Below are 56047 nucleotides of genomic sequence, written 5' to 3' on the forward strand. Positions count from 1 at the left end.
CGATCTGGGCGACGTGAATTTGGCGGCCAATCAGGTGTTATTGCAGTTTCTCGAAATCACCGCATTCGCTTTGGACGGATTTGCTTTCTCGGCTGAAGCTCTTGTCGGAGGAGCCGTCGGTGCTCGCGACCGCCGGAAGGTCCGGCGCGCGTCGGTCATGGCTTCGCAATGGGGCGTTGGCGGGGCCATCGGGCTTGGGCTGGTGTTTTACCTGGCAGGGCCTGCGCTGATCGATCTGATGTCGACATCGCCTGAAGTTCGTATGACGGCACGCGAGTATCTGCTCTGGGCTGCTCTGGCACCGATCATCGGAGTGGCAAGCTGGATGTTCGACGGTATCTATATCGGCGCCACCTGGACCCGCGATATGCGCAACGCGATGATCCAGTCAGTCGCGCTGTACGTGGTTGCGTTGTTCGTGCTGGTGCCAACGATGGGCAATCATGGGCTTTGGGCCGCGCTGATGGTGTTGAACATCGCACGGGGCCTTACGCTTGGTTGGCGCTATCCGCGACTTGAGGCACAGATCGCCTAAAGCAAGTCCAGCAGGTTCTCGGGTGGGCGTCCGATAGTGGCTTTGTCGCCCGCGATGGCCAGCGGACGCTCGATCAGGATCGGGTGTTCGGCCATGGCCTGAACAAGCTCCTCATCGGGCGAGGTCTTGGCCAGGCCAAGCTCTTTGAACGTTTTCTCTCCGGTGCGCATCATGCTGATCGCCGGGATATTCAGTTTGGCCAGAACCGTCCGGATTTCATCGGCCGAGGGCGCGTCTTCGAGGTATTTGCGCACCTCAGGATCTGCGCCGTTTTCCTGCAGCAACGCCAACCCCGCGCGGGACTTGGAACAGCGCGGATTGTGCCAGTATTCGATCATAGCCAGTCCTCTCGTTTGCTGCCCACCGCGTGCGCGACCGAATCGAAGCCGTCGCGCTCCAGCAGCGTGTCCAACCCCTGTGCGATGTCAGCGGCCAGGGAAATCCCGCCATAGACCATCGCCGTGTAGAACTGCACTGCGGACGCTCCGGCGCAGATCTTGGCATAGGCCTGTTCTGCCGTACTGATGCCGCCGACCCCGATCAGCGGGATATCTGCGCCTGTCAACTGGCTGAGCTGCGCCAGCACCCGCGTCGATTTCTCGAATAACGGCGCGCCGGACAGGCCTCCGGCCTGATCCTTGTGCGCACTGCGCAGGCCATCGCGCGACAGTGTGGTGTTGGTGGCGATCACCGCGTCCACGCCGGTTTCACGGGCGACAGCGGCGATATCCTGCAATTCGTGCTCAGTTAGATCCGGGGCGATCTTCAGGAAGATCGGGATCGGGCGGGGCAGGGCGTTTCGGGTTTCGATCACACCGCTCAGCAACGCAGTTAGCGCCGCTTTGCCCTGCAAATCTCGCAGCTTTTCGGTATTGGGCGAGGACACGTTGACGGTGGCAAAGTCCAAATGCGCAGCGCAATGGGCAAGCACTTTTGCGAAGTCTCCGGGCCGATCATCACTGTCTTTGTTGGCCCCAAGGTTCAAACCGATCACCGCGTCCTTTGGACGCTGCGCCAGACGCGCGGCCATGACCTCCATTCCCTCGTTGTTGAAGCCAAAGCGGTTGATGGCGGCGCGATCTTCGGTCAGGCGGAACAAGCGCGGTTTAGGATTGCCGGTCTGCGGACGGGGTGTCACCGCCCCGACTTCGATAAACCCGAACCCGGCGCGTGAAAGCGGCAACAGTGCTTCGCCATTTTTGTCAAACCCTGCGGCCAGTCCGACGGGGTTGGGCAAATCCAGACCCGCGACTCGGGTCTTCAGCCGGTCCGATGTGACCGGCCCAGGCGTCGGTGCAAGCCCCGAGGTCAGGGCCTTGATCGAAAGCCCATGCGCGGTTTCCGGGTCAAGACGGTGCAGCGCAGCGAGCCCAAGTTTTTCGGTCAGTTTCATCCGAAGGAATCTCCACCCTCTGTCGGCGCGCAACGTATCAGGCGCGAGGTTTCAACGGCGGCCTGCCGGTGTATCACCGCGGCGCGATAGGCAGGGTCGGTCACCATCTCAAGAAATGCGTGGGCGGTGGGGTAGCGGGCGATGAACACAGCATCCCAAGCCTCATTTTGTGGACCGATCAGCATAGTCTGAAATGCGCCGCGCCAAAGGATCGACGCTCCTATGCGGGCGACGATAGGCGCGGTTTCAGACCCGTATTTGCCATAGGCCTGTGCGCCGGTCAGATGTGCGCCGGCCAGTGCGTGATCGGACGGATACTGAGCTGTTTCGCGAAACTTCACCAGATTGAGCATCTCGATAGGATGGTCTCGATCGAGGGCCTTAAACGCCTCGAACTGTTCGCGTTCGGGATCGATGAAGCGTGTCATTCCATCTCCTGCGGGAACTGGTGCGCCTGACCGTCAAAGGGCAGATCGCGTGACCAGACCACATCCGACATTTGAATCTGGCGGTAGAGATGGGGGAACAATGCGCCACCACGCGAAACCTCCCATTTCAGATCATCGCCCATTGCTTGGCTATCACAGGCCAAGAGGGTTAGGCCCTCGACCCCGGCAAAATGCTTGGCAGCGGTTTCAGCGGCCTGTTCTGCGGTTGAGAAATGAACATATCCATCCGAAACATCAATCGGTGCACCATCCGAAGCCCCTTGTGCTTGCAGGTTTGCCCATTCATCGGCGCGGAAGATCTTGTAAATCAGCATGAAGTCCTGATGCCCCGCACGACGGGTAGAATCAAGCCGGATTTCCCCCTTTGACTCTTCGCCACGCAACGCGCACCATCGCGCAAAACAATCATAGGGAGTTTCACGATGTTCACCCGTTTTCTGGCTTCGGCTGCGGTATTGGCACTCAGCGCCGGTATGGCGGCTGCCGAATACAAGCTTACGATTCTGCATACAAACGATTTCCACTCGCGCTTTGAACCGATCAACAAGTACGACAGCGCCTGTGGCGACGAAGACAATGCCGAAGGCAAGTGCTTTGGTGGATCGGCGCGCCTTGTGACGGCAGTCGAAGAGGCCCGCGGACGGGCCGATAACTCGATCCTCGTTGATGGGGGCGACCAGTTCCAGGGCTCGCTGTTCTATACCTACTACAAGGGTAAGGTTGCGGCTGAGTTCATGAACAAGCTGGGCTATGACGCCATGACTGTGGGCAACCATGAATTCGACGATGGCCCTGAGGTGCTGCGCGGCTTCATCGACTCGGTCGATTTCCCGGTGCTGATGTCCAACGCCGATTATGCGGATGAGGAACTGCTGACCGACAAGATCAAGAAATCGGCTGTGATCGAAGTGGGCGGCGAAAAGATCGGTCTGATCGGACTGACGCCGGAAGACACGCACGATATCGCGTCACCCGGTCCAAACATCACCTTCTCTGATCCAGTTCCTGCCGTTCAGGCTGAGGTCGACAAGCTGACCGGCGAAGGTGTGAACAAGATCATCGTTCTCAGCCACTCAGGCTATGTCGTCGATCAGCGCGTGGCGCAGGAGACCACGGGCGTTGACGTGATCGTGGGTGGGCATTCGAACACATATCTTTCGAACACATCCGACAAGGCCGCCGGACCGTACCCTACCGTCGTAAACGGGGTGCAGATCGTTCAGGCCTATGCCTATGGCAAGTTTCTGGGTGAATTGAATGTGACGTTCGATGATGACGGAAATGTTGTATCCGCTGAGGGTGAACCGCTGATCATGGACAATGCGGTGACCGAGGATCAGGCCGCGCTGGACCGCATCGCCGAGCTGGCCGTACCGCTCGATGAAATTCGCAACAAGGTCGTCGCGGAAGCGTCAGCTTCGATTGAAGGCGACCGGTCCGTTTGTCGCGTGCAGGAATGTGAAATGGGCAATCTTGTTGCGGATGCCATGCTGGCGCGGGTTGCCGATCAGGGCGCCCAGATTGCGATTGCGAACTCGGGTGGGCTGCGCGCCTCGATCGATCCGGGTGAGGTGACCATGGGTGAGGTGCTGACAGTTCTGCCGTTCCAGAACACGCTCTCGACCTTCGAGATCAGCGGACAGGGCGTGATTGATGCTCTTGAAAACGGGGTGAGCCAAGTTGAAGAGGTCAAAGGCCGCTTCCCTCAGGTGGCAGGAATGACATTTACCTGGGATCCATCGGTTGCCCCGAATGAGGGCCGGATTGTTGAGGTCATGGTCGCCAAGGATGGCGGTTTCGAAGCTATTGATCCAGCTGCGACATATCTGGTGGTGACAAACAACTATGTCCGCAATGGCGGCGATGGTTATTCTGTGTTCTCGGGTGATGACAAAAACGCCTATGATTTCGGGCCTGATCTAGCGGATGTTACGGCGGAATATCTAGCCGAGAACGCCCCGTATCAGCCTTATCTGGACGGGCGCATCAAACAGAAGTGATGTGACCGGAGAAGCAAAAAAGGCCGTCTCTCGGGGCGGCCTTTTTTTTGGTCAATCGAACCTGTATTCGGGCCACAACGCCTGATCCAGCCCATCTAACATCGGCTGAATTTGATCCGCAACCTCTTGCCAGCCACCAATTGACCCGGTTGAGATTTTCTTGCGCACCTGATCGGTGCTGGCGGTGCGGACTTTCCTGGTATTTTTCTCAGGGGTCATCATCCGCTCATCCCAGTCGATACCGCAGAAGGCGGCGACTTGCTGGATACAGGTTTTGGGGTCGACTACCAGGTCCTCATATCGAACCGTTAGAATACGATCACCGAACAGCTTTTCCCAATGAGAAAGATAGCACCGGTACAGGTTGGCCGAGTGGGCAATCGATTCAAGATTGGATGCATAGCGCATACCCGGTGAGTGAAAACGCCTGATCCATTTTGATAGCCCCACATCCCTTGGATCGCGCAACATGTTGATCACGCGGGCATTCGGGAACGCTGACAATATGAAGCCGAGCCTTTGATAGTTGTGTGGCATCTTGTCAACGAATGCGGTCGAGCTTTCGGGTAAGGGTGGCATCAGCCTGCGAAACTCTGCTGCACATTCAGCAGCTGCGTCTGCGTCAAATGGTTTGCCGCTCTCTCTGACCTTTTGGGATAATTCACCTACAATCGTCAGCTCTCCACAGCCGGCGATATCCGGCGCCGAACTAAGCATCATTTCCATCAGTGTTGTGCCTGATCGTGGCTGTCCGACCACGAATATCGGCTTGGGCCCATCGCTTACGCCTGCAGTCGCAGGGGGTACATTCAGGGGAAAAAACGTGCTGATTTCTTCGAACCGTTTCTCTTCTTGCGTACTGTCATAGGGATTCACGTTGTGTTGAATGGCATTGGCCCGCGCAAAGTGGGGGAGCGCCGAGAACAGCCCATCACGTTTGGAGATCAAGTGCGCCTTTGCGAATTCAAGCACCGAGTTGGCGTGATCACTTCCTGAAATTGCGGTGTCGACAGCAAGCGCAAGGCTCTCGGCATGGTCATTGTCCACCATTAGAGACATTTGGTAGAGTGCCGCCGCGCAAAACTTGTTTCTCTCGAGTACAGCGCGCAAAATGGTTTTTGAGCCCTCTTTGTCGCCCGTTTGATACAAGTCTACGGCTTTCGACAATGCGATTTTTTCATTTTCAGGTGCGATCCCAAAAGCGCGGGCAATGTCCTGAGAGCTGTGATCGGAGAACCCGACCTCTCCGTAGGCGCGGGCCCGCAACCAAAGCAAATCTGCATTGTCAGGGTCTTTTTCCAGTTTTTTCGTCGTATGGTCGATGATCAGGCGCCAATTCTGTCCCTTGAGCTGAATTTCATCAATGACGCGGACCAGTTCTTTGTTATTCGGGAAGCGTTCAAGTTTCTGCTCGGCATAGGACAGCGCACGCGGAATTTGACCTGTCTGCATTAACGCGTTGGCGAGGTTTTCGACAAATTGAGCATCGTCCGGTTTCATTCGCGATGCTTCAGCGAAGTGTGGAATGGATTGCTTGTACCGCTTCATCTCGGTCAGGACAAAGCCTGCGATTGCTTGGTAATCGGCATCCTTGGGGTGTTTCTTGATGCCAAGCTGCGCTTTTTTCAAGGCCTGCGGCAACTTCCCTGTCTCCAGATCGGCCAATGCTTTGCTCTTGAGGGAATTTGCGGTCTGCTGTGCCATTTGTGCGCACGTCCCATGCCAATAAGAAACCAGTATCGATGGTTCATTACCCAAGCGAAGATGGTTTGCAATGGCTGTTCCGTATTATGGTCTGGTACCTTCAACAGCGGCTTGGGTTTTCTTCCGGCACCATGCGGGATAGACCGTTGATATGGTTTTGAAAGTCTCCAGCCTGCAGCAATTCTACAACCACACGTTTGATACGATTATCGACGTGCGTAGCCCGGCTGAGTTCGCCGAAGACCATATGCCGGGCGCTATCAATCTGCCGGTTCTGAACAATGAAGAACGGGCACGGGTCGGTACCATCTACGTCCAGCAAAGCCCGTTTCTGGCCCGCAAGCTGGGTGCTGCGCTGGTGTTTCGCAACGCGGCAGGCCATATCGAGGATCACCTGAGCCATCATGAGGGCGACTGGAAACCGCTGGTCTATTGCTGGCGTGGCGGGCAGCGATCAGGATCATTTACCTGGATGTTGCAACAAATCGGCTGGCGCGCCGAGGTGGTTGAAGGCGGCTATCGCAGCTATCGCCGACTGGTAAAGCAGTTCCTCTATGATGAAGTGTTGCCATATCGATTAGTCGCGCTGGATGGTTATACCGGGACGGCCAAGACAGACCTGTTGGGCCATCTAAAGGCGCAAGGCGCGCAAGTGCTGGACCTTGAAGGGTTGGCCAATCACCGAGGCTCATTGTTGGGCGAAATGCCGGGTGGGCAACCCAGTCAGAAAGCCTTCGAATCCGCGCTCGCCGCTTCCTTGGGCGAGCTGGATGCAGCGCGTCCGGTGGTTGTTGAAGCAGAATCATCCAAGATCGGAAACCTGATCCTCCCGCCCAGCCTGTGGTCGGCCTTGTGTGCTGCACCTCGCATCCAGATCACAGCACCGATTGCTGCGCGCACCGCGTATCTGGTGTCTGCCTACGATGACATTCTGTCGGATAGCGAACGGCTACGTGATCGATTGTCTCCACTGCGCATTCATCGCGGTCATGAGGTTGTGGATGGTTGGCTTGAATTGATCAATGCCGGCGACAAGCGTGGACTGACACAGGCATTGATGGAACAGCATTACGACCCGGCCTATGCCAAATCGCGTAAGGCGCAGCGTGCCGAAGTGATCGCGCAGATTGAGGCACCGTCACTTGATGATACCGGGCTGTCGGCGACGGTGGCTCGGATTAAGAATGTTCTGGATCAGCTTTGAACACGCAGGCCCGATGTAGCGTCGATGTGACCAATCAGGGCGGCAGGGTAACCGGCGGCGCGTAGTTCCGAGCATACTTGCTCGGCTTTGTTGGCATCGACGGCCGCCAAGAGACCTCCCGCAGTCTGAGGATCGAATAATAAATCCGCCTTGCCGCCGGTCGGAAGGCCTGGGGCGATGGCACGGTTGTCGGTGTAGATTGTAGATCGAATGCCCTGATCACTGAGCTCTGCCGCACCTTCCAGAGCTGGAATCGCGTCCAAAGACAGGGTTGCCCCGCAGCCAGACGCTTCGCATACCCCTTGCAGGTGACCCGCCAGACCAAAACCGGTGACATCCGTCATCGCATGGGCATTTTTCAGGATGCGGGACGCCTCACCCTGCGGCTGTATCATTTGCGCGAAAGCTGCCGCGACCCAGGCGCCTTCCGCCTTGCCCGCCATTTCGGCCGCCATCAAAACACCGCTGCCCAACGGCTTTGTCAGGATCAAAGCGTCATTAGGTTTTGCGCCACCCAGCGTGATCGGTTCAGCATCACAGAGCCCGGTCAGAGTGAACCCGATGGTCATTTCGTCACCCATTGAACTATGGCCGCCGACGATCTCAGCCCCGGCTTGGTGCATGACGTCGCTGGCAATATGCATGATCTCAGCCATTGTGCGCTGCTGCAACTCAGCTGACATGCGCGGCAGGATGATCGTTGCTGTCGCAGCCTGCGGACGAGCGCCCATTGCCCAGATATCACCAAGCGCGTGGACAGCGGCGATACGCGTCATCAAGGCGGGATCGTTGGTGAAGCTGCGTAAGTGATCCGATGTCATAACCTGTCGCGTGCCACCGGTTAGCAGCACCGCCGCATCGTCACCGGGCAGGGGTGTAATGTCGGGCCTGTCGAGCTGCGGCAACTCCTGCAATGCGGCCTGCAAAGCGCCTCGACCCACCTTTGCACCACACCCGCCGCACATTGGTTTTTCTCCCAACGCCTCTTGCAGCCCTGCTGCGTGATGACGGGGCAATGCGGTGGTGGGCATTTGGGGCAGTTCACGGAACCGGTACATGAACTTCTGATCGATATGGTTTTTCCATTGCCACATGAGCGGCCCGCTGAATGATGTTCCCAATCGCTCGGCCAGTGCGGATTTTCCACCCAGAGAGATGAGTTTCAGGTAATCCTTCTGCGGCACGTAACGCCGCATATTCCCAGACCCTAGCGCGGCGCGCAAATTGTCATACAATATTGGTGCCTCGCGCACTGCGTAGACCCCTGCCTTGGGGCGCGGGTTCTCGGACAGATGGGCGCAATCTCCCGCGGCGAAAATCGCCGGATCGCTGGATTGCAGGGACGCGTTCACTTTGATGAAACCGTCATGCAGCGCGAGGCCGGTATTGGATATCCACTCATAGGGCCGCGCGCCTGCAGCACCGGTGATGAAATCGGCCGGTATCTGGCGACCGTCCGTTAGCTCGATTTCGCCCGCAGAAATCTTCTGGATTGATGCGTTTTCCAGAACTTCGATCCCCAGGTGCGCCATCGCCTGCCGGATGGTAGCGGATGCCTTCGGGACAGTCGCTGTCAGGGCTGTTGCACTGTCGATCAACGTAACCTGCGCTTCACGTCCTTTGGAACGCAGTGCATGGGCCATCGCCATGACTAGCTCTACTCCCGCAACGCCACCACCGATCACGGCGACCGAGGCGCGGCCCGTCCCTGAAAGATAGCTTTGCCACTGCGCGGCGAAGAGGCCGAGCGGCTTGGCCGGAACGGCATGCTCGGCGAATCCCGGCAATGCTGGCATATCCGAGGTGATCCCGACATTGACCGAGGCCACATCAAACGCCACCGGCGGGCGTCCGGGCACATGGATTTGGCGTGTGTCCGGGTCGATACCTTCAACTGCGCCCAGTATCACCCGCGCACCGGCAAAGCGGGCCAGACGCACCAAATCAATATCAAGCTCCCACCGCTGATAGTGACCCGCGACAAATCCTGGCAACATGCCCGAATAGGGTGCGGTAGGACCGGGGTTTATCACCGTAACCCGCGCGCCGGACAGCGGTTTCATGCCCCATTTCCGCAGTAGCAGCGCGTGCGTGTGTCCTCCGCCTATCAGAACCAGATCGCGGGTTAGGGGCAGCAGAGGTGTGTGCATGGGTCTCAGTTCGTACTGTGGTCCGGGACGTCCTCGACCTGTTCGACCGCGTGGGTGGCCCAAAGCTCATCCTCGCCTGCGTCTGGCAGATCGCTGGGCTTTTCATGGCGATGAATGTGCCATTTGGCAATGAAAAGGGCCGTGATCGGAGCCGTCAGGAACAGAAAGAGCGTGATCAACAACTCGTGCATCGACAGTTTGCCCTCAAGCAAAACCGAATGCGCGATCGAGGCTAGCAGGACGCCGCCCACGCCCAGCGTAGTTGCCTTGGTGGGTGCGTGTAGGCGGGACATGGGGTCTTTCAGCTTGATCATGCCGAATGATCCGACAAAGCCGAAAATGCCCGATACGATCAGGAAGAATGCGATGAGCAGTTCGAAGATAAAGGTCATGCCACGCTCATTCGATGATATTGCCACGCAGCATAAAGCGCGCATAAGCCACGGTTGAGACAAAGCCGAGCATGGCGATGATCATGGCGGATTCAAAGAAGATTTCGGTCTCGATACTCAAGCCGTAAAGGATAAGCAGAGCGATGGTGTTGATCACCATTGTATCTAGGGCCAGAACACGGGTACTGACACCGTCGGCTGTAATGATACGCCACAAGCACATCATGATCGCAGCGCCGAAGCAGGCAAAAGCAAAGTAGATCGCATAGGTGATCATTCGAAAATCTCCTTCAGGCGGCGCTCATAGCGTTGTTTGATCTGGTCGCGCACCTCTTCGGGGTTCGGTGCATCCAGACAATGAACCAGCAGGTAGTGCCCTTGTGCGGACAAATCGCAACTGACGGTGCCAGGGGTCATGGTGATGGTTCCGGCCAGAACTGTGATGGCCTCGGGCGTGCGCAGTTCCAGCGGGACGCTGACAAAGCTTGGCTGGCGGTCTGCATCGCGCTTGAACAGGATGATCCGGGCCACCGCGATATTGGCCATCACGATATCCCATAAGACAACCAACATGTATTCCGCCACCATCGGCCAATTGCGCAGTTTCGGGCGATCCGGCCAATAGGGCTGAGTGATAAACGGAATGATGATGCCCAGTAGCAGGCCAAAGACCACCGAGTTCAAAGACCCGGTGTTTGCCAGAAACACCCACACCAGTGTAAGTAGTGCGGTCAGATGGGGATGCGGAAATATACGGTGCAGAAGCTTCATCATTCTTCCCCTCCCAGCACGGCCGAAATGTAATCTTCCGGCGCGAACAGTTGCACGGCCGTGTTGCTGGCATATTGCAGCGCCGGACCTGCAAACAGTGTCAGCAGCACAAGTCCCAGAACCGCCCCGAACACCGAAGTAAAGGCGAGGCCCGGATAGGGCTCGGGCGCGGTTGGTAGGCTGTCTTCGTCGGTTGGCTCAGGCGTCACATTATGTAGGGCGTCGTGACTTTTCCAGAAGATCAGCGTTCCCGCGCGGGCCAGACCCACGATTGTGACGAACGACCCGATCAAGATCACGGCCCAGACCGCATTTGCATCGGGCGCGCCACGTGAGGCGTCCAGTACCAGCAGCTTGCCCACAAAACCCGATAGTGGCGGCATGCCAGCCATCGCGATGGCGCCGACAAAGAACAGGGCTGAGATCAGACCGGATTGCGGCATCGGCGTCGAAGGGGCTATGGCTCCGCCACGGCGCTCCATTACCATGTCCGCGACAAGGAACAGCAGGGCCGTCGCCAGCGTCGAATGGAAGATATAGTAGAGTGCTGCCGCCGTCGCGGCCTCGCTAAACAACGAGATCGCAATCAGCAATGTGCCCATCGACGCGATGGCGCAAAAGGCCACCATTCGTGCGATATGTTGCGAGCCCAGAATGCCAATAGCGCCAACGGCCAATGTCAGCAGCGCTGCAGGTTGTAGCCAACTACCGACTAGCCCTTCGGTTGCGGCTACATCGGGCCCAAAGACCAGCGTATAGACCCGCAGGATCGAATAAGCACCGACTTTGGTCATGATCGCGAACAGCGCTGCAACGGGCAGCGGCGCATTTGCGTAGCTTGCAGGAAGCCAGAAATGCAGTGGCAAGACTGCAGCCTTGATACAGAAAACCAGTAATAGCAAGACTGCTCCAACCCGCAGCAAGGCGGTGTCTTCGGGTGGGATATCGGCCACGCGAACGGCCAGATCAGCCATGTTGAGCGTGCCGGTCACAGCATAGATCGTGCCCAAGGCAAACAGGAACAAGGTCGAGCCGAGCAGGTTATAGGCGACGTACTGAACACCGGCCTTCAACCGCACTGCGCCACCTGCATGCGTCATGAGGCCGTAAGAGGCAATCAGCAGGACCTCGAAAAACACAAAGAGGTTGAAGGCATCGCCGGTCAGAAAAGCACCGCAGACACCCATTAGCTGAAAATGGAGTAGAGCATGGAAGTGTTTGCCTCTCTCATCCCAGCCAGAGCCGATGGCATAAAGGACAACCGGCAGGGCCAGCAGGGCCGTCAACAACACCATCATGGCCGAAAGTTTGTCCAACACCATCACGATGCCGAACGGTGCGGGCCAGTTGCCGAGCTCATAGACCTGAACCTCGCCACCCGATGCCTGGGCGGTAATGGTCAAGGCGATACCCAGCAATCCCACGACGCCGGCGACCGAGAAGATGCGTTGAAGGTCCAAATGATATCGCAACACCATAATGATAAACGGGGCCAGGATCGCGGGCAGGACGATCGGCGCGACGATCCAATGGTTCATGCGTCTTCTCCCGGCGCGTCCACGCTATCGCTTGCGCTCATATCGATATGGTCATCCTTCGAGGACAGATAGGCAGACAGCGAGATCATCACGATCACCGCCGTCATCCCGAATGAGATCACGATGGCCGTCAACACCAGCGCCTGCGGTAGCGGGTCGGTATAGGGGACATCTTCATATTTGTTCAGAACGGCAGGTGCGTTCAGTGCCAGCCGCCCGGTGGCGAATAGGAACACGTTCACCGCATAGGTGATCAGGGACAGGCCCAGAATGACTGGGAATGTACGACGACGCAGGATCAGGAATATCCCGGCTGCGGTCATGACGCCGACTGCAGAGGCTACGAGCGCTTCCATCAGGCCTGCTCCTTCTCGTTATCTTCATCCTGAGGGCTATCCCGCAGCGGGTTGATATCCATCGGAAATTCTTGTGCCATTCCCGGCTGCCACGCGAAGCGCGACAGGCTGTCGAGCGCCAGCATCACAGCGCCCAGTACCGCAAGGAAGACGCCGGTATCGAATAGAATCGCGGTGGCCCATTCGAATTCTTCCAGCGGGGGCCAGTGGATATATCCGAAATCGCTGGTCAGGAACGGGCGTTCATTGAACCATGCACCCAGACCAGTGGCAGCGGCGATCAGAACGCCCCAACCGATGGTGCCGTGATAGTAGAACCGCTGCCGTTCAATCGCCCAGGTATAGCCGCTGGCCATGTACTGCATCAGGAAGGCGATCGCGACGATGAGGCCTGCGATGAAGCCGCCGCCGGGCTGGTTGTGGCCTCGGAAGAAGATATAGGCCCCGACCATCAATGCTATGGGCATCATCACGCGGGTGACGACCACCATCATTAATGGGTGAGAGTCACCCGACTGCGGCCAATGTGGTTTGCGGTTCAGCAGGTAACTGCGCACATTTGTGCTCAGCACTGCTTCGGTCAGGGCGTAGATGATCAGGGCTGCGATGCCCAGCACGATGATCTCGCCAAAGGTATCAAAACCCCGGAAGTCGACGAGGATCACGTTCACGACGTTGGTGCCACCGCCACCTTTGTACGAATTGGCCAGATGGAATTCCGAGATCGTTGGGAAAGCAAAATCCCGCATCATCAGCGCATAGATCAAAGCGCCTGAGCCGATCCCGGCAACCACCGAAATTGCCGCATCACGCCAACGCCGTGCCGCGCTGCTGTCCCAGGGTGTGTCGGTAGGCAGAAAGTTCAGCGACAACAACAGCAGGATCATCGTCACCACTTCGACCGAAATCTGTGTCAGCGCCAGATCGGGGGCAGAAAGGTAGTTGAATGCCATCGAAACGATCAGGCCAACCACCCCGATCAACACCAGTGACAGCAGACGGTTGCGGTGGAACCACATGATCGCCAGCGTCGCACCCACCAGACAGATCCAGCCGATGATCGGGATGACCTGAGCCTCAAGCGGTACGCGTGTTTCAACGCCAATGGTGCCGGTGGTGTAGGCGTAGTAGCCAAGCCCAACGACAAAAGCCACGAAGATGATCGCATACCGGCTGAGCACACCATTATGCAGTTCGTCCGTAATCCAGCGGCTGAGACGGGTCAGCGCGTCGATGATTGCCTCGAAGATCACCTTTGCCTCGGGCCGGGGCAGGGCGTTCCATATCTGGTCGCCGCGTTTGTGCAACGACAGCAGGAACAGGCCTCCCAGCGTCGCGACCACCGACATGTAAAGCGCAGGTGTAAAGCCGTGCCACAGTTTCAGCGAGTAATAAGGCAGCTTCTCGCCCCCGATCACCGCGCTGGAGACAACCGCGACAAGCGGGCCAACGATGGCTGCGGAATAAAGACCGATCAGGACAACCAGCACCACAAGGAACGCCGGCGCCAACCAAAGACCGACAGGCGGGTCATGCGGATGCGCGGGGTAATCGTCCCGCTCGGGCCCAAGGAAGACATGGCTGACAAAGCGAAAGGAGTAGGCCGCTGAAAATAGCGCAGCCAAAAGCGCCAAGCCGGGTACCAAGTAAGGCGAGTTAAGCCAAGTCGTGTGGACTGTCTCTTCCAGCATCATCTCTTTCGAGAGGAAACCATTCAGCGGTGGCAGACCGGCCATCGACAGGGCAGCGATGGTGCCGATAGTAAACGTGATCGGCATCAGATGCCGCAAACCACCCAGCCGTTTGACATCGCGTGTGCCGGTCTCGTGGTCCACGATCCCGGCGGTCATGAACAAGGCCGCCTTGAACGTCGCGTGGTTGATGATGTGGAAGACGGCTGCAACAGCGGCGATCGTCGTGCCAAAGCCCAGTAGCATCGTCACGAGACCCAGATGGGACACCGTCGAAAACGCCAACAGCGCCTTTAGGTCATCCTTGAACAGCGCAATCACCGCACCCAGCAGCATGGTGATCAAACCGGTAGTGGCGACGATGTAGAACCACGCATCCGTACCCGCCAGAACCGGCCACATCCGGGCCATCAGGAACAGGCCTGCCTTCACCATTGTGGCCGAGTGCAGATAGGCCGACACTGGCGTCGGAGCCGCCATCGCGTGCGGCAGCCAGAAATGGAACGGGAATTGCGCCGATTTGGTGAAACAGCCAAGCAAGATCAGGATCAGCGCAGGAAGGTAGTACGGCGAGGACTGGATCAGCTCTTTGTTCTGCAGAATGACACTCAGGTCATAAGATCCCACGATATTGCCGAGGATAAGCATCCCTGCGATCATCGCCAGCCCGCCCGAACCGGTCACGGCCAAAGCCATACGCGCGCCTTGACGACCCTCGGGCAAGTGCTTCCAGTAACCAATCAGCAAGAATGAACTGAGCGACGTAAGTTCCCAGAATATTAGCAGAAGCAGGATATTGTCGGACAGAACAATTCCCACCATCGCGCCCTGAAACAGCAGCAGATAGGTATAGAACTGCCCCATCGGATCCTCGCGCGACAAGTAGAATCGTGCGTAGAGGATGATCAGAAGACCGATGCCCAGGATCAGCAGGGCGAACAAAAAACCCAGGCCGTCCAGCATGAAGTTCGCGTTTAGTCCAAGCCCGGGTATCCAGTCGAACCGCGCGGTCACAACATCACCGCGCATGACGCTGGGAATGTGGATCAGCAATCCCATCAACGCGAGGAAGGTGGTCAACCCAGCCGCTGATGCTGCTGCGTTTCGTCCTGCCCGGATCAGGAGGGCCGGAAAGACAGCTCCGAGGAAGGGAAGGGCCGCGATAAGGAATAGGGACAAGTGCGATACTCCGGTCTGTGCGGTCAATATGACTGAATTACTAGGGATAATTTATTGACTGTCCGGAAATTGCAAGGTTCCGAAAGGTCCTAAAACGCACATATTGGACGTGATCTACCTGTGTAACTATGACGCGAACTTGATCTGAGGGTTGGATTTCCTGAAAGCGTCGCGAATTGCCATATGATAATACCGATCTGACAATGCAGGAGAGTGCCGCATGGCAGAAGGGAAACGCCGAACCCGCAGATGGGTCCTATTGGGCGGAGGGGCCGCCATTGCAGCGGGTTTCGCAATCCGCGAATACCGGCTGATCCCGCAGGCCTATGCTGGTGGTCAGATTGCGGCGGCCACAGCCTATCAACAGGCCCTCGACGGCGCGATCCATCTTATCGATATCCGAACGCCACGCGAATGGCGGGCGACCGGGGTCGCCGAAGCGGCCCACCCGCTCGACATGCGCCGTGAGGATTTCGTGCAGGCCTTGGACCATCTGCTCGGGGGGGACCGATCTGCACCTGTCGCACTGATCTGTGCACGCGGGGTGCGCTCGGCCCGATTAAGCAATCGACTGACCGAGGCTGGATTTACCAATATCATCGACGTGCCCGAGGGCATGCTGGGTTCGGCGGCCGGGCCCGGTTGGGTGCGGGCTGGGTTGCCTGTCAACGCTTATGAAGAGGAAACGGGATGAGTGTCAGACACTGGTTGGCCGCGTGCTTTGTTTTTGCCGGGCAACCCGGCCTTGCGGCTTGTGGCGATACCGAGGGGATGTGCGAAACCGCATCAGGCGGATATCACATCGAACTGCCGAAAGCGGAGAACCCTCCGCTGGTTGTGTTCCTGCACGGCTATGGCGGCAGCGCCACCGGTACGCTCAAGAACCGATCCATGGTCGAGCCACTACTGGCGCGCGGCTACGCAGTGATGGCACCGGAAGGGTCCGAGAGAAACGGCCGAAAAAGCTGGAACTTCTTTCCCGGTTGGGAAGGTCGGGATGAACCCGCGTTTCTTCGTGAAGTAGTGCAGGACGCTGCCGACCGGTTTGATATCGACCCGGATCGCGTGGTGCTGGGCGGCTTCTCGGCTGGCGCGTTCATGGTTTATTACCTCGCCTGCGCTGCGCCGGATTCATTTTCTGCTTATGTCCCGGTTTCAGGCGGGTTCTGGCGGCCACATCCCGAAAGCTGTGATGGTCCGGTACGCATGTTCCACACCCATGGTTGGACGGACAATGTGGTGCCGCTGGAGGGCCGCCTTTTGGGCGGAGGCCGTTTCCACCAGGGCGATATCTTTGCAGGATTGGAAATCTGGCGGGTCGCCAATGAGTGTGCCGATACCAAGCCCAGCGGGTTTTCTACCACGGGCCAGTTTATGCGTCGCAACTGGATGGGATGTGCCGAAGGTAGTGCCTTGGAATTTGCTCTGTTCCCGGGCGGCCATACGGTGCCAAACGGCTGGGCTGATATGATGGTAGACTGGTACGAAGGCTTGCCCGGCGGGTGATCATTCCGCCGGTGTGATCACGCCCTTGCCTTCGATCAATCGCTTCAACTCATCGCGATAGCGCTGGGCCGAGCGTGTAATTGCAGGCTCGCTGACATCTTCGCGCATACCAACCATACGGCGCGCGGTACCTGCCGATACGCCGCTGAGCGCAGACAATGGGATCGCCAGTGCCAGGCTGATCGCAATCGGGGCCAGCCAGACCGAGACCAGACCGGCGAGGATGCCAACGCTAAGCGCGACGCCGATGATAGTCTCAAGGCTGTGGCACAGGATCAGGGTGCGCAGCCCGTAGCTGCCACCATCGCGCGCTTGCGGGGACCAGCCCTTTTGAATGCCCAACGCGGTGCGGAACACTGCAATCATCTGCTGCACCATAAGTATAGGGGCATAGAGGATCGACAGGATGACTTCGGACAGAAATGAAGTGAAGAATTTCCGCGTTCCGCCGAAATCGGAATAGCGCACACCGCTGAGGGGCAGGGCAGCGACGCCCAAAACCTTGGGCGCCAATAGCATCGCATACATCACCAGAATGATCAGCACATGGCGTGTTTCGGACATTTCTGGCCATTGCGGGAACAGCGGATTGTCCGGGCTGAAGTAATGCAGGACCGAGGCGTCCTTGCCCTGACCGATCAAGGCCCACATCACCAAAAGTGCGAACCATAGCGGCGACATCAGATATCCGACCGCTCCGTGGAACATATGGAACCGCGAGACTGCGCGGAAGCCGGTCGAACCCAGCAGTTTCAGGTGCTGCAGGTTGCCCTGACACCAGCGGCGATCGCGCATTGCGTGGTCAATGAGGGTGGGGGGCGTTTCTTCATATGATCCGCGTATGCGCGGCAGAAAGCGCACGGCCCATCCTGCGCGGCGCAGCAATCCGGCCTCGACGAAATCGTGGCTCATGATCAGCTTGTCTTGTCCGTTGAGCGACCGCAACTTGGGCAGACCTGCGCTAGAAGCAAATGCACAGGTGCGAATGATGGCGTTGTGGCCCCAATAATTGCCTTCTTGCCCGCACCAGCGCGCGAGGCCTTCGGCAAAGGCGATACCATAGACGCCGTTGGCAAACTGCTGCATCCGGGCAAAGACCGATTGCGCGCCAATCAGCTGCGGATAGCTTTGGATCAGGCCTGCGCCGGGATCGCGGGCCAACGCATCGGTCAGGCGCGAGATCGCGCGACCCGTCATCAGGCTGTCGGCATCCAGCACCAACATCGCATTCCAGTCCGCGCCCCAGCGGCTGACCCAATCGGCAATATTACCAACCTTGCGATCCGTATTCTGAGGGCGGCGGCGGTAATAGAGTTCAAGCCCCGGTGCCAGCGTGGTCCGCAACGCCTCTACGCTGGCCTGTTCCTGCGCGGCGATCTCGGGGTCGCGCGTGTCGGATAAAATGAACATGGCATAGTGGTGCTGACCACCGCGTTTCTGCAGGTCTTCCAACATCGTGCGGGCGTTGCCGAGCACGTTCCACGGCACCTCGTTATAGACAGGCGTCAAAAGCGCCACGCGCAACGGTTGCGAGCGTCCTTCACGCTTTGGCTGCTCTTGCCGGGACAGCGAGACCATGCCCAGCAGCACGGTGCAGACCGTGAAAGAAATCCAGAAGAAATTGAACGAGATTAGCGTCAGCAGGATACCTTCGACCAGATTAATCCCTTCGGCGCTGAACCAGTCGGACATGACCCAGAGCAGACCCAAAGTCGCCGCCATGGCAGGTGAGAAGACCAGCGCGCGCCAGAACCCGACGGAGGGAATTCGACCCCCGGCAGGTACCTGCGCATCGCGGAATCCCTGCGCAAAGTTCTGCGCTGGCATCGCCAGAGGGGCCTCGGGCGGCATGATATGAAGATCGCGGTTCATATGGTCCAACGGTAAAGCCAGACTTCAGAGGCTGGTTGTTTGTCTTTCAGCAACTGCGCGCGCAGTTCCACGTGGTTGCGTTCGCCTGGTTCGAATGAGAACGCCAGCCGCAACCCGCCCGTGTCTGGGTTACGCTGCAGAACGCCTTCTGAAGTTTCGGCATGGGGCGAGTCGACAAACACCGTGATGGCCTCGGGATCGTCAAGCAGCTCACTGGCTTCGAAATCAATCACAGCCAAACGGCCCTCGCCGAACGTGTTGTCGCCCATCGCGGTGTTGATCACGCGGGCCATAGGGGTGTGCTGCGGTTCCTCGCCCCAGATCAGGCGATAGGACAGATCAATCTGGCTGCCTGCGGCGTAGGGTTCCATCGGGCGCCAATAGGCGACGATGTTGTCATAAATCTCCTGATCCGCTGGGATTTCGACAAGCGTGACGGTGCCTTTACCCCAGTCTTCGCTGGGTTCGACCCACAAGCTTGGGCGTTTGTGATAATTGGCTTCAAGATCCGCATAGTCCGAGAACTTGCGCTTGCGTTGCATCAGACCAAAGCCGCGGGGGTTTGTGTCGACAAAAGACGAGATCTGCAGGCGAGTCGGGTTCGCAAGCGGGCGCCACAGAACCTCTCCTGCGCCGTTGCGGATCATCAACCCGTCACTGTCGTGCACTGCGGGGCGAAAATCATCGAAACGGCTGTGATTGGTCTGATCGAACAGGAACATAGATGTGCCGGGCGCGATGCCGACATGGGGCAGTTCGGTACGTGGGAACAGGGTGGCTTCAATATCCATCACGCAATCTGAACCGGCGGTAACGTGGAAGCGGTAGGCCCCTGTAACGCTGGGGCTGTCCATGAGCGCATGAACGACCATGTTACGTTGATCCGGTTCTGGACGCTCCAACCAGAAACGAATGAATTCGGGAAACTCCTCGCCATCTGGATCGCCGGTCTTCAAGGCGAGCCCTCTGGCCGAAAGGCCATAGACTTCGTGCAAACCGATGGCGCGGAAATAGCTGGCCCCTTGCCAAACGCAGAACTCGTCTGTCTCGCCAGGGCGGTGCATCTCAGTACGCAGGCGTAGACCTGAAAAGCCCAGCGTGTCGTCAATGGGCAGCTCTGGTACGTCTTCAGACTTATCGAACATGGCCAGATCAAAGGCGACCGGCTTGGTCATACCGTCCTCGACGGTCGACACTTTCACTGCGCGTGGAAAATACAGGCCCGGCGTGAAAAAATCGACGTTGAAGGGCGTCTCGGTCTCGTACCACAGCGCGCGATCCAGCCGGAACCGGATTGAACGGTATTGCTGATACGTCAGGTCCTGCCACTCCTGCGGAACCATCTCACGCTCGGCATAATCACGGCTGGCCAGGTCGCGGGCCATTGCGATGACGTCGTCTCGGCTGAACGGGGTCTCTCCACCTGTGGCATATGCCGCTGGGGCGAAGGCCAGAGCGGTTGATGAGGCGAGAAAAGCGCGACGTGTAAAGTTCATTTCTTTGATTTCCAAGGTTGTGACTTGAACCAGGCGGCCAGATAAGCCACGCCGATGATCATGGCAAAGCCAATCATGTTGGCGATGAACACACTGGCAACATCCCGCCCACTCAGGTCCAGTCCGACGCCGATAAGTCGTGCTGCTGCCATAGAAAATACGAACACCGCGAGCGATTGCTGACCCACTTTGGTGATGATGGTCAGCAGGAACTGCCAGACTTTTGCGGCTGCCCCATGACCGGTCGCTATCAGGCGACGGCCATGCTCACCGGCGATAACCCAACCCAGATAGGCAAGCGACAGAAAATGCAGATATCGGAATAGACCAAAGTCGGTCTTGTCGCGAAATTCTTTGGTCACTGGCCAGACCTTGCGAATCTCATCAGCCAGATCAGGGGCTGCTGCATTGATCCAAGTGAATACCTTCCACGAGCCGAACGGCATCGAGAAGATCAAAAACAATGCTGCCGCCCAGATCAGAGTTTTCGACACCGGCGGCGCTGGAATCCAACCTCGCATGAACGCAAAGCCGGTGAAGAACAGCAATTGCCACCCGAATGGGTTGAAGAACCACTGGCGCTCTGACCAGGGCTCGGCCGGCAGGTCAAGGTAGTCGAATTGTGCAACGAGCCAGATCGTGACCGAGGCCATGGCGACCGCCCAGAATCCGATACGATATAGCCCCATAAACAGGGGCATCATCGCCAGTACCACCAGATACATCGGTAGAATATCGAAGTAGTTCGGCACATAGGTCAGGGTGAACAGTCCGACGATCTGTGACGCCGGATCGTTGAAGAAATGCTGTAGATTGAGAGAGGAGATATAGTTTTTCTCGAACAGCCCACTCTGGTTCAGGGCCGCCATTGTCATCGCGACAAAGAAGAACAGGCAGATATGCGCCCAGTAGACCTGCCAGATGCGAAAGCTCACGCGTGCGGTGCCCATCCACCAGCCTTTGCGCATGAACGCCCCCCCAAAAGCAATTGCCGAAGCCATGCCTGAACAGAATACGAAGATCTCGGTTGCGTCCGAAAAGCCAAAGCGGGCAGGTATCCATTTGGCCCACGGATCGTTCGGAATATGGGCAATCAGGATGATGAACATCGCGATGCCGCGATAGAAATCCAACCGCGGATCGCGCGTAGCGGCGGGGGCGGCGACCTGAGACGCCACCGGAGCAAAATCAGAAGCGGGCGATGCGGTCGCCATACGGTTTCTGTCCTTCTTGGTCTTTTATTGTTGTTATTCGGCGGGGACGCTTTGTGCGTCGCCGCTGTCGCGTGCGGCCTCGATCAATTCTCGGCGGGCGAGGGCGTAATTGTCCTCTCCCCCGGCACGTTTGGCGCGGCGGTCGTCCAGGATGCGCTCGACAGCATCCAGACGGCCAGCGCGCAGGCCGGAATCAATGGTGATGCGCTCGAATACATCACGTTGGGCGTGGCTGCCACCCGCCAGTTGCATCCCACCCCGGGCATTTGAAAGAAAATCAAAGGCTTGGCCGTAAAGGCCCTCTCCAAAGGCCTCAAGCCCCTTGGCGGCGGCAATGCCCGGGTCGGACATGCGGATCGGCGTGTCACCCTGATTGCGCTGGGCGTCATTTTGAATACGCTGCAGCATATTTGCTGTAGCCTCCGAACGATTGTCCCCGGTCAATGCCAGCAAGTAGTGAAGATCGGCGAAGATCAAGCATCCGTCTTCGGTTCGGGCTGCGCTGAGATCGGCCAGTTCTTCCCAACGGTTGCCAACATCAACGCCCTCAAGCTCTAGCCGGGACAGCAGCGAGGTTGCATTCGAGATATCGCGATAGTCGTCGGTTTTGTCCTGGCGGATGTGATGATCGTAAAGCGCCATCACTTGATCGACTTGCCCCAAATCCAGATGCATCAGCGCCTTGTGCCACCAGACATGATAGCGGAAATTGTTGCAATGCGCCCAAGCGTCCTCGCGTCCCGCGAGCCAGTCCAGTCCCAGCTGCGCGTTGCCCGTCATCTCGTGCACGTGCGCTACAGCGTGCAATCCCCAGGCGTCGTCCGAAACCATCCACAAGGCCTGACGACCGGCGATCTCGGCTTTCTCGTAGGCGCCGGTTTCCTCCAGCGCGAACGAGTGGCATCCCAGCAAGTATCCACGTCCGGCGTGGTCGGGTTCATACGCAGGCATCACCCGTTCGATCGACCGACGCATCCCCGCCGCATCGCCCAGAACGAAGCGCGTCGCATGGCTGAGCTTCATGGCCAGAGTATCCGTTGGGTGCGCCCGCAGAATCTCTTCAAATTTCTGAACGGCCTGTGATGGAAGGTCGGCCATATACAAACCCAGCGCCTCGACATATAGCCTTTCCCGGGCTGAAACGGGCTGACGCTCCATCGCTGCATTCGCGGCACTCAGCGCTTCGGCAGCGACCGCGATCATCTCACGCCGGCCCAGCAGAACCATGAACAGCCCCTTGACCGCATGGCCCAGCGTAAAGTCCGGCTCAAGCTCCAGAACCTTGCCCAGATGTTGCGGTGTTATAGCGGCATGCGCCATGAACCCAAGGAGAACACCATCCCATGCCTCGACGCTTGCGGGCTGGTTCAGGGTGTTCATCTGTCCAAAGACGTCTTGTTTCATACTCGGGTCCAATCTGATTGCGACGTTCTACACTGTTCGATGTAACAGAGTGTGCAGCCGGGTCGTAACAGTATCGACCCTGCTCTCGAATTGGTGAAATCCCGTGTGTGAGAAACGCGAAAAAAACCGCCGATTCAAGGGCATGTTTCAGCAACTTGCCGCCTAAACGGGCAGAGTGTTTCAATCTTCGAAGGGGTTTTCCGCGTTCAGAACAGCCTGTGTGTCAGCCCCACAGACCGGTGGTGCGCTGCGATATGTTACAGGCGTGCGTGACAGGTTCAGGGGATTCCCGATCAGTTGCACCTCGCCAGGCTCAGCTTGCATCGAGATCTGCATCTGGCGGGCAGCGACCTGATCCGAGGCAAAAACCTGATCGAGCGTCCGCACCGGGCCAACAGGGACTTTCAGGTCTTCAAGCCCCGCGATAACGCTGCCTGTATCCAGCGCCTGAACTGCCGGGCGCAGGATCGCATTCAACGCATCCCTATTTTCAAGACGGGCCGGGTTGGTGGCAAATCGGGGATCTTCGGCTAGCTCTGGCTTTTCGATGAAGCCGCAAAATCTTTTGAACTGACTGTCATTTCCAACGGCCAGAATCACGTGCCCATCCGCCGTCTGATAGACCTCGTAAGGCACAATATTGGGATGCCCGTTGCCGCGCCGCTGAGGCACTTCGCCCGAGGTCAGATAATTCACGCCCTCATTTATCAGCCAAGCGATCTGTGCATCCACCAGCGCCAGATCGATCTGCTGACCCTCGCCAGTCATGTCGCGATGACGCAGCGCAGCCAGAATACCAACGCAGGCATACATACCACACATCACGTCAGCAATTCCGACGCCTACTTTCATCGGCGCGCCTTCGGCGTCTCCGGTCAGAGACATGATCCCGCCATATCCTTGCGCCATTAGATCATATCCGGGCTTCGATGAGTTTGGGCCTGTCTGCCCGTAGCCTGAGATTGAACAATAGACGAGGTCGGGAAACTCATTGGACAAGGTTGCGTAGTCGAGCCCGTATTTCGCCAGTCCACCGGGCTTGAAATTCTCGATCAGTATATCAGCGTGCGAGGCTAGGCGTCGGACTTCTGCCTGTCCTTCGGGTGTTGCGATATCCAATGCGACCGATTTCTTGTTGCGGTTGGAGGACATGAAATATGCGCTCAGGTCCGAGCGGTTACCATCCGCATCCTCGGCGTAAGGAGGGCCCCATTGTCGCGTATCATCACCACCGGTCGCCGGGTTTTCGATTTTGATGACGGTAGCGCCAAGATCGCCCAACAACTGCGTACAAGTGGGTCCTGCCAGAATGCGAGACAGGTCCAGTACCTTGACGCCTTTCAGCGGTCCTTCAGATGCGGCCATCATATCCTCCACGGTCAATTTCCGCAGCAATGACAGTGAACTTGTCTGCTTTCAACGCCTGATCCAATGCAGCCCGCAAATCATCGCGGCTACGAACTGTGCGACCATAACCGCCGAGTGCGCGGCCTAAAGCGGCAAAGTCATGGCGGTCAAAATCCACTCCGCGATTGCCCATCTGACGCTGGCGTTGTTTCAGCTCGATCAGCGCAAGGCTGGCATCGACAAAGACCAGAAAGATTGTGTTGCCACCCAATTCGGCGGCAGTCGACAGCTCTCCTGCAACCATCAGAAACCCGGCATCGCCTGAAAAGCTGATCACGGGGCGATCCGGTTCGGCCAATTTCAGACCGATCGCCATCGGAACGGCACACCCCATGGTGCAGAGCGCCGAGGACTGGATCAACCCTCGTGCCTCCGAACACTCCCACATCTGACTGAGCAGAATGCGATGCGCGCCGCTGTCGGCCGTGGCGAGGGTCTCAGGTGGCAGAACGGCACGAGTTTCTGCGATGATCGCCGCCGGTCCCCAGTCTTCATCTGTCGGAAAAGCATTCGCCAGCGCAGCCTTGACCTGTTCAGGCTCACCATTCGGCCAAGTCTTGCCGGCAGGGTTGCCCTTGGCAATGGCCTCAAGCGTTGCGCCGGTGTCGGCGACCAGATTTAGCCCAGCCTGATGCATGTAATGATCGTTCACCACGGCTGATATGTCGATCACGCGCTTGGTTTCTGGGTCCCAGATCTCGCGCCAGCCGGGGCGCATCTCGATAGGGTCATATCCCAAACACAGTACTAGATCAGCCTGTTCCACCAGCGGGACTAGGTGCTTATCGGCCAGCGGAGACAAACCCGCCCCGCCCAGGCAGAGTGGATGATCCTCGGGCACCACCCCCTTGGCCTTGTAGGTGGTGACAAAGGGAATGTTGAAATGCTCTAAAAATGCTCGCACCACACAGCGCGAGTCGTCGTAAAGAACATCAAGACCGATGATCGCCAAAGGTCGCTCAGCCTCGGCCACCCATCGGCGGGCCTTTTCCAGACATTCCGCGCCAGGCGCGACAGGAGCAACTTTTGCCAGTCGACGACGTTTAACCCCTGATACGCGCGTATCGGCCACCGAGATAGGCACATCGATGTGTACTGGGCCGGGGCGCGCTTGGTTGGCAAGCGATACCGCCTTGTCGGCGATGATATCGGCCCCGTCGGCCGTCAGCATAAAGCTGCCTTTGGTGATCGAGCGATAGACTTGCGCGTGATCCATCACTTGATGGGTGTAGGTCAACGCCTCATCCGCGTCGACGCATCCGGTCAGCACGATCATCGGCACCCGATCCTGCAGGGCGTTGGCGACCACATTGATCCCGTTCATCGCTCCGGGCCCGAGTGTGGCCACGAGGATTGCAGGTGCACCATCGCGATGGTGGACCGCTTCGGCCATGAAACCTGCAGAGTTTTCGTGTTTTGCAAGGTGGAAAGCAATGCCCGCGCTTTCCAGCGCATCCACCAATGTCAGAACCTCGCCGCCGGGCATTCCGAACGCATGGCGGCATCCGGCCTCGAAAAGGCGTTGTGCCAACAAATCCGCAGCGCGGGGAGACAGGTCCTGCATTAATCAAGCTCCGACAAAGTTATCTGCCAGCAGATTGCGGAGGACGCGTCCGGACGCAAGCAGGTTCACGTCAGTGTGACTATTTGACGGCGTTTTCCGCCACGGCCTGAAACTTTGCGTCCAATTCTATGGCAATCTCGCGCAGAGCGTCTCCGCCCTCGTCTGCGTAAGGGGCAAAGACGAAGCTGGGTGTCTTGTAAGAAAGGGTTGCAGTGCCGTCCTCGTTCTCGGTCACGTAGAAACGGATGGGCGCTTCGATCATCGCGTTGGTCGAGGTTTCAAGAACCCGAACTGCGTAATCGTTGTTGAATGCGCCAATCACCCGGTTGCCCGGAATGGTGATACCGCGCGAGGCCGCCGCTTTGGTCGGCCCGGCCTGTGTCACAACGATCAGGCCGTTTTCCTTTACCGCGGCCTTTGTGTCATCTACGAGGGTCTCATAGCTTTTTCCGCTGGAGTAAACCGCCCATCCAGTAAGAGGTTCGATGCCGTCGGCCCAAGCAGGCATCGCCAGCAGGCAGATCGCAGCCCAAAGCGCCCTCATGTTCTTTCCCTTCCTGTTGACTGGGGAATTGATGACAGAAAAGCGCTGAAACGGGGCTCACAATCCTGTGCGCGCGTCAGGCCGCACGTTTCTTCAGCAAATAGATATCCATGATCCAGCCGTGATCAGAACGGGCCTGCGCGCGGGTATCCAGAATGTCTTGCGCCACATCCGCCAATGGGCCTTTGATCAGAATCTCTTCTTTCATGCCCACATATGCCCCCCACCAGATGTCATAATCGGTCATCTTCAGGCTCTGGAACGAGCATTCGCCATCCAGCATTACGGCCACTTTCGACGCCGTTTCAGGCCATCCATCATCGCGGATGCGACGGCCTGTGGTCACGACATAGGGCGCGCCCAGATCATTGATCGGGATCGCATGGGCTGCAGTCAACGCCTGCAACGCTGTGATTCCCGGCATAACCTGGACTTGTGGTTGCGGGTCCAGCCGCGCTGCAATTCTTAGCGAACTGTCATACAGCGACGGATCACCCCAGATCAGCAACGCCACCTTCTGCGCGTCCGGGTAGGCTGAAATCGCCTCGTGCCAGCGCAGGGCAATTGCGTCGTGCCATTCGTCGACGCCTCGGAGATAGCCGTCATCTGCCCGGCGTTTGGGAACGTCGAAATAGGCGATCCGTGCAGGTTTGTCGGTGACCTGCGTGATGATGTCTTCGCGCACACCGGCCAGATCAGCTTTGTTCTCTCCTTTTCGCGGGATCAGGATCAGGTCCGCTGATCTGATCGCCTTCGCCCCCTGAAAGGTCAGGTGGTCGGGATTACCCGTGCCGATTCCGATCAGAATCAGTTCAAACATCTTCGAACTCTGCCAGCGGGCCATACAGGATCAGGGCCGGGGCGGTTCCAACCTCGGATCGCAGCTTGTCGGACAGGTCTCCGATTGTGGAGCGCTCCAAGGATTGCTCGGGAGTTGAAACAGATTCGGCCATCAAAGCAGGCGTGTCCAACGGCAAGCTATGCGCGCTCAGGGCTTCGACCAGCAAGGGAAAAGTGCGCTTGCCCATAAATACGACCGTCGTCGCGCTAGCATCAGCCAGGGCGGGAAGGTTCAGATCGGTCGGCAATTTGCCACTTACGTCATGCCCGGTGACGAATTGAACGCGACGTGCAGTCAGGCGTCGGGTCAGAGGAATACCAGCTGCAGCTGCCGCCGCGACGGCAGAGGGGATGCCGGGAATGATCTCGTACTTGATGCCGGCTGCCTGCAACGCGACCAGTTCTTCTTCCAGTCGACCGAACAATCCTCCGTCACCGGATTTCAGGCGTACCACCTGCTGACCGGTCTGCGCATACTCCACCAACAATCGGCTGACGTGATCCTGCTTGGGCGAAGGGCGACCGGCGCGTTTGCCAACACCAACCAGATCAGCATCGTCACGCGCATGGGTCAGGATCGGGCCGCTGCTGAGATCATCAAACAGCACCGCATCGGCTTTCTGCATCCGGTCTACGGCCTTGAGCGTTAGTAGCTCCGGATCACCCGGACCGGAGCCAATGAAAGAGACAAAACCGGTCATGCCGAGGCCTCTGCAATAAGATGGAAAAATGTGCCGGTGACATTGCCACGTCGCGATCCTGTCTGAGGGCCTTCGGCCCCCTCGGCATCGAAGACTCGCGCAAGAGGAGCGTCAGGTTGTTCGATGATCGAGGAATAGTGGAACTCATGTCCGCGCAAGGCGGTACCCTTGGCAAAGCCCGGCATCGACGCCAAAAGCTCAGCCCTACGATAGCCAAGGTTGAATTTGCGCTTTTGGTATGAGGTTTGCAGACCCAACAACCCTGCCATCTGATGTGGCGCGCCTTCCTTGTCGACCAGAACTTCCCCCAATGCCATGTACCCCCCGCATTCACCATGCACAGGTCGCGTTTCCGCGTGTTTGCGCAGCCCGGTCAAGAATGTATCTGCTGCCGCCAATGTTCCTGCGTGCAGCTCGGGATAGCCCCCCGGTAGCCAGACCAGTTCAGCGTCTGCAGCTGGCGCTTCGTTTGCCAGTGGCGAAAAGGGCAGTATTTCTGCACCGGCGCTGCGCCACCCTTCCAGCAGATGCGGGTAGGTAAATGAAAACGCTGCATCACGGGCCAGTGCGATCCGCTGCGCCGGGGGTCGCGGCAGCGCGGCTGACGATGGCCTAGCAGGGCCTGAGGAGGCCGCCCGTTTGATCGCAACCAAATCGACATGTTCACGCAGGAATGCGGCATATCCGGCGATTGCCGTTTCCAGATCCGGATGCTCAACCGCCTGGATCAGGCCTAGATGTCTTTCGGGCAGGGTCAGATCACCTCGGCGCGGAAGAACGCCCAGAACCGGCAATCCAGCCCGTTCCATGCCCAGCCGCGTCAGCCGCTCATGTCTTGGGCTGGCACAGCGGTTCAGGATCACGCCGGCAAAAGGTAGATCGGGGTTATACATCCGAAAGCCAAGCGCGGTCGCCGCCGCCGATTGCGCTTGTCCTCCGACATCCAGGACCAGAACGACCGGCCATCCCATGCGCAGCGCCGTTTCAGCGCTCGACCCATGCCCCAGCTCTCCGGGTTTGGCGACGCCATCAAACAAACCCATTGAGCCTTCGGCCACCACAATATCCGCGCCCGTGGCCTGCTCAGAGATCGCGCTTAGCAGCGGCTCCCCCATCGCCCAGCTATCCAGATTGAACGAGGCACGGCCCGCTGCAGCGCGGTGAAACGCCGGATCTATATAGTCCGGCCCGCTTTTGAACGGTTGTACGGTCAAGCCGTCCTCGGCCAAAGCCCGGAGCAATCCCAGCATGACAGTGGTCTTGCCTGTACCCGATGACGGAGCGGAAATCAGTATTCCGGGGGGGTTAGTCATCACCATGGCTCCAGCTCGACCACGGACTGTCGGCGCTTTGAGGGCGATAGCGGCGGTCATATGTCTTGGAATACAGACAGCTTTCGTCAAACCCTTCACCTGCAAGCGCCGGACCAACCATGATCAGTGCGGTGCGCGAGATGCTGTTGTCCAGTGACTCCTTCAACGTGGCAAGCGTTGCGCGGATGATCTTCTCATCCGGCCAACTAGCGCGGTAGACCACGGCGACCGGGCAGTCTGTCCCATAGGCAGGTGTCAGGTCGGCGATGACGTTATCCAGATTTCCGATCGAAAGGTGGATAGCCAAAGTCGCACCTGTTTTAGCGAAGTTTTTCAGTGTCTCGCCTTCCGGCATCGAAGACGCACGCCCGGGCGTGCGGGTCAAGACCACTGATTGCGCCAGACCGGGCAGTGTCAGCTCGGTCCCGAGCGCTGCAGCCGCAGCCGCAAACGAGGGTACACCGGGCGTGACGCTGACCGGGACACCCATCTCTTTCAGACGTCTGATTTGCTCACCCATCGCCGACCAGACCGAGAGGTCCCCGGAATGCAGCCGCGCCACGTCCTGTCCAGCTTTATGCGCTGCTTCGATTTCGGCCATGATCTGATCCAGATCCATGGGTGCGGTGTTTACGATCTTCGCGCCTTTGGGGCAGTGGCCCAGAATCTCCTCGGGTACCAATGAACCCGCATAAAGGCACACCGGGCAGGAGGCGATGATATCGCGCCCGCGCAGGGTCAGCAGGTCGGCGGCGCCCGGTCCGGCGCCGATGAAATGAACGGTCATGTCTGTCCTCCGATGGCGACGGCGCAGGTTGCAAGCCGGTCGTCCGAGATTTGTCTGGGTGAAATCAGCCGCGCGCCATGTCCGGCGGCGGCAAGAGCGGATGCTTCGGCCACGCTGCCGGTGCCATATGTGGCGCGACTGCGGGTTGAGCAAGTAAGTGTGCGTTGTTCGGCAAGATCATTTGCCGGAATGAAATGTACCGGCAGCTCAGTTGCTTCTGCAAGCGCGGCAAGTGCGGTGTGTCCGTCCTTGTCCGCAACGGTCGCAAGGGCATCGACAGTTTTTCCTGTCGAGGCAAGCTCGAAAGCGGCACGAAGACTGGCCAGCGTAGCAGAGGATGAGAAACCTAACCCCGCGACGATCATAACGTGAGGCTCCACTGCACCACTGGGTAGGCAGATTTCCAGCCTCGCCGTGGACCAAGCGCAGCTGCCTGCGCCAGTTCGATGCGCAGCAGGTCTCCGCCGAGCTTGTCGTGCCATTCAGCTAGTAACGCTTCGCTTTCCAATGTCACCGCGTTGGCGATCAGCCGCGTGCCGGCCTGAAGATTAGCGTGTAGCCAGTTCAGCAGATCCGCACTCAGACCGCCACCGATGAACACCACATCGGGTCGGTCAAGATCAGCCAACGACTCTGGTGCAGAACCGTGCACAACGCACAACCGATCCTGCCCTAACGTATTGGCATTGCGGCGAATGCGTTCGGCCCGATCAGCACGCGGCTCGATAGTCGTTGCAGTTAGCGTCGGATCGCACATCAGCCACTCGATGCTGATCGAACCGGTGCCACCACCGATATCCCACAGATGCTCACCCCGATGAGGGGCAAGCGCCGACAGGGTTAGCGCGCGAATGGGGCGCTTGGTGATCTGGCCGTCGGTTTCAAAGATGTCATCGGGCTTTCCCGAGGCTTTGGGAAAGGCACGCCCAGTACCCGCGACATCAAGACCGACACAAACCGGATGTTCGAAGGTTCCAAGCAACGCCTCGGTCAGCGACACGCTGCGCGCGCGTTCACGGGGGCCACCGAGCGCTTCCATGACGTGCAGAGTGCAATCGGCAAAATCGGTTTCGCCCAGATAGGTCGCAAGCTCGGCTACGGCTTTGCCGTCGCGCAGCAAGAGAATCGCGCGCAGGCCGGGTGCCAAGTGAGGGCGAAGGCGCGTCAGAGGCGCGGCATGTAGCCCGAAGGTCAACGTGTTTTCAAGCGGCCAACCAAGCCGCGCAGCAGCAAGCGAAAAGGTCGACTGGCCGGGTAGGGCAATCCATTCGTTCGTTTCGAAATTACGCGCGATAACGGACCCGGCCCCGAACCAGAACGGATCACCCGAGGCCAGCACAACGGTTTGCCGACCGCGCAATGCGGTCAGAATTGGCAGGCCATCGGCAAATGGGACCGGCCATTCAATCCGTTCCGCCGCGCTGTCTGGGATCAACGACAGGTGGCGTGTCGGACCCATGACAATCTCAGCGCGGTCCAGCACTTGACGGCTTGCAGGGGACAGGCCATCCAGTCCATCTTCGCCCAAACCCAGAACGGTCAACCACGGAGTTTCAGACATGCCCAACCTCCTTATTCTTGGTGGCACGACCGAGGCGAATGCTCTGGCAAAATCGGTTGCCGATCAAGGCATTCCCGCTACATATTCCTACGCCGGACGTGTCGATAACCCGTGCTCGCAACCCGTGCCGATGCGCGTGGGCGGGTTTGGTGGTGCAGCGGGACTGGCGCGGTACATTCACGAGCACGGCGTCACCCATGTTGTCGATGCGACTCATCCCTTTGCGGCGCAGATGAGCCGAAATGCGGTGGAAGCCTGTGCGGGGGGCGCAACGCCCTTGGCCGCTTTGACGCGACCTGCTTGGGTCGCGCAAGACGGGGACAACTGGCAGCACGTACCGGATATTGAAGGTGCGGTTGAAGCTCTGGCCGGTCCAGCCCGCCGCGTCTTCCTGGCAGTTGGCCGCATGCATCTTCATGACTTCGCAGCCCAACCTCAGCATCACTATCTTTTGCGGCTTGTAGACGATCCGGACGCATTGCCGCTTCCGAAAAGCGATGTGATCGTTTCGCGGGGCCCGTTTACTGTTGAAGAGGACCGGGCCTTGATGGAACGTCACCATACGCAATTGATTGTATCCAAGAATGCGGGTGGCACCGGCGCGCGGGCCAAACTGGATGCCGCCAGGGCGCTGGGCTTGCCGGTTCTGATGATAGACCGTCCGACCCTGCCGAAGCGGACCGAGTTGGCAAATGTCACGCAGGTCTTGGACTGGCTGGCGCATACTTAATCCTTGGCCAGCGTGAATCTCGGGGTGTAGACGATCGGGGCGCTGTTGCGCTCGACTATGCGGGTCAGGGACGAGCCGACGATGACGACGGTCTGCATGTCCGCCATATCTGCCGTGGCTTCTTCCAGAGTTGAAATCCGCAAAGCCTCATCCTCGCGGGATACAGCGCGTGCGAACAGGATCAGGCGTTCCGGCTCACATTCCTCCCGCAGGATTTCCAGCGTTTTTTCAAACCCTTCCGGTCGAGACTTCGAGCGAGGGTTATAGAACGCCATGGCGAAATCGCCCTGCGCGGCAAGTCGGAGGCGCTTTTCGATCAGTGGCCATGGCTTCAGGTTGTCGCTCAGGTTGATGGCGCAGAAATCATGCCCTAACGGCGCCCCAGCGCGGGCCGAAGCCGCCAGCATCGCAGTGATCCCCGGCAGCACGTCGATCTGTATGTCACGCCAGTCTTTCGGCCCGTTTTCAAGCGCTTCAAACACCGCAGCGGCCATTGCAAACACGCCGGGATCCCCTGACGAGACTACAACGACGCGTTTACCGCCGGCCGCCATTTGCAAAGCGTGCCGAGAGCGGTCGATCTCGACCCGGTTATCGCTGGCGTGCAGGGTCAACCCCTCTCGCTCGGCCACCCGAGCAACATAAGGGATGTAACCAACCACGTCCGTCGCTTCTGCCAGCGCGGCAGTGACTTCGGGAGTGACCAGTGCTTCGTTTCCAGGCCCAAGGCCAGCGATCTTGACCCAACCGCTCATGGTCGGCGTCCCTGTCCATGAACCAGTATGATTGAGAAATAGGGCGTGATTCCTTCGCAATTATCAGACAGTTTGCAGACCCGTTGGTTCGGCATCTGAGCGTATTCGACGATCCACGCGCGGTCATACAGCCCGGCCTGTTTCAGCGCGCGCTTTACCTTGTCGAAGTTCCGCCCGATCTTCATGACAACCAGCGCGTCGGTCTGGGTCATGCGTTCAGTCAGAGTATCCTCGGGCAAGGTTCCAACAAGAACCGTGAGGACATCGTCGCCCCAAGTTATCGGGTCACCGGTTGCGGTCCAGGCGCCGGACATGCCGGTTATGGCAGGTACGACTTCGACTTCAGATATGTCTCGTAGTCGATTGTAAAGGTGCATAAATGATCCATAGAAGAACGGATCGCCTTCGCACAGGACCACTACATCCTCACCATTTTCGGTAAGCGACTTCAGATGTGCGGCACAGTCTTCGTAAAACACCGAAAGGAGTTCATTATACCTTGGATCCGTCACCGGGATTTCGGTGGTTACCGGGTACTCCATTGGAAACTCGATGGCGTCGCCGGGGATCATTCCATTGACGATCTTGCGGGCCTGACCTGTGCGGCCAGGTTTGCGAAAAAACGCCACATGGCGGGCATTGCGCAGCAGGCGGTCCGCACGGACACTCATCAGGTCCGGATCGCCGGGGCCGAGGCCCACGCCGTATATTTTACCCCCGCTCATTCCGTGCGGCTCGCGATAGCATTGATGGCAGCAACTGTGATCGCACTGCCTCCCAAACGGCCTTTGACGATGCAGGAGGGTACGGGCTGCGCTTCCCACAAGGCATCCTTGGACTCGACCGCTCCGACGAAGCCCACCGGGCAGCCGATAATGGCAGCGGGGCGTGGGCAGTCGGGATCTTCCAACATGTTCAGCAGGTGGAAAAGCGCGGTAGGGGCGTTACCGATCGCGACCAGTGCTCCTTCCAGATGCGGACGCCACAGCTCTAGCGCGGCGGCAGAGCGCGTGTTGCTCATTTCGGCAGCCAGAGGGCGCACGCGCTCGTCATGCAGGGTGCAGATCACTTCGTTATCAGCGGGCAGGCGAAAGCGGGTGACGCCTTCGCTGACCATGCGGGCATCACACAGGATCGGCGCGCCATTTTCCAGCGCGGAACGCGCTGCCGAGACAAAACCGTCCGAGAAATGGACGAACTCTTCCAGCCCGACCATCCCTGCGGCGTGGATCATCCGAACGGCGACCTGTTCTTCATCGGCATCGAACCGGGCCAGATCAGCCTCGGATCGGATGGTGGCAAAGCTCTGCTTGTAGATCGCCGCGCCGTCGGTTTCGTATTCATAGGGCATCAGGTGAAGTCCATGGTCATGAGTGTTTCTTCGGTCAGGCCGCGTTGGCAGGGCTCATCCCCCGCACGGCCTTGTTTGACAAGGTCAAATCGTCCGGAATTGCCAACCAAAGTGACATCGGCCGGACCCATTCGGGCGCATCCCTTGGCGCAGCCCGATACATGCAGGCTGCCTGCAACGCGCGCGGCCAGGGCGCGCGCCACACCGCGGGTTTCGACCTGCGCCTGCGGGCAGTATGGCGCGCCGGGGCAGGCGTCGGTTGTTCTCAGCGGGTCGGTGCCATCTGTGACAAAGTCAAGGGCGGGTATCGCCGCCCCGCCTTCCAACAGGAACAGCCGCCATGGTGTGACCCGCAGGGCAGTGGCGTTGCTGTTTTCGATCAGCAAATGGAGTTGCCGCGCCGGTAGCTGCCCAAAGGCAGCGCCATAGAGTGTCCCCTGCACGCAGGCTCCCGGTTGAAGAGGCACGCCAATGGGGCCGGGCGCGCTGCCTTGCCACTCGTTGGGCAAACCATATGTGGCAACGGTCCGCGCCATACGGCGGGTCTCGGTTGTGTGGGTTTGCGCAAACCACTTCGCCAACGCGATCACTTGGTCGATGGCTTGAGCTTCCGACACCACTCGCCCGGTTTCGGCCCCGTCCGCGCGCAGGATCAGGCTGCCCGAACCGAGTTCAAGCCGGATATCCGCCGAGTCATCGGCCAATAAACGCTCGGAACCTGTGTCGATGGCAAAGCCGAACTTGGCAGGTAAATCCGGAAGCTCGGCCAGACGCTGGATCAATTCCTGTGTCAGCCGAGCGGTCAGATCACCGGCTTCATAGAGTGGCGAGACCAGAATGTTGCGGCGAATTTCGATTCCGGGTTCGGCGTCCAGCAGGTTCAGCGAGGAAAGCGCGGCCAACAAGGATTGATGGTCGGTTTCCTTTACTCCACGCAGCTGAAGGTTGGCGCGGTTGGTAAGGTCGATCGTGCCATTGCCGAACCGTTCCGCCAATTCGCACAGCCCTATCGCCTGTTGGGCATCCAGGCGCGCCAGCCGAGGGCGCACACGCACGACCAGCCCATCACCGGACATCATCGGGCGATGGGCACCGGGGCACCAGCCCTGCACGATGGGCGCACTCATCCCAACCCCTCCAGGTCGGCGCGGATCGAGTTCCGGCGGGTATGCCATAGCCCTGCCTCCAGCAGTGCCCGGAACCGATCCTGCATGGCCTGATGTGCTTGCGGGTTTGCCTGTTGCAGGAAGGCGTCGACCTCTTCATTGCCCAGCGTGGCGTCGTGGTACAGATCGAACAGATGCGGTGCGACTGTGCCGGACAGATGCGCGAAAGATGCCATATGATCCAGCGTCGCCGCGATTTCAGCGGCGCCCCGGAACCCGTGCCGCTGCATTCCGGCAATCCAGCCCGGGTTGGCGGCGCGGGCATAGACGACGCGGCTGATTTCCTCGGGCAGGGTGCGGGCGCGCGGGTTGTCCGGGTTGGTATTGTCCAGATGATAAAGCTGCGCAGTACCGCCGGTGATTTTCTTGGCGGCGGCAAATCCGGCCTCGTGCGTTGCATAATCATTGGCCAGCAGCAAGTCCGTCTCGGTCAGGTCCTGTAGGTGCACAAAGCTGTCGGCGTTGGCGACGCGTTGCGAGATACCGTCCTTATCCTGCGCGATGTGTTCACCTTCCAAAGCGAAGGAACTGGCATCAAGCCAAGCCTCACCCGCTTGCACGCGTGCCTCATCCGTATAGGTTTCGGACAGATGAGTCATGTTCAGACCATAGCTGCCGGGGGCTGGCCCATAGACCCGCGCCGCAGGCTCCTGACCGGCGTAAGGATTCCAGTCGGGTGCTTCATCTCGTTTGGTCAATGCGCGGACAGCCTGACCGTAAAGCGCTGAAAGCGTCGGGAACACGTCCCGGAACAGGCCAGAGACGCGCAGTGTTACGTCCAGACGCGGGCGGCTGAGATCGGTGATCGGCAACACTTCGATGCCCGAGACCCGCTCAGACCCTTTATCCCAAACCGGCTTCACTCCCAGCAGGTGTAGCGCCATGGCGAATTCCTCGCCCGCTGTGCGCATAGTGGCCGAACCCCATAGATCGACGATCAAGCCCTTGGGGTAGTCGCCTTCTTCCTGCAGGTGCCGCCGAACCAGTTCCTCGGCGAGCTTGACGCCTTGTGTATAGGCCGCGCGCGTGGGAACCGAGCGTGGGTCGGTCGTGTAAAGATTCCGCCCGGTCGGCAAAACATCCGTACGCCCGCGATAGGGGGAACCGGACGGCCCGGCCTCGATCCGTTTGCCCGCTAAAGCGTCAATTAGGGCAGAGCGTTCAGCTTGGGCTGAGGGGGCAGCGTCGAAATTGCCCGTCTCATCGGGGACGCGCCCAAAGATATGCAGCCCATCACCGAACTGGCTTTCCTTGATGTCGCAGACAAATCGGTCAATGCGCGTGATCGCCTCGGCGGTACAGGTGGCCTGATCGAGGCCAAGATCGCTTTCCAGCCCGATCGCCTGCGCCTCGTCCCGGATATCTTCCTGCAGGCGATCGCGGCGTTTGGGGTCTAGCCCGTCCGCGTTCGAGAACTCGTCCAAAAGCGATTCCAGCCGCACCATGCGATCTGGTGTGCCGCTTTCCTTCATCGGGGGTGGGATATGGCCCAACGTGACCGCCCCGATCCGACGCTTGGCCTGCGCGGCCTCGCCGGGGTCGTTGACAATGAAGGGGTAGATCACCGGCAGATCGCCGATTAACGCCTCGGGCCAACATTCGTTGCACAAGGCGACTGATTTTCCCGGCAACCATTCCAGCGTGCCATGCGCACCGATATGGATCAGCGTATCCGCGACCAATCCTTTGCGCAGCCACAAGTAAAAGGCGACGTAGGCGTGGCGCGGTGTGCGCGACAGATCGTGATAGTCGTCATCGCGCAGTTCGGGTGTACCGCGCTCGGGCTGCAGCGCGATCAGCGCTTTTCCACGACGCAGTGCCGTGAAATGGAACGCGCCGTTTGTGAAAGCAGGGTCGTCTTCGGGAGTGCCCCAAACCTTATTGAGATCGGCGCGGAGTGTTTCCGGCAGCGCCGCCAGCGCCGCCTGATAATCCTCTAGCGGCCATGAAATCCGTGCATCAAGAAGAGTTTCAGCAATTGGCTCGGCAGGCGCGGTGTCATACCCTTCGCCTTGCAGATCGAGCAACATTGCCTCAGCCGAGGCCAGCGCATCCAGACCCACTGCATGTGCCATCTGCCAGTCTTTGCCGGGATAGGTCGATAGTACCAGCGCCGGAACCTGCTCCGCTTTGGGTTTGTCGTGAAGGTTCAGCCAGCCGGAGATGCGGTTGATGATGGCTTCGATCCGTTCGGGTTCAGCCCGATGAGCGAAACGAGAATATTCGAGATGCGGATCGCGTTTGCCCGGCTCTTTGAAGGATACGATGCCCGCGTTGATCCGCCCGTCCACTTCCGGAAGGACCACATGCATCGCGAGGTCGGCAGGTGAAAGGCCACGCACTGCGTCAGCCCACGCTTTGCGGCGTGAGGTGGCCAGCGCGACCTGAAAGACCGGCACCTCTGCCACATCCAGAGGTGAGGTGCCTGATGCGCCCTTGCCTGAGAATGAGGTGGCGTTGACGATCGCCGAAGGCTTCAGCGCCACAATAGTCTCGCGCAGCCAATCGGCGGCATTTGGTGCTTTGAGCGACGGGGCAAACAGGCCGACGGCCTCAAAACCCCGCGCCCGCAAGCTGCGGATCAACGCCGCAATTGGGGCGGTATCTGCCGAGGTCAGGTATGCGCGATAAAAGGTTACGATGATACGTTTCGCATCACCGGGCAGAGCGTTTTCTGCAGGGATCACGCCGTGATCTGGGCACCAGGCACCGCATTCGGGGATGGTCTTGGCGCCCATGACCGGACCTGCATACAACCCCGCAGCCAGTGCCATCTGCGCCAGAGCGGCCTGCGCCGCGACCTCACCGCCGGTGTCGCACAGATGCGCCAGCCGCCGCAGGGTCGAGACAGGCAGGGTAGAGTAATCATCCAGCCGCGTATCCTCGCGACCGTCTGCGGGCAGTACGGCCAGTGCAATCCCTTTGGCCTGCGCCAGCGCCAGAACCTGCTGCAAGCCGTACGCCCAATAGGGCACTCCACCGATCAGACGGATCAGGATGCCCTTTGCGCCCTCCAGTGTCTGCTCGACATATGTGTCGACTGAGAGGGGATGCTTCAGCGCCGTCAGATTGGCCAGCCGCATCGTTGGCATGCGTCCTTCAGGCCCACCTCCACGATGCCATCCCGCCGCGAAAGCGCCAAGGTCACTGTCGGAAAAGGACAGCACCACCAGGTCCGCCGGGCTCTGACCCAGATCGGTCGGGGTCTCGGTTTCTTCGAGCCCATGGCTTTCGCGGAAGACGACGTGCATAAGTCTTACTCGGCAGCCTCGGTTACACCCACGAGGATATCGCGGATCTCGGCCTCTTTGATATCGTCATGCTCGGCAATGACCACAAGGCGCGAGCGACGGTCTTCGCCGGGCTCCCACGGGCGGTCATATTGGTGACGCACGCGCGCACCGACGGCCTGAACCAGTAGGCGCATGGGCTTGCCTTGAACGGCGGCATAGCCTTTGACGCGCAGGATATTCAACTCGTTGGCCAATCGTTCAATCTTGGCGACCAGATCAATCGGATCGGTTTGCTCGGGCAGTTCAACGATGATGCTTTCGAAATCGTCATGCTCGTGATCGTGATGGCCGTCGTGATGGCTGGGACGCGCGTCCATGTCATCCTCGGCCGCGGCTTCTAGACCCAGCACGACGCGGACGTCCACGGCACCCTCGGCCACTTCGACCACGGGCATGGGGCGGGGCGCTTCGGCGGCGATGATCTCTTTCGCTTTCGCAACGCCTTCCGGGCCAGCCAGATCGGGCTTGGTCAGCAGAATGATGTCGGCGCAGGAAATCTGATCCTCGAACACCTCGGACAAGGGAGTTTCATGATCAATCGAGTCATCTGCCATGCGTTGCGCATCCACCGCCTCGACATTCGGAGCGAACCGACCAGCGGCCACGGCCTCGGCATCGGCCAGAGCAATCACGCCATCGACGGTGATTTTCGAGCGGATATCGGGCCAGTCGAACGCCTTCAGCAGCGGTTTTGGCAGGGCAAGACCGGAGGTTTCGATCAGGATGTGATCGGGGCGCGGCTCTAGTGCCATCAGGGCTTCAATGGTCGGGATGAAATCATCGGCCACGGTGCAGCAGATGCAACCATTGGCCAGTTCCATGATGTTTTCCGCCGGGCAATCAGGAATGGCGCAGGACTTCAGGATATCGCCATCGACGCCGACATCGCCGAATTCGTTGACGACCACCGCCAGACGCTTGCCCTGCGGGTTCTGCATCAGATGGCGCACCAGTGTGGTTTTGCCCGAGCCCAAAAAGCCGGTGATCACAGTGACGGGGAGTTTCTCGAGATTGCTCATTTCAGGGCTCCAATCGGGGGAATGCGGGCCGCACAGTTTTTGCGGAAATGTTCGGGACGTTCGCGCCATTTGACCAAACCGTCCTCGGTGGCGAGGTATTTGGCTGCGCCTTCGACGATGGTTTCAACATGGTCGATCTCGTTCAGATGCTCATACACGAAAGTCCAGCGATCCGGTCCTCCGCGTAGCACGATCGAGCAGCCTTCATCGCAATTCGACAGGCATTCCACAGCTTTCAAGGTAATGCCTTCGGGCAGGCCCGCCTGTTCAAGCGCCTTGTGCAGCAACGTGCCGGGGCGCTGGGCGTCATCCTCGACAGGCAGCCCGCGACGGCAGGTAGTGCAAACCAGCAGTTCGACCGGTGCGGTCTCGGTCATGTCTCTCATCCCCCCAAATCCTCTTCGTGGGGGACGGGGTTTCATGCGGGCCGATCACAGCCCCACACCGGAACACCCCGTCCGGTTTCATCTTCGGGCGTTGGCAGGTCTCCCGGCTTGCGGATTTCAGAGGAGGCCTCTGTCGGATGTCCCGCCTTCCCGGCCATACTGCCAGTGGCTTTGGGCACCCTCTCCGGTCACGGTCGCGGGGGCGGCTGCGTTTGACGGCAAAAACCGCTGACGCATTCCCTTTTCATCTGCTCTCGCAGACACCAACGAAAGGGACATGCGGCAGGGCAGGGTTGCTTGTCAAGCGAGTCGCGCCGATCCGTGAAAAAGCGGATAAAAAGCGACCTGTCGGGGTCGCTGGGCGGCATGATACTTCTGCAACGACGTGCTGGCATGGCAGCAAGATGCGAACAGGAGGATACCGCGCATGAAAGTAGGGTTTGTCGGGCTGGGGAATGTAGGGGGCAAGCTATCTGGATCGCTGCTACGAAACGGTATCGATCTGACGGTTCATGACCTGAACCCGGATCTGGTGACCGAATTCGTCGCCAAGGGTGCCAAAGCCGCCAAATGTCCGGCGCAGCTGATGCGCGATTGCGATGCTGTTATAACCTGTTTGCCTTCTCCTGCGGCCTCGGACGCGGTGATGCAGGAAGTGTTGCCAGAGGTCGGCCCTGGCAAAATCTGGATGGAAATGTCGACCACCGACGAAGCCGAAGTCAAACGCCTTGGCGCAATGGTCATCGAACGAGGCGGCGCAGCGGTGGATTGCCCGGTTTCGGGCGGATGTCACCGGGCAGCGACGGGTAATATCTCGATCTTCGCAGGCTGTGATCGTGAGACTTTTGAACGTATCCTGCCATTCCTGACCACCATGGGGCGGCGCATTTTGCACACGGGCGATCTGGGCTCGGCCTCTGTTTTGAAGGTGTTGACCAATTATCTGGCGACCGCCAACCTGATCACCTGCGCCGAGGCACTGGTGACAGCCAAGGCCGCCGGCATGGACCTTGGAACCACCTATGAGGCGATCAAGATATCGTCAGGCACATCCTTCGTGCACGAGACCGAAAGTCAGGTCATCCTGAACGGCTCGCGCGATATTTCCTTCACCATGGACCTGGTGAAAAAAGATATCGGTCTGTTTCAGGAGGTCGCCGACCGTGCCGGAGTTCCCCTTGAGATAAACCCATTGATGATCAAGATTTTCGAAGATGGCATCGCGCGATATGGTGAGCGTGAACTGTCCCCGAACATCATCAGGCGGCTAGAGGACGCGACCGGACTGGAGATCCAGGCGCCAGGGTTCCCAACCGAGATGCTGGACGACGAGCCAGAAGAACCGGGTTATGAGGTGATCCCACAGAATCGGTAGATCAAATAATAGGCAAGCGTTGCGGCTGTCTGGCGGCCTGGTTGGACAAAATTCTGGGGCTATTCTAAACAGGTCAACAAGAGTCCGACACCGGCACAGGCAAGAGAACAACTTATGACGAATGAGACCTTTCTCATCGTAACAACGATGAAAAACGAAGGGCCTTTCATGATCGATTGGGTGGCCTACAACCACGCAATCGGCTTTGATGACATTCTGATTTATACCAATGATTGCGCTGATGGTACCGATGCCATGGGCGAACGGTTGCAAGCGCTTGGCTGGGCTCACCACCAACGAAACAGGCTGGGTCCGCGCGCTGCGCCGCAGGTTCGTGCATTTTCGCTTGCGCGGAATCACCCAAGCTATCTGTCATCGGATTGGATTCTCAGTTTGGATGTGGACGAGTATATCAATATCCGTTTGCCCAATAGTGATATAAGAAGCCTCGTTGAGGCCAGCGGCGTGGCGGACGCGATCTCGATCTGCTGGCGCATGTTCGGAAACGCGGGTCAGAACGATTTCGTTGATCGACCTGTACCTGAGACTTTCTTTCTGGCCGCCACCGAAGACGGCTATCCGCATCACCGGACCAAAGGGTTCAAAACGCTGTTCCGCAACAACGGAAAATTCAGCCGTTTTCGCGCCCATCGTCCCAGGATTAATCCAGAAGATGCACCGAACCCTGACGCGCCATACGAAGGCGTGTTGTGGCGGGATTCGGGCGGGAACCTGTACCCAGCAGACCAAGTGAAATGGAAAGCATGGCGTGGTTTCAGCCATGAATTCGCGCGCATTCATCATTATGCTGTGCGCAGCACTGATAGCTTTTTGGTCAAGCGCGACCGTGGGCGCACCAATCATGTGGGGCAGGATCAAGGGCTCAAGTACTGGCTCATGATGAACCACAATGATGTTGAGGATCGCTCAATTCTGGAACACATGCCGGCTATGCACGACATCAAATCTGAGATGATGGCAGATCCGCAATTGGCAGACCTCCATCACCAAGCATGTGAGTGGCACAGATCGAAAGCCGAAGAATTGAGAGCCAGACCGGACTGGGTTGATCTGGTTGAAGCGTTGCAAAATTCCTCTACCGGAGAAGACGTCTATGGGTGAAGCTGTATCTGCTGAGGATCGCCGCAAGAAGCAAGCTGAGCAGCGCGAGCGGAAGGATTCCCTGCGGCGCGAAATGCTCAAGGCCATGCCGCATGGACGGCTGAGCGTTGAAATTGGCGTTTGGAAGGGCGAGTTTTCGCGGATTCTGCTGGAAGAGCTGCAGCCCTCGAAATTGTGCCTCATCGATCCCTGGCAAGTACAGCAAGATCCGGATGGCGGTGCTTCGCTTGCCGGAGCGCGCACGCAAAAGGATATGGATCGGATCTACGATGCAGTAACGGGTAAATACAGTACCGAGATCGCCAAGGGGCAAGTTTCGATCATTCGCGACTATTCGCAACCGGCGCTGCGTTTGTTTGAAGATCAAAGCATCGGGTTTGCCTATTTGGACGGCGACCATTCCTACGAGGGAGTAAAGACGGATCTGAGTGCTTTGCTGCCCAAGATGATCGAAGGCGGCGTAATCATGCTTGACGATTATCACAGGCGCGGTTGGTGGAAAGATGATGTGATGCGTGCATTCCACGAATTCCTCGGGGCAAATTCTGCGGGGCTGCGGCTCAAGGCCATCATGGGGGCGCAGGTGGCCGTCGAGAAACTTTGAGCCGAGATCATTTTTCTGATTATAGATTCGTGCGACGTAACCCAGGCTGGCTAGTGTCTTCCAGCGTCAACAGTGTTAAGCAACAAGTTCAGCGATGACGGATAGGGTTGTTGTCTAAGTCCGATCATCTTTGAATAGCGGCACTTTCCCAGGCAGACAGGAACTTCCTGCGCTTCAGCGTATCGAGGAACGTCAACAACGCAGGGTCCAGCGCTATCGCTGCGCTTTCGGTCGTGGAGTCCTGCGTGTCCAGAAGTGGCAGTGCTGCCAGTGATTCCGGATTCAGCGTGGTCAGGTGCCGGACAAAGGTTTCCGCTTCCTCCGGCAAGCGGCTTTTGCCAGTTACCATGGCGGTTCGCATCATCGTCGTCTGAAAATCGGAAGGCAGAATGATCTGAAGGGCATCCTTTCCTTCTGTTCGTACCGCCGCATAACTGCCAAGCACGTTGTAGGCCACCGCGATTGTACCATCCGCCAGGTCGTTAATCATGTCGCCCGAACAACAATACAGCCGCACATCCAGGCCGCCCAAAACCTCCATCAAGCGCCAATAGGTTTCCGAGGCGCGGGCGTCCTGCGTGGCGAACAAATAGCCCAATCCCGACTGGCGCACGTCATAAGTGCCGACTTTGCCCCGAAAATCATCCGGGCGGGCACGCAGCGCTTCGATCAGTTCCTGCCGCGTTTGCGGCATTGGTTGTCCTTCGAACGCGGTGCGGTTGACAACGATGGTTGCGGGTTCCGAAGTGAAGGCGAACAGGCTTTGATGCCATTGCGCCCAAGGGGGGTGCGGAAGATCGTTAAGCGCCAGCGCATATCCGTCATTCGCGAGCTTCAGTTGCAGGTCCATCGCGCTGGAAACGACAACGTCGAACGCTTCTGGCGTGGCTCGGACGCGTCGGTCGATATCGGCCGTGCCGGTCACCAGATATTCGACCGATATCGCTGGATTCTGGGCGACGAAATCCTCGATCAGCGGCGCAAACAGGGCGGTATCGGTGCTGGAAATGACCCGCAGTCGGGGGCCGTCGGCACTTTCGTTGAATATTTGTCGGTCTTCCCAATCCTGAGCCCCTGCGCCGCTGGCGAATAGGCACAGGATCAGAGTGACAAGATAACGCATGCGCCGCCCTCCGCTTTGTTTGACAGTACCAGCGTGCCGCCATGGGCGACCGCGACGTCCTGGGCAATGGTTAGCCCGAGGCCCGATCCGATGGTTCCCGCCGCGTTCTGACCACGTTCGAAACGTCTTGTGAGCGTTTCGATTTCATCTGGCGGAAAGCCTGGCCCCTGGTCACTGACCGTGATCCGGGCTGTGGGTGACCCTGCGACATCGATGACTACGGTACTGTCTGCTGGCGCATATTTAAGCGCATTGTCTACCATGTTCCGCACCGCATTTTGGATGAGGATGGGGTCGCCCGAATACATGACCTGCGGATCGCCGCTCAAAGCAAGCGAAAGGTCTTTCATTTCAGCGATGGGCGTCAAGCGCTGGACAAGTTCACGGATCAGAGTCACCAGATCGATATCCTCGCGCTCCAGATGGTCGGCGCGGAATGTGATCATGGCGTGATCCAGTAGTTGCCCCGCAGCCCTAGAGCTTTCGTCGATGGCGCGCATCATTGATCTTAACGCCTCGCGGTTGTCTTCTCTCTCGACCCGTTGCAGCGTCGCCTCGGCATAAGACCTGACCGTTGCCAGCGGGGTGCGGACCCTATGGGCGGCCTCGGCGATAAAGTCCTCGGATTGGCTGAGAGACTGGTCCAGGCGTCCCATAAGCGAATTCAGCGATGACACCAAAGGCGCCATTTCACGCGGTACTGGTTTTTTGAATGGGCTGAGATCTTGCGGTCCCCGACGGGTGACGGATGTCGTTAATCTGTCGAGCTGACCAATGGTGGCCGAACTCACCCAGAAGGACAATACAGCCGCAAGCACAAAGAACCCCAATCCCAAAAGGCCGGCATTGCGTGAGATTTGATCCAGCGTCTCCGACAGCGCATCTTGGGTCTGTCCCAAGGCCACTTCGATTTCTGTCTGATTTCCCAGCCCGACCAGTGTGCGGCTGGCACTGACCTGACGAACGTTTTCACCACGCACCTCACCGAAGCGAAAGGTCCACTTTCCATCAGCGGGTCCTTGAGTTGGGGTCAGGTCTTCGTAGCCGGACAGGAACTCGCCATCCTGAAAGATCGCATAAAACACCCGGTCGTCCGACGGCGTGCTCAGCATTGAAAAGGCAGCATAGGGGATATCGACTTCAAGCTCGCCTCCGCGCAGCGCCGCGGCGTCGAGGATCGAGGTGACTGAGGCACCCAGAATGTTGTCCTGACCTTGCTGGGCAACCTGAACTGCATAGTCGCGGACAGCAAAGAACAGCACAAGGGCCAGAATCGCGGCACCGCCGATTAGCGTTAGCGCAAGACGGTTTCGTAGTGATCCGGAAACGTTTGGATTAGTTGCCATGATCCAGCCTGTAGCCCAAACCGCGCAACGTTGTGATCCTGAGGTCCGATTTTTCCAGATGCTTTCGCAGTCGGCCGACATAGACCTCGATGGCATTGTCCGAAACATTGTCGTCGTAGGAGAACAACCGGTCCGCCAGCTTCTGCTTAGAAAACACCTGACCGGGGGCGTTGATCAGCAGTTCCAACAAGCGCAGTTCGCGGTTGCGAAGCGAGACGATGTCGTCGCCCACCGTCAAATGACCCGCAACCGGATCAAAGACGACGCCGCCAATTTCAATCGTCGTTTTGGTCTTGCCGGATTTGCGTCTAAGCACTGCGCGGCAGCGCGCCTCAAGTTCGGCATGGTCGAAGGGCTTGGTGACATAATCGTCCGCCCCAAGATCGAGTGAGCCGATTCGATCCGACACTTGACTGCGGGCGGTCAGAACGATGACAGGTGTGTCCAGATGGCTGGCGCGATGCCGTTTGAGGAAATCGCGCCCGTCCCCGTCGGGAAGCATGATGTCCAGCAGGATCAGGTCATACTCATCGATTTCAACAAAGGCCACAGCATCTTCTATTTTCTCTGCGTGATCAACCACATGCCCGTCCAGTCGCATGCGCGAACTTATGGCATTGGCGAGGTCCAGATTGTCTTCGACCAAGAGGAATTTCATCGGGATCCAATAGTAATTTCACCCATGACAGGTTGATGTCAGGTTGATGTGTTTAGGTTTCGAATAATCTGAGCCGCACTGCGGCCGGTTGTCAAACGGGAGGAATTCATGACGACAATCAAACTGGGCCGTCGCGCCCTTATCGCGGCTGTGACCGCTATTGGTCTGGCTGGACCGACTTTCGCTGAAGAGGTCGTAGATAGCATCCACTTTCTGATCCCCGGTGGCGCAGGAGGCGGCTGGGACGGCACGGCCCGTGGCACCGGTGAGGCGCTGACGAATGCGGGTCTCGTGGGAACTGCATCCTACGAAAACATGTCGGGCGGCGGTGGTGGTAAAGCCATTGGATATCTGATCGAAAACGCCGACAGCAACCACGGCACGCTTATGGTCAACTCGACCCCGATCGTGATCCGCTCTCTGACCGGAGTGTTCCCGCACAATTTCCGCGACCTGACACTGGTCTCGGGCACGATCGGCGATTACGCCGCGATTGTTGTGGGCAAAGACAGCCCCATCAATTCAATGGCGGACCTGCTAGCCGCGTATGACGCCGATCCAAGTACAACGGCCATCGGCGGCGGTTCTGTGCCGGGTGGGATGGACCATCTGGTCGCGGCGATGGTTATGGAAGCGGCAGGCAAGGACGCTTTGGGCGTGAAGTACATCCCCTATGATGCAGGTGGCAAAGCGATGGCCGCGCTTCTGTCCGGTGAGATTGCCGCGCTGTCGACCGGTTTCTCGGAGGCTGTCGATCTGGCGAATGCGGGTGAGGTGAAGATCATTGGCGTCACCGCAGAAGAGCGCGTGGATGCAGCCCCTGATGCGCAGACCATGAAAGAGCAGGGCATCGACACAACTTTCGTGAACTGGCGTGGGTTCTTTGCTGCTCCTGGTCTGCCCGAGGACAAGCTGGTCGCTTATCAAGAAGCCATCGCCAAGATGTATGACACACCTGAATGGGAAGAGGTCCGCGCCCGTAACGGTTGGGTGAACATCCACAACTCGGGTGCTGATTTCCAATCGTTCCTGGAACAGCAGGAAAAGCAGATCGGCGATCTGATGAAAAAGTTGGGTTTCCTGTAAGGATACCTCGGGCAGAGCGGGCAACCGCTCTGCCTCAACCAACAATAAATCAAAGGAGGGGGAAACATGGCGCTGGATCGCTGGATCGCGCTCGTTTTGCTGGGCATATGCCTGACATATGGCTACACCGCCTGGTTCACGATGGATGGCAGTCTGCCCCCCTTCATGCAGCGCAACCCCATTTGGCCGAGCACCTTTCCCAAGGTGCTGTCGATTTTGGGGATAATTGCCACAACGATTATTCTGCTGGGATTTGAAAAGGCTGAGCCCAAAGAGGCTGATATCGATTATCGGAGGCTGGGCGAATATCACTTGGGCCAGGCGCTGCTGTTGCTGGCTTTGATGGTTGCCTATGCGCTGTGCCTACGTCCGGTTGGATTTCTGATCTCGACATCCGGGTTCCTGATCCTCGGTTCTTTCATTCTGGGCGAACGCAAATGGCACGTCATGCTGCCGGTTGCCGTAATCGCTACAGGTTCAGTCTGGTACCTCGTGCAAGAGGTTCTTGGCATCTACATGCGACCCTTGCCGGGCGTTTTCGGAGGCTGACATGCTTGAAGGATTGTTGATCGGCCTACAAACGGCATTCTCCATCCAAAACTTGTTGATGGTCATAGCGGGCTGTCTGATTGGTACATTCATCGGCATGCTGCCCGGTCTTGGGCCGATGTCGATCATCGCCATTATGATTCCGGTCGCCATTTCGATGGGCGATCCGTCCGCCGCATTGATCCTGCTTGCCGGTGTCTATTACGGTGCGATCTTTGGTGGCTCGACATCTTCCATTCTTCTGAACGCGCCGGGGGTCGCGGGAACCGTGGCCTCAAGCTTCGACGGCTATCCGATGGCTCGTCAGGGCAAAGCCGGGAAGGCGCTCACAGTTGCCGCTATCGCCAGTTTCGCCGGGGGTACGATAGGCGCGCTGCTGCTGATGGTCTTTGCGCCTGCATTATCCTCGGTCGCACTGCTGTTCCACTCGGCTGAGTACTTTGCCTTGATGGTAGTGGGTCTATCCGCCATCGCCGCTTTTGCGGGAACCGGGCAGGTGGCCAAGGCAATTGTCATGACCATTCTCGGGCTGATTATGGCCACTGTCGGCGAGGGCGCGCTGTTCAACTTGCCGCGTTTCACGATGGGGATCATGGATCTGCAGTCCGGCTTTGGTTTCATCACGCTTGCAATGGCGATGTTTGCCCTGCCCGAAGCGCTGTTTCTGGTTCTCAAACCCAAGGACCTGCAAGGCGACGAAGGCGAAATCAAGGACCTGCGCATCACAGGATCCGAGGCAAGGGCCATCGCTCCGGTGGTTGGTCGCCAATCTGTGCAGGGTTTCTTTATCGGTGTGCTTCCGGGGGCAGGGGCAACGATTGCCAGTTTCCTTGGCTATGCGGTTGAACGCAATATTGCCCCGAAAGAAGAGCAGGAGGAGTTCGGCAAAGGCTCGATCAAAGGTCTGGCAGCACCCGAGACAGCTAACAATGCTGCCTGTACCGGTTCCTTTGTTCCGTTGCTGACGCTCGGCATTCCAGGTTCCGGAACTACGGCCATCTTGTTGGGCGCACTGATCGCGCTGAATGTGACACCGGGTCCGCGCCTGATGATCGACGAGCCTCAGGTGTTCTGGGCTGTCATCATGTCGATGTTCATTGGCAATCTGGTGCTGCTGATCCTGAACCTACCGTTGATCCCCTATATCGCCAAGGTGCTTGCAGTACCGCGCAACTATCTGATTCCGTTCATTTTGTTCTTCACCCTCATGGGGGCCTATATCGGGCAGAACAATGCCACGGAACTGCTGATATTGGTCGGCTTCGGCGTCTGCGCCACGGCACTGAAATTTGCCGATTACCCTCTGGCACCACTGCTGATCGGTTTCATCCTTGGTGGCATGATGGAGGATAACTTCGCCCGTTCCATGCAGCTGTATGACGGCATCGCCTTTATCTGGGAACGTCCGATGACGCTGGGCCTGTTGGTGATTGCCCTCCTTCTGGTGCTGTTGCCCAGTTACCGCGCACGTCGCGCCAAGGCGCGAGCAGCAGGCGTGGCCGATGGCGACTGAGCCACTTTCAGGCATCCGGGTTCTTGACCTGACTAATGTCCTGGCCGGGCCGTATTGTTGCTACCAACTGGCCCTGATGGGGGCCGAAGTGATCAAGGTCGAACGCCCCGGCAGCGGAGATCTGGCCCGTGCGCTGGGGGCGGATCCTGATCGGAACAAGGCCGGCATGGGCATCAGCTTTCTGGCGCAGAATGCAGACAAGAAATCCGTGACTTTGGATATGAAGGCTGATCGGGGAAAGGCTCTGCTCAAGCGGCTGGTCAAGACTGCCGATGTGCTGGTCGAGAACTTCCGGCCCGGCGTGATGGACCGGCTTGGGCTGGGGTATCAGGTTCTGCGCGCCGAGAACCCCAGACTGATTTATTGTGCCATCAGCGGGTTTGGTCAGGATGGACCACGCCGGGACGACCCGGCCTATGACCAGATCGTGCAGGGGATCAGCGGTGTCATGTCAATCACAGGTGCGTCGGATACCGCACCTTACCGGGTTGGCTATCCTCTGGCAGATACCGTCGGCGGGATGACGGCGGCCTTTGCCATAAGCGCGGCCTTGAATGCCAGCCCGCGCGGGGCATTCCTTGATGTCGCAATGAGCGAGGCGGTGGTTTCGACCATGGGGTGGGTGGTGTCCAACTATCTGGTCGGTGGCGTGACTCCTGCGCCGCATGGGAACGAAAACACAACGTCGGCCCCGTCCGGAACTTTCGCCACATCCGACAACCCTATAAATATCGCCGCCAATCGCGACGAACAATGGCATGCGCTCGCCCAACATCTGGGCCGCGCCGACCTTTTGACGCATCCGGACTACCTAACCCGCGAGGATCGCAAGACCAACCGGCATGAATTGCGCCAAGAACTGGAACGCACGCTTTCCACCCGTCCAGCCAGTGATTGGGTCCAAGAGTTGAATGCGTTGGGTGTACCGGCCGGGCCGGTTATGACGGTGCCGCAGGCTTTGTCCGACGATCAACTCTCAGGGCGCGGGCTGATTGGAACTCTGTCGGCGCACGGAGAGAGTTTACGCCTTGCGGGCAGCCCAGTGGTCATTGATGGCGCACGCCGCATGCCACGATCCGCACCACCGGATCTTGGGGCCGACAACCTCTCGATTTGGGCCGAGCTTGGACTGTCGGACGCAGAGATCGAAACGTTGCGACATGAGAGGGTGATATGAGCGATGTTGCTGATTGGTGGCGCACCGCTATCATCGATATGGAGCCCGGACGCATTGAACTGCGTGGCCAGCCGATTCAAGACCTGATCGGCAATCTGGGTTTCGCTGAAATGATCTGGTTGATGGTGCGGGGTGACAGACCGACACCTGCGCAGGCTCGATTGTTCGAGGCCGCTTTGGTCGCCGCCGTGGATCACGGCCCGCAAGCCCCCTCGATCGCGGCTGCACGAATGGCGGTGACCTGCGGGCTGTCTCTTAACAACGCGATGGCGAGTGCTGTTAACATGCTGGGTGACATCCATGGTGGTGCCGGCGAGCAGGCGATGGAGCTTTATCACTTTGTAGACGCCCATGCCGAAGGCCCAGAACAGGCATTGGACGACTGGATCGCCGAACGCGGGAAGATACTCCCGGGTTTCGGGCATCGGTTCCATACACCGACGGACCCGCGTGCACCCCGGCTGATGGCCCTGGTCGCTGATGCGGTCGAACAGGACGCCTGCGAGGGTCGGTTCATGAAAGTCGGGCAAGCCGTGGAAACCGACCTGATGCGCCGGAAAGGCAAGCCGGTGCCGATGAATATCGATGGTGTCACGGCAGTGATCTATGCAGAGCTAGGCTTTGCCCCTCCATTGGCACGGGGTTTGTTTTGCCTTTCGCGGTCGGTCGGTATTCTGGCCCATGCCTGGGAGCAGACCCAGCAAGGCGGACGTAACAAAGGTCCTACACCGCCCCACTATCGCTGGACTTATCTAGGCGATTGAAGTTGAGGTATGCCGCCTGTCGTTCCTCATGGCTTCGGATTCCTCTTATCCAGATTCTGAAACATAGCGACATAGTTTGTGGCTAGAGCCTTCGCCTTACGGCCGACACCGTCCAGAACTGCGTAGGACAGGAGCCGGGGAATTTGGGTGAAGTGCCTTCGCAGCTGGCGCAGGTAGGACTGGCGTAGCGTGTTGTCGTTTTCCAGGAAAATGCGCACAAGGCGGACAACGTAATCGCCCTAAGTCAAGGATCTAGAGTGAATTGGAGGCGAGTACCGGAATCGAACCGGTGTACACGGATTTGCAATCCGCTGCGTCACCACTCCGCCAACTCGCCTTTTTAAGCAATATCAATAACTTGCCGTGGTGTGAGGGGCGTTCTATCAGCTTTCAGGATGAACGTCCATAGCCTTGAGGGCGATTATTTCTGTCTTGTTTGGAAATTTGACAATACCCCAATGGTACGTTTTTGCCGCGCCCGGAAATGCAATCTGGCCCGTTGCTGCAGGCAGGCGGATGTGGCAAAAGCCAGATAACAGTCTGATAAGGAATGAGCGATCACATGACAGATTTCGCAGCCCGGCGCCTTACGATGGTTGATACTCAGGTCAGGCCCTCGGATGTGACCAAGTTCCCTATCATTGATGCGATGCTGAGCGTTGCGCGCGAAAATTTCGTGCCGGATGCGCAACGTGAGGCAGCCTATGTTGGTGATCTGGTCGAGTTGGGTGATGGACGTTGTCTGCTTGAGCCCAGGACGCTGGCTAAGATGTTGGACGCAGTCAACATTTCCAATGATGAAGTGGTGCTGGATATCGCTCCGGGGCTGGGTTACTCAACCGCAATTGCCGCGCGAATGGCAGAGTTGGTTGTGGCCGTGGAATCCGACCCGGCATTGGCAGCTGAAGCTCAGACGCTTCTGATGGAAGCTGACGTAGACAACGCTATTGTTCATGAAGGACCGCTTGAACAAGGCGCGGTTGAGCATGGACCCTACGATGTGATCATGATTCAGGGTGGGGTCGAGCAGCTTTCAGACACTTTGCTGGATCAACTCAAGGATGGGGGCCGGATCATTTGCCTGTTCATGGAGGGTGATCTTGGCACGGTTCGTATGGGTCTCAAGTCCTCAGGCCGTGTCTCGTGGCGATTTGCATTCAATGCTAGCGCACCGATTTTGCCCGCATTTTGCGCTGAGTGTGCATTTTCGCTATAGTTGGCAATAGAAGTATTTTGATGCCTTGATTACTTGAAAACACCGGCGCAAACTGCGCTGGTGGTTGCGTAATTTCGATTTGAGAGGACTTAGTTATGCGCGGGACGACGACAGGAAAGCTGGTCAAAGGCCTGACTTTGGCTGCTGGTGTTGCATTAAGTGTGATGCCCGGAAGGTCGGTTTGGGCAGATAATCTGACCGATGCATTCATCGGCGCGTATAACACCAGCGGCCTGCTTGAGCAGAACCGTGCCTTGTTACGCGCAGCGGATGAAGATGTCGCCATTGCGCTCTCAGCGCTGCGTCCGATCATCAACTGGACCGTGCGGGTGAGCCGGGATTACACGCGCACCAATACAAGCAGCTTGATCACGACGCGCGAACCCTCGAGCTTTTTTTCCGGTCTCACGCTGAGCCAGTTGATCTATGACGGTGGCGCTTCCATCCTTGGCAAGCAATCGGCGCAGGAAACTGTGCTATCCACCCGTCAGTCTCTTATTGATATTGAACAACAAATCCTGATCAGAGCCGCGAACGCCTATCTGGGTGTTCTGCTGCAGGAAGAGACGGTTGCGATCCGCCAGAACAACGTGGAAGTGTCGGCGGAAGAACTGCGCGCATCGCAGGATCGCTTTGAAGTAGGTGAGGTTACTCGTACAGACGTTGCCCTGTCCGAGGCACAATTGGCCAGCTCTCAGGCTGATTTGGCGGTCGCACGTGGTAACCTGAGCATTGCTCAGGCTGAATACGTAAACGCCGTTGGCAAGACACCTGGGCGGACGGCTGGCCAGCCAAGGCTGCCCAACCTGCCGCGTTCAGAGGCGGATGCGGTGAATTTGGCTCAGCGTAACCACCCTGCGATTCTTTCCGCACAGCATCAGGTGCGTGCGCTGGACCTGATCGTGCAGCAGCAGCGTGCAAATCTGGGTCCGAATGTCAGCCTGAATGCGGATGCGGGCATTACCGAGAGCTACGACAATGACGATTACATCAACGATGCGACGATCTCACTGAACTTCAATCAGCCGATCTATTCCGGTGGCGGTCTGGCGGCAGCGGTGCGTCGTGCGATGGCAACTCGTGATGCGTCGCGTGCCAACCTTCTGAACGTTCAGAAAGACATCACACAAGGTGTTGCCGATCGCTATGCTGCGTTTCAGGCGGCAACTGCAAGCCTGCGGGCGTCAACAGAACGGGTTCGTGCTTCGCAGGTGGCGTTTGACGGTATTCGTGAAGAAGCAACGTTGGGTGCACGGACGACCTTGGACGTCCTGAATGCCCAGCAGGATTTGCTGGACGCGCAATTGGCCGAGGTAGCATCCCGGACCGAGCGGTCGCGGGCTGCATATGAACTGCTGCAAGCCCAGGGGCTGTTGACGGCAGAGCGTTTGGGTCTTGCAGTGCAGATCTATGATCCGACCCTGTATTACAACCTCGTGAAAAAGGCGCCGTCGCAGGTCAGTAAGCAAAGCCGCGATCTGGATCGAGTGCTCAAGGCATTGCGCCGCGACTAAAGGGCATCGCTACCTGTTGTGGCGCTGGCTCAGATTGGCTACAATCGGGCCTAGGTTAGAGCGGTAGAAAATAATGTCAGATCGTGTTGTAAGCGCCAATATTCAGGACGTTCTTTCGTCGGTTAAGCGAATGGTCGACGAGGACGCGCATGACGAATCAGAATTCATATTTGTTCCGACGGCCCCGGCTGCCAAGCCGGGCCGGTTGGTTTTAACGGATGCGCTGCGCGTCAGCAATGAACCGCTGATCGCCAAGAAGGCCGCGCCCTTGAAACTGATGCCCCAGCATAGCGCGGGTGACAGTACCCCAAAGCAGGCCGCAAATGCGCCAAGCAACCCTGCCGAACCGATGCGGCTGCAACCCAGCGATATTGTGCGCGCTGGTGATGTCGACGCCAAGGCAGACGCACCAAAGCGCGACCTAGCGGGAAGCCTCAGCGCCAAGATTGAAGCTTTGGAAGCTGCTATCGCGCGCACCGAGGATCAGTGGGAGCCCGATGGCGAGAGCGATGACGACTACTCTGGCACCAAGACGCAGGCTGTTGAATGGCCGGCAGACAGAGCTTTTGCTCAGTCTCAGGCGGCTGAACCAAAATCCGAAGCCACATTTATTCGCGACCCGGAGGTGGTGGAAGATATGGCACAGAAGCCGACCGATGCGACAATCGGAGAAGAGGAATTGCGCGAACTCGTCGCCCAGATCGTCCGGGAAGAGCTGCAGGGCGCGCTGGGCGAACGGATCACGAAAAACCTGCGCAAGATGGTTCGGCGTGAGATCACGCGGGCGATCGCCGCAGCGGATGTTGACTGAGGTCTAAATGGTGCGTGGCGTCTGCGCCATCGCGAGAAGCAGATCCAGATCCATATGCTGTTCCAGATGGTCAGCAAGGTCGTCCAGCACTTGTTCGACGCCGTCTTCGTAAGCTGTTTCCGATGTCACGCCCAGCTCTGCCAGATAGCTGGCGCGAAACGTGTCCGAGGTGAAAATCCCATGCAGATAGCTGCCGCGTATGCGCCCATTGGCGCTGGCGGCACCTTCCGGGCGACCTTCGATCTGCAGCCAGGCCCGAGCGCAATCCGGGCCATCAGTACGGCCCATGTGGATCTCATATCCGCTGACGGGTTCATGACCGGGCAGGGCGGTTGCTGAGCGCAGGATAACCTGCTTTTCTCCGGCCATTGTGGTGCTGACATCCAGCAATCCCAACCCTTCGACCTGACCGGGGCGTCCATCGACGCCATCGGGGTCCGAGATGGTTTTGCCCAGCATCTGATAACCCCCGCACAGGCCCAGAACATGACCCCCGCGGCGGACATGGGCATAAAGGTCGATATCCCAACCCTGCGCCCGGAAATAGGCCAGATCGCCGATTGTAGACTTGCTGCCCGGCAACAGCACCAGATCGGCATCTCCGGGCAGGGGGCGGCCTGCTGGGATGATCTCGACCGTAACGCCCGGTTCGGCGGAAAGCGGGTCGAGATCGTCGAAATTGGCCATCCGCTCAAGCTGAGGCACAGCGATCTTGCATGCCCCTCCGGCATGAGAGCGGATGTCCATCATATCTTCTGCCGGCAGCTTCCATGCGTCATGGAACCAGGGCACCACGCCCATACAGGGCCAGCCGGTCCGGGATGCGATATCGTCGCGCCCTTCATCGAACAGGGAGACATCGCCCTTGAAGCGGTTAATCGCAAAGCCCCGGATCATCGCAAGGTCCCCGGCCTCCAA

The 56047-nt window shown here is 58.4% G+C and carries 53 protein-coding genes, 1 tRNA gene and 1 riboswitch (2 of these 55 cut by a window edge); of the genes, 17 read left to right on the forward strand and 37 right to left on the reverse strand.

Annotation, left to right across the window (positions count from 1 at the left end; translation table 11 throughout):
* Window positions 1-535, forward strand: partial view of an MATE family efflux transporter gene (locus ACR0KC_RS14125; RefSeq protein ID WP_480771971.1) — the 3' portion only. The gene continues 782 nt to the left of window position 1, outside the view; 535 of the gene's 1317 nt are visible here — the last part of the coding sequence; the start codon falls outside the window, past its left edge; its stop codon occupies window positions 533-535.
* Here ACR0KC_RS14125 and arsC read toward each other — a convergent pair.
* The 4 genes from arsC to ACR0KC_RS14145 are packed head-to-tail and all read right to left on the reverse strand — an operon-like array spanning window position 532 to window position 2691.
* Window positions 532-873 carry an arsenate reductase (glutaredoxin) gene (gene arsC, locus ACR0KC_RS14130; protein ID WP_480706656.1) on the reverse strand — a complete coding sequence of 114 codons (342 nt, stop codon included), beginning with the start codon at window positions 871-873 and terminating at the stop codon, window positions 532-534. The genes ACR0KC_RS14125 and arsC overlap by 4 nt on opposite strands.
* On the reverse strand, window positions 870-1928 hold the full coding sequence (locus ACR0KC_RS14135) for a quinone-dependent dihydroorotate dehydrogenase (RefSeq protein ID WP_480771972.1): 1059 nt from the start codon (window positions 1926-1928) through the stop codon (window positions 870-872). Before ACR0KC_RS14135 ends, arsC begins: the two co-directional genes overlap by 4 nt.
* Entirely contained in the window at window positions 1925-2356 is a 432-nt protein-coding gene (locus ACR0KC_RS14140) for a DUF1330 domain-containing protein (RefSeq protein ID WP_170420906.1), read from the reverse strand. The genes ACR0KC_RS14135 and ACR0KC_RS14140 overlap by 4 nt, the downstream gene beginning before the upstream one ends.
* Window positions 2353-2691, reverse strand: coding sequence for a DUF952 domain-containing protein (locus tag ACR0KC_RS14145; RefSeq protein ID WP_170563662.1), 339 nt, complete (start codon window positions 2689-2691; stop codon window positions 2353-2355). Before ACR0KC_RS14145 ends, ACR0KC_RS14140 begins: the two co-directional genes overlap by 4 nt.
* A gap of 108 nt (window positions 2692-2799) precedes the next feature.
* Here ACR0KC_RS14145 and ACR0KC_RS14150 point away from each other — a divergent pair, with 108 nt between their 5' ends.
* Complete coding sequence (locus ACR0KC_RS14150; RefSeq protein WP_170594839.1) at window positions 2800-4377, forward strand: bifunctional metallophosphatase/5'-nucleotidase; 1578 nt, start codon at window positions 2800-2802, stop codon at window positions 4375-4377.
* 51 nt (window positions 4378-4428) lie between these two features.
* Here the strand turns inward: ACR0KC_RS14150 and ACR0KC_RS14155 are convergent, their stop codons facing one another.
* Entirely contained in the window at window positions 4429-6081 is a 1653-nt protein-coding gene (locus ACR0KC_RS14155) for a tetratricopeptide repeat-containing sulfotransferase family protein (RefSeq protein ID WP_480706652.1), read from the reverse strand.
* Window positions 6082-6232: 151 nt separating this feature from the next.
* On the opposite strand from ACR0KC_RS14155, the gene mnmH reads away from it, so the two are divergent.
* Window positions 6233-7285 carry a tRNA 2-selenouridine(34) synthase MnmH gene (gene mnmH / locus ACR0KC_RS14160; RefSeq protein ID WP_480706650.1) on the forward strand — a complete coding sequence of 351 codons (1053 nt, stop codon included), beginning with the start codon at window positions 6233-6235 and terminating at the stop codon, window positions 7283-7285.
* Here the strand turns inward: mnmH and selD are convergent.
* The 7 genes from selD to ACR0KC_RS14195 are packed head-to-tail and all read right to left on the reverse strand — an operon-like array spanning window position 7276 to window position 15362.
* A complete protein-coding gene (gene selD, locus ACR0KC_RS14165) occupies window positions 7276-9435 on the reverse strand; it encodes a selenide, water dikinase SelD (RefSeq protein ID WP_480706648.1) in 2160 nt (719 codons plus the stop codon). The two genes, mnmH and selD, sit on opposite strands and share 10 nt — an antisense overlap.
* Window positions 9436-9440: 5 nt before the next feature.
* Window positions 9441-9827 carry a Na+/H+ antiporter subunit G gene (locus tag ACR0KC_RS14170; RefSeq protein WP_170401276.1) on the reverse strand — a complete coding sequence of 129 codons (387 nt, stop codon included), beginning with the start codon at window positions 9825-9827 and terminating at the stop codon, window positions 9441-9443.
* Window positions 9828-9834: 7 nt separating this feature from the next.
* Entirely contained in the window at window positions 9835-10104 is a 270-nt protein-coding gene (locus ACR0KC_RS14175) for a K+/H+ antiporter subunit F (RefSeq protein ID WP_170563653.1), read from the reverse strand.
* Window positions 10101-10598 (reverse strand): Na+/H+ antiporter subunit E, encoded by a 498-nt coding sequence (locus tag ACR0KC_RS14180; RefSeq protein ID WP_170392908.1) that lies wholly within the window; start codon window positions 10596-10598, stop codon window positions 10101-10103. The genes ACR0KC_RS14175 and ACR0KC_RS14180 overlap by 4 nt, the downstream gene beginning before the upstream one ends.
* On the reverse strand, window positions 10598-12136 hold the full coding sequence (locus tag ACR0KC_RS14185; RefSeq protein WP_480706646.1) for a monovalent cation/H+ antiporter subunit D: 1539 nt from the start codon (window positions 12134-12136) through the stop codon (window positions 10598-10600). The genes ACR0KC_RS14180 and ACR0KC_RS14185 overlap by 1 nt, the downstream gene beginning before the upstream one ends.
* Complete coding sequence (locus ACR0KC_RS14190; protein WP_170391885.1) at window positions 12133-12492, reverse strand: Na+/H+ antiporter subunit C; 360 nt, start codon at window positions 12490-12492, stop codon at window positions 12133-12135. Before ACR0KC_RS14190 ends, ACR0KC_RS14185 begins: the two co-directional genes overlap by 4 nt.
* A complete protein-coding gene (locus ACR0KC_RS14195; protein WP_170401275.1) occupies window positions 12492-15362 on the reverse strand; it encodes a monovalent cation/H+ antiporter subunit A in 2871 nt (956 codons plus the stop codon). The genes ACR0KC_RS14190 and ACR0KC_RS14195 overlap by 1 nt, the downstream gene beginning before the upstream one ends.
* A 220-nt stretch (window positions 15363-15582) precedes the next feature.
* On the opposite strand from ACR0KC_RS14195, the gene ACR0KC_RS14200 reads away from it, so the two are divergent.
* Together ACR0KC_RS14200 and ACR0KC_RS14205 are read left to right on the forward strand one after the other, a co-directional pair.
* Complete coding sequence (locus ACR0KC_RS14200; RefSeq protein ID WP_170391881.1) at window positions 15583-16056, forward strand: rhodanese-like domain-containing protein; 474 nt, start codon at window positions 15583-15585, stop codon at window positions 16054-16056.
* A complete protein-coding gene (locus tag ACR0KC_RS14205) occupies window positions 16053-16868 on the forward strand; it encodes a PHB depolymerase family esterase (protein ID WP_170391879.1) in 816 nt (271 codons plus the stop codon). Before ACR0KC_RS14200 ends, ACR0KC_RS14205 begins: the two co-directional genes overlap by 4 nt.
* Here the strand turns inward: ACR0KC_RS14205 and mdoH are convergent, their stop codons facing one another.
* The 13 genes from mdoH to cbiE form a co-directional block, all read right to left on the reverse strand.
* Window positions 16869-18740 carry a glucans biosynthesis glucosyltransferase MdoH gene (gene mdoH, locus ACR0KC_RS14210; RefSeq protein WP_480791138.1) on the reverse strand — a complete coding sequence of 624 codons (1872 nt, stop codon included), beginning with the start codon at window positions 18738-18740 and terminating at the stop codon, window positions 16869-16871.
* Window positions 18737-20236, reverse strand: a complete 1500-nt coding sequence (locus ACR0KC_RS14215) for an OpgD/OpgG family glucan biosynthesis protein (RefSeq protein ID WP_480771974.1) — start codon at window positions 20234-20236, stop codon at window positions 18737-18739. The genes mdoH and ACR0KC_RS14215 overlap by 4 nt, the downstream gene beginning before the upstream one ends.
* Window positions 20233-21450, reverse strand: coding sequence for an OpgC family protein (locus ACR0KC_RS14220; RefSeq protein WP_170594865.1), 1218 nt, complete (start codon window positions 21448-21450; stop codon window positions 20233-20235). The genes ACR0KC_RS14215 and ACR0KC_RS14220 overlap by 4 nt, the downstream gene beginning before the upstream one ends.
* A gap of 33 nt (window positions 21451-21483) precedes the next feature.
* Window positions 21484-22854, reverse strand: coding sequence for a tetratricopeptide repeat protein (locus ACR0KC_RS14225; RefSeq protein WP_170648105.1), 1371 nt, complete (start codon window positions 22852-22854; stop codon window positions 21484-21486).
* A 180-nt stretch (window positions 22855-23034) separates the two neighbouring features.
* Window positions 23035-24219, reverse strand: coding sequence for a CoA transferase (locus ACR0KC_RS14230; protein WP_170648107.1), 1185 nt, complete (start codon window positions 24217-24219; stop codon window positions 23035-23037).
* On the reverse strand, window positions 24206-25825 hold the full coding sequence (locus ACR0KC_RS14235; protein WP_480706639.1) for a thiamine pyrophosphate-binding protein: 1620 nt from the start codon (window positions 25823-25825) through the stop codon (window positions 24206-24208). The genes ACR0KC_RS14230 and ACR0KC_RS14235 overlap by 14 nt, the downstream gene beginning before the upstream one ends.
* A 79-nt stretch (window positions 25826-25904) precedes the next feature.
* Window positions 25905-26369, reverse strand: coding sequence for a DUF302 domain-containing protein (locus ACR0KC_RS14240; protein ID WP_170401258.1), 465 nt, complete (start codon window positions 26367-26369; stop codon window positions 25905-25907).
* A gap of 76 nt (window positions 26370-26445) precedes the next feature.
* Window positions 26446-27189 carry a precorrin-6A synthase (deacetylating) gene (gene cobF, locus ACR0KC_RS14245; RefSeq protein WP_170512199.1) on the reverse strand — a complete coding sequence of 248 codons (744 nt, stop codon included), beginning with the start codon at window positions 27187-27189 and terminating at the stop codon, window positions 26446-26448.
* Window positions 27182-27910, reverse strand: coding sequence for a uroporphyrinogen-III C-methyltransferase (gene cobA, locus ACR0KC_RS14250; protein ID WP_480706636.1), 729 nt, complete (start codon window positions 27908-27910; stop codon window positions 27182-27184). The genes cobF and cobA overlap by 8 nt, the downstream gene beginning before the upstream one ends.
* Window positions 27907-29229, reverse strand: coding sequence for a cobyrinic acid a,c-diamide synthase CobB (locus tag ACR0KC_RS14255; protein WP_480706980.1), 1323 nt, complete (start codon window positions 29227-29229; stop codon window positions 27907-27909). Before ACR0KC_RS14255 ends, cobA begins: the two co-directional genes overlap by 4 nt.
* Window positions 29216-30010, reverse strand: coding sequence for a precorrin-4 C(11)-methyltransferase (gene cobM / locus ACR0KC_RS14260; RefSeq protein ID WP_480562342.1), 795 nt, complete (start codon window positions 30008-30010; stop codon window positions 29216-29218). Before cobM ends, ACR0KC_RS14255 begins: the two co-directional genes overlap by 14 nt.
* Entirely contained in the window at window positions 30007-30375 is a 369-nt protein-coding gene (locus ACR0KC_RS14265) for a cobalamin biosynthesis protein (RefSeq protein ID WP_170391855.1), read from the reverse strand. Before ACR0KC_RS14265 ends, cobM begins: the two co-directional genes overlap by 4 nt.
* Window positions 30372-31571 (reverse strand): precorrin-6y C5,15-methyltransferase (decarboxylating) subunit CbiE, encoded by a 1200-nt coding sequence (gene cbiE / locus ACR0KC_RS14270; protein ID WP_480706634.1) that lies wholly within the window; start codon window positions 31569-31571, stop codon window positions 30372-30374. Before cbiE ends, ACR0KC_RS14265 begins: the two co-directional genes overlap by 4 nt.
* Here cbiE and ACR0KC_RS14275 point away from each other — a divergent pair.
* Window positions 31570-32301 (forward strand): cobalt-precorrin-6A reductase, encoded by a 732-nt coding sequence (locus tag ACR0KC_RS14275; RefSeq protein WP_480706632.1) that lies wholly within the window; start codon window positions 31570-31572, stop codon window positions 32299-32301. The two genes, cbiE and ACR0KC_RS14275, sit on opposite strands and share 2 nt — an antisense overlap.
* Here ACR0KC_RS14275 and cobJ read toward each other — a convergent pair.
* Genes cobJ through ACR0KC_RS14310 form a run of 7 tightly spaced genes read right to left on the reverse strand, consistent with a single transcriptional unit; the run spans window position 32298 to window position 40262 of the window.
* Window positions 32298-33056 (reverse strand): precorrin-3B C(17)-methyltransferase, encoded by a 759-nt coding sequence (gene cobJ, locus ACR0KC_RS14280; RefSeq protein ID WP_480752504.1) that lies wholly within the window; start codon window positions 33054-33056, stop codon window positions 32298-32300. The genes ACR0KC_RS14275 and cobJ overlap by 4 nt on opposite strands.
* A complete protein-coding gene (locus ACR0KC_RS14285; RefSeq protein ID WP_170401239.1) occupies window positions 33053-33781 on the reverse strand; it encodes a precorrin-2 C(20)-methyltransferase in 729 nt (242 codons plus the stop codon). Before ACR0KC_RS14285 ends, cobJ begins: the two co-directional genes overlap by 4 nt.
* The gene (locus ACR0KC_RS14290) at window positions 33778-34407 is read right to left on the reverse strand and encodes a precorrin-8X methylmutase (RefSeq protein WP_170391845.1); all 630 of its coding nucleotides are present in this window, start codon (window positions 34405-34407) and stop codon (window positions 33778-33780) included. The genes ACR0KC_RS14285 and ACR0KC_RS14290 overlap by 4 nt, the downstream gene beginning before the upstream one ends.
* Window positions 34407-35534, reverse strand: coding sequence for a precorrin-3B synthase (gene cobG, locus ACR0KC_RS14295; protein WP_170594884.1), 1128 nt, complete (start codon window positions 35532-35534; stop codon window positions 34407-34409). Before cobG ends, ACR0KC_RS14290 begins: the two co-directional genes overlap by 1 nt.
* On the reverse strand, window positions 35531-38824 hold the full coding sequence (gene cobN / locus ACR0KC_RS14300; protein ID WP_480771975.1) for a cobaltochelatase subunit CobN: 3294 nt from the start codon (window positions 38822-38824) through the stop codon (window positions 35531-35533). Before cobN ends, cobG begins: the two co-directional genes overlap by 4 nt.
* A 5-nt stretch (window positions 38825-38829) precedes the next feature.
* Window positions 38830-39885 (reverse strand): cobalamin biosynthesis protein CobW, encoded by a 1056-nt coding sequence (cobW, locus tag ACR0KC_RS14305; protein ID WP_170420949.1) that lies wholly within the window; start codon window positions 39883-39885, stop codon window positions 38830-38832.
* Entirely contained in the window at window positions 39882-40262 is a 381-nt protein-coding gene (locus ACR0KC_RS14310) for a DUF1636 family protein (protein ID WP_170391837.1), read from the reverse strand. Before ACR0KC_RS14310 ends, cobW begins: the two co-directional genes overlap by 4 nt.
* A gap of 85 nt (window positions 40263-40347) precedes the next feature.
* A riboswitch (cobalamin riboswitch) is annotated at window positions 40348-40554 on the reverse strand.
* A gap of 144 nt (window positions 40555-40698) precedes the next feature.
* Between ACR0KC_RS14310 and ACR0KC_RS14315 the strand changes: the two genes are divergently transcribed.
* The 3 genes from ACR0KC_RS14315 to ACR0KC_RS14325 all read left to right on the forward strand — a co-directional run bounded on the left by ACR0KC_RS14315 (window position 40699) and on the right by ACR0KC_RS14325 (window position 43372).
* Entirely contained in the window at window positions 40699-41646 is a 948-nt protein-coding gene (locus ACR0KC_RS14315; protein WP_480771976.1) for an NAD(P)-dependent oxidoreductase, read from the forward strand.
* Between the two features lie 114 nt (window positions 41647-41760).
* Window positions 41761-42768: a glycosyltransferase family 2 protein gene (locus tag ACR0KC_RS14320; protein ID WP_480771977.1), complete on the forward strand. Its 1008-nt coding sequence runs from the start codon at window positions 41761-41763 to the stop codon at window positions 42766-42768.
* Window positions 42761-43372, forward strand: a complete 612-nt coding sequence (locus ACR0KC_RS14325; RefSeq protein WP_480706622.1) for a class I SAM-dependent methyltransferase — start codon at window positions 42761-42763, stop codon at window positions 43370-43372. The genes ACR0KC_RS14320 and ACR0KC_RS14325 overlap by 8 nt, the downstream gene beginning before the upstream one ends.
* A gap of 124 nt (window positions 43373-43496) precedes the next feature.
* Here the strand turns inward: ACR0KC_RS14325 and ACR0KC_RS14330 are convergent, their stop codons facing one another.
* The 3 genes from ACR0KC_RS14330 to ACR0KC_RS14340 are packed head-to-tail and all read right to left on the reverse strand — an operon-like array spanning window position 43497 to window position 46499.
* A complete protein-coding gene (locus ACR0KC_RS14330; RefSeq protein ID WP_170391831.1) occupies window positions 43497-44495 on the reverse strand; it encodes an ABC transporter substrate-binding protein in 999 nt (332 codons plus the stop codon).
* A complete protein-coding gene (locus ACR0KC_RS14335; protein ID WP_170420953.1) occupies window positions 44474-45841 on the reverse strand; it encodes a sensor histidine kinase in 1368 nt (455 codons plus the stop codon). Before ACR0KC_RS14335 ends, ACR0KC_RS14330 begins: the two co-directional genes overlap by 22 nt.
* Window positions 45831-46499, reverse strand: a complete 669-nt coding sequence (locus ACR0KC_RS14340; protein ID WP_170420955.1) for a response regulator transcription factor — start codon at window positions 46497-46499, stop codon at window positions 45831-45833. The genes ACR0KC_RS14335 and ACR0KC_RS14340 overlap by 11 nt, the downstream gene beginning before the upstream one ends.
* Before the next feature lie 108 nt (window positions 46500-46607).
* Between ACR0KC_RS14340 and ACR0KC_RS14345 the strand changes: the two genes are divergently transcribed.
* The 5 genes from ACR0KC_RS14345 (at window position 46608) to ACR0KC_RS14365 (ending at window position 51588) form a co-directional block, all read left to right on the forward strand.
* On the forward strand, window positions 46608-47585 hold the full coding sequence (locus tag ACR0KC_RS14345) for a tripartite tricarboxylate transporter substrate-binding protein (protein ID WP_170391824.1): 978 nt from the start codon (window positions 46608-46610) through the stop codon (window positions 47583-47585).
* A gap of 66 nt (window positions 47586-47651) precedes the next feature.
* The gene (locus ACR0KC_RS14350; RefSeq protein ID WP_170401217.1) at window positions 47652-48134 is read left to right on the forward strand and encodes a tripartite tricarboxylate transporter TctB family protein; all 483 of its coding nucleotides are present in this window, start codon (window positions 47652-47654) and stop codon (window positions 48132-48134) included.
* 1 nt (window position 48135) lies between these two features.
* Window positions 48136-49647, forward strand: coding sequence for a tripartite tricarboxylate transporter permease (locus ACR0KC_RS14355; RefSeq protein WP_480771978.1), 1512 nt, complete (start codon window positions 48136-48138; stop codon window positions 49645-49647).
* A complete protein-coding gene (locus tag ACR0KC_RS14360) occupies window positions 49637-50824 on the forward strand; it encodes a CaiB/BaiF CoA transferase family protein (RefSeq protein ID WP_480771979.1) in 1188 nt (395 codons plus the stop codon). Before ACR0KC_RS14355 ends, ACR0KC_RS14360 begins: the two co-directional genes overlap by 11 nt.
* Window positions 50821-51588, forward strand: a complete 768-nt coding sequence (locus ACR0KC_RS14365) for a citryl-CoA lyase (RefSeq protein WP_170420960.1) — start codon at window positions 50821-50823, stop codon at window positions 51586-51588. Before ACR0KC_RS14360 ends, ACR0KC_RS14365 begins: the two co-directional genes overlap by 4 nt.
* A 263-nt stretch (window positions 51589-51851) precedes the next feature.
* On the opposite strand, the gene ACR0KC_RS14370 is transcribed toward ACR0KC_RS14365, so the two are convergent.
* Window positions 51852-51925, reverse strand: a tRNA-Cys gene (locus ACR0KC_RS14370).
* A gap of 225 nt (window positions 51926-52150) precedes the next feature.
* Here ACR0KC_RS14370 and ACR0KC_RS14375 point away from each other — a divergent pair.
* The 3 genes from ACR0KC_RS14375 to ACR0KC_RS14385 all read left to right on the forward strand — a co-directional run bounded on the left by ACR0KC_RS14375 (window position 52151) and on the right by ACR0KC_RS14385 (window position 55129).
* Window positions 52151-52804, forward strand: a complete 654-nt coding sequence (locus ACR0KC_RS14375) for a protein-L-isoaspartate O-methyltransferase family protein (RefSeq protein ID WP_170401191.1) — start codon at window positions 52151-52153, stop codon at window positions 52802-52804.
* A gap of 95 nt (window positions 52805-52899) precedes the next feature.
* The gene (locus tag ACR0KC_RS14380; protein WP_170391809.1) at window positions 52900-54318 is read left to right on the forward strand and encodes a TolC family outer membrane protein; all 1419 of its coding nucleotides are present in this window, start codon (window positions 52900-52902) and stop codon (window positions 54316-54318) included.
* Window positions 54319-54391: 73 nt separating this feature from the next.
* Window positions 54392-55129, forward strand: a complete 738-nt coding sequence (locus tag ACR0KC_RS14385) for a hypothetical protein (protein ID WP_170563579.1) — start codon at window positions 54392-54394, stop codon at window positions 55127-55129.
* Window positions 55130-55132: 3 nt separating this feature from the next.
* On the opposite strand, the gene ACR0KC_RS14390 is transcribed toward ACR0KC_RS14385, so the two are convergent.
* Window positions 55133-56047, reverse strand: the 3' portion of a protein-coding gene (locus ACR0KC_RS14390) for a cobyric acid synthase (protein ID WP_170391804.1). 543 nt of this gene lie beyond the right edge of the window; 915 of the gene's 1458 nt are visible here — the last part of the coding sequence; its start codon lies beyond the right edge, outside the window; the stop codon is at window positions 55133-55135.

The organism is Ruegeria sp. CF3, from assembly GCF_056537365.1.

Coding starts and splice junctions, on each gene's coding strand:
- cobJ (WP_480752504.1), bottom strand. CDS start 33,056: ATGAGCGGTTGGGTCAAGATCGCTGGCCTTGGGCCTGGAAACGAAGCA.
- ACR0KC_RS14330 (WP_170391831.1), bottom strand. CDS start 44,495: ATGCGTTATCTTGTCACTCTGATCCTGTGCCTATTCGCCAGCGGCGCA.
- ACR0KC_RS14385 (WP_170563579.1), top strand. CDS start 54,392: ATGTCAGATCGTGTTGTAAGCGCCAATATTCAGGACGTTCTTTCGTCG.
- ACR0KC_RS14310 (WP_170391837.1), bottom strand. CDS start 40,262: ATGACCGAGACCGCACCGGTCGAACTGCTGGTTTGCACTACCTGCCGT.
- ACR0KC_RS14200 (WP_170391881.1), top strand. CDS start 15,583: ATGGCAGAAGGGAAACGCCGAACCCGCAGATGGGTCCTATTGGGCGGA.
- mdoH (WP_480791138.1), bottom strand. CDS start 18,740: ATGAACCGCGATCTTCATATCATGCCGCCCGAGGCCCCTCTGGCGATG.
- cbiE (WP_480706634.1), bottom strand. CDS start 31,571: ATGTCTGAAACTCCGTGGTTGACCGTTCTGGGTTTGGGCGAAGATGGA.
- ACR0KC_RS14185 (WP_480706646.1), bottom strand. CDS start 12,136: ATGAACCATTGGATCGTCGCGCCGATCGTCCTGCCCGCGATCCTGGCC.
- ACR0KC_RS14240 (WP_170401258.1), bottom strand. CDS start 26,369: ATGAGGGCGCTTTGGGCTGCGATCTGCCTGCTGGCGATGCCTGCTTGG.
- ACR0KC_RS14350 (WP_170401217.1), top strand. CDS start 47,652: ATGGCGCTGGATCGCTGGATCGCGCTCGTTTTGCTGGGCATATGCCTG.
- ACR0KC_RS14320 (WP_480771977.1), top strand. CDS start 41,761: ATGACGAATGAGACCTTTCTCATCGTAACAACGATGAAAAACGAAGGG.
- ACR0KC_RS14230 (WP_170648107.1), bottom strand. CDS start 24,219: ATGGCCGCATCTGAAGGACCGCTGAAAGGCGTCAAGGTACTGGACCTG.
- ACR0KC_RS14175 (WP_170563653.1), bottom strand. CDS start 10,104: ATGATCACCTATGCGATCTACTTTGCTTTTGCCTGCTTCGGCGCTGCG.
- cobG (WP_170594884.1), bottom strand. CDS start 35,534: ATGAGTGCGCCCATCGTGCAGGGCTGGTGCCCCGGTGCCCATCGCCCG.
- ACR0KC_RS14265 (WP_170391855.1), bottom strand. CDS start 30,375: ATGATCGTCGCGGGGTTAGGTTTCTCATCCTCTGCTACGCTGGCCAGT.
- ACR0KC_RS14190 (WP_170391885.1), bottom strand. CDS start 12,492: ATGGAAGCGCTCGTAGCCTCTGCAGTCGGCGTCATGACCGCAGCCGGG.
- cobN (WP_480771975.1), bottom strand. CDS start 38,824: ATGCACGTCGTCTTCCGCGAAAGCCATGGGCTCGAAGAAACCGAGACC.
- ACR0KC_RS14375 (WP_170401191.1), top strand. CDS start 52,151: ATGACAGATTTCGCAGCCCGGCGCCTTACGATGGTTGATACTCAGGTC.
- ACR0KC_RS14355 (WP_480771978.1), top strand. CDS start 48,136: ATGCTTGAAGGATTGTTGATCGGCCTACAAACGGCATTCTCCATCCAA.
- ACR0KC_RS14170 (WP_170401276.1), bottom strand. CDS start 9,827: ATGACCTTTATCTTCGAACTGCTCATCGCATTCTTCCTGATCGTATCG.
- ACR0KC_RS14150 (WP_170594839.1), top strand. CDS start 2,800: ATGTTCACCCGTTTTCTGGCTTCGGCTGCGGTATTGGCACTCAGCGCC.
- ACR0KC_RS14340 (WP_170420955.1), bottom strand. CDS start 46,499: ATGAAATTCCTCTTGGTCGAAGACAATCTGGACCTCGCCAATGCCATA.
- ACR0KC_RS14345 (WP_170391824.1), top strand. CDS start 46,608: ATGACGACAATCAAACTGGGCCGTCGCGCCCTTATCGCGGCTGTGACC.
- ACR0KC_RS14225 (WP_170648105.1), bottom strand. CDS start 22,854: ATGAAACAAGACGTCTTTGGACAGATGAACACCCTGAACCAGCCCGCA.
- ACR0KC_RS14215 (WP_480771974.1), bottom strand. CDS start 20,236: ATGAACTTTACACGTCGCGCTTTTCTCGCCTCATCAACCGCTCTGGCC.
- cobA (WP_480706636.1), bottom strand. CDS start 27,910: ATGACCGGTTTTGTCTCTTTCATTGGCTCCGGTCCGGGTGATCCGGAG.
- ACR0KC_RS14145 (WP_170563662.1), bottom strand. CDS start 2,691: ATGCTGATTTACAAGATCTTCCGCGCCGATGAATGGGCAAACCTGCAA.
- ACR0KC_RS14205 (WP_170391879.1), top strand. CDS start 16,053: ATGAGTGTCAGACACTGGTTGGCCGCGTGCTTTGTTTTTGCCGGGCAA.
- ACR0KC_RS14255 (WP_480706980.1), bottom strand. CDS start 29,229: ATGGTGATGACTAACCCCCCCGGAATACTGATTTCCGCTCCGTCATCG.
- arsC (WP_480706656.1), bottom strand. CDS start 873: ATGATCGAATACTGGCACAATCCGCGCTGTTCCAAGTCCCGCGCGGGG.
- cobW (WP_170420949.1), bottom strand. CDS start 39,885: ATGAGCAATCTCGAGAAACTCCCCGTCACTGTGATCACCGGCTTTTTG.
- ACR0KC_RS14135 (WP_480771972.1), bottom strand. CDS start 1,928: ATGAAACTGACCGAAAAACTTGGGCTCGCTGCGCTGCACCGTCTTGAC.
- ACR0KC_RS14335 (WP_170420953.1), bottom strand. CDS start 45,841: ATGGCAACTAATCCAAACGTTTCCGGATCACTACGAAACCGTCTTGCG.
- ACR0KC_RS14325 (WP_480706622.1), top strand. CDS start 42,761: ATGGGTGAAGCTGTATCTGCTGAGGATCGCCGCAAGAAGCAAGCTGAG.
- ACR0KC_RS14140 (WP_170420906.1), bottom strand. CDS start 2,356: ATGACACGCTTCATCGATCCCGAACGCGAACAGTTCGAGGCGTTTAAG.
- mnmH (WP_480706650.1), top strand. CDS start 6,233: ATGGTTTTGAAAGTCTCCAGCCTGCAGCAATTCTACAACCACACGTTT.
- ACR0KC_RS14275 (WP_480706632.1), top strand. CDS start 31,570: ATGCCCAACCTCCTTATTCTTGGTGGCACGACCGAGGCGAATGCTCTG.
- cobM (WP_480562342.1), bottom strand. CDS start 30,010: ATGACCGTTCATTTCATCGGCGCCGGACCGGGCGCCGCCGACCTGCTG.
- ACR0KC_RS14235 (WP_480706639.1), bottom strand. CDS start 25,825: ATGCAGGACCTGTCTCCCCGCGCTGCGGATTTGTTGGCACAACGCCTT.
- ACR0KC_RS14315 (WP_480771976.1), top strand. CDS start 40,699: ATGAAAGTAGGGTTTGTCGGGCTGGGGAATGTAGGGGGCAAGCTATCT.
- ACR0KC_RS14220 (WP_170594865.1), bottom strand. CDS start 21,450: ATGGCGACCGCATCGCCCGCTTCTGATTTTGCTCCGGTGGCGTCTCAG.
- ACR0KC_RS14290 (WP_170391845.1), bottom strand. CDS start 34,407: ATGCCCTATGAATACGAAACCGACGGCGCGGCGATCTACAAGCAGAGC.
- ACR0KC_RS14380 (WP_170391809.1), top strand. CDS start 52,900: ATGCGCGGGACGACGACAGGAAAGCTGGTCAAAGGCCTGACTTTGGCT.
- ACR0KC_RS14285 (WP_170401239.1), bottom strand. CDS start 33,781: ATGAGCGGGGGTAAAATATACGGCGTGGGCCTCGGCCCCGGCGATCCG.
- ACR0KC_RS14180 (WP_170392908.1), bottom strand. CDS start 10,598: ATGAAGCTTCTGCACCGTATATTTCCGCATCCCCATCTGACCGCACTA.
- ACR0KC_RS14360 (WP_480771979.1), top strand. CDS start 49,637: ATGGCGACTGAGCCACTTTCAGGCATCCGGGTTCTTGACCTGACTAAT.
- ACR0KC_RS14365 (WP_170420960.1), top strand. CDS start 50,821: ATGAGCGATGTTGCTGATTGGTGGCGCACCGCTATCATCGATATGGAG.
- ACR0KC_RS14155 (WP_480706652.1), bottom strand. CDS start 6,081: ATGGCACAGCAGACCGCAAATTCCCTCAAGAGCAAAGCATTGGCCGAT.
- cobF (WP_170512199.1), bottom strand. CDS start 27,189: ATGTTTGAACTGATTCTGATCGGAATCGGCACGGGTAATCCCGACCAC.
- selD (WP_480706648.1), bottom strand. CDS start 9,435: ATGCACACACCTCTGCTGCCCCTAACCCGCGATCTGGTTCTGATAGGC.